Source organism: Paraburkholderia phymatum (genome assembly GCF_038900715.1).
In the GTDB taxonomy this organism is placed as follows: Bacteria; Pseudomonadota; Gammaproteobacteria; order Burkholderiales; family Burkholderiaceae; genus Paraburkholderia; species Paraburkholderia phymatum_A.
On sequence record NZ_JAYMRZ010000033.1, the window covers coordinates 1 to 56619 of the forward strand.

52 protein-coding genes are annotated in these 56619 nt (G+C 64.3%); 10 read left to right on the forward strand and 42 right to left on the reverse strand.

All coding sequences use genetic code 11. The features are described 5' to 3' along the window. Positions 1-124: 124 nt before the first annotated feature. Positions 125-904 (forward strand): exodeoxyribonuclease III, encoded by a 780-nt coding sequence (locus tag VSR68_RS37900; protein ID WP_342944654.1) that lies wholly within the window; start codon positions 125-127, stop codon positions 902-904. Between the two features lie 11 nt (positions 905-915). On the opposite strand, the gene VSR68_RS37905 is transcribed toward VSR68_RS37900, so the two are convergent. The 7 genes from VSR68_RS37905 to argB form a co-directional block, all read right to left on the reverse strand. Then, positions 916-2127 carry a M48 family metallopeptidase gene (locus VSR68_RS37905; protein WP_342944718.1) on the reverse strand — a complete coding sequence of 404 codons (1212 nt, stop codon included), beginning with the start codon at positions 2125-2127 and terminating at the stop codon, positions 916-918. After that, positions 2127-3521: an AmpG family muropeptide MFS transporter gene (locus VSR68_RS37910; RefSeq protein WP_342944655.1), complete on the reverse strand. Its 1395-nt coding sequence runs from the start codon at positions 3519-3521 to the stop codon at positions 2127-2129. Before VSR68_RS37910 ends, VSR68_RS37905 begins: the two co-directional genes overlap by 1 nt. A 13-nt stretch (positions 3522-3534) precedes the next feature. Further along, positions 3535-4143 (reverse strand): methionine biosynthesis protein MetW, encoded by a 609-nt coding sequence (gene metW, locus VSR68_RS37915; RefSeq protein ID WP_342944656.1) that lies wholly within the window; start codon positions 4141-4143, stop codon positions 3535-3537. Next, positions 4140-5285 (reverse strand): homoserine O-succinyltransferase MetX, encoded by a 1146-nt coding sequence (gene metX, locus VSR68_RS37920; protein WP_342944657.1) that lies wholly within the window; start codon positions 5283-5285, stop codon positions 4140-4142. Before metX ends, metW begins: the two co-directional genes overlap by 4 nt. Before the next feature lie 298 nt (positions 5286-5583). Continuing rightward, positions 5584-6261, reverse strand: coding sequence for a nucleoid occlusion factor SlmA (gene slmA, locus VSR68_RS37925; RefSeq protein ID WP_342944658.1), 678 nt, complete (start codon positions 6259-6261; stop codon positions 5584-5586). Continuing rightward, a complete protein-coding gene (locus tag VSR68_RS37930; RefSeq protein WP_428983679.1) occupies positions 6228-7097 on the reverse strand; it encodes a pyrimidine 5'-nucleotidase in 870 nt (289 codons plus the stop codon). Before VSR68_RS37930 ends, slmA begins: the two co-directional genes overlap by 34 nt. Positions 7098-7260: 163 nt before the next feature. Then, positions 7261-8160 (reverse strand): acetylglutamate kinase, encoded by a 900-nt coding sequence (gene argB, locus VSR68_RS37935; RefSeq protein WP_087732217.1) that lies wholly within the window; start codon positions 8158-8160, stop codon positions 7261-7263. Positions 8161-8504: 344 nt separating this feature from the next. Here argB and VSR68_RS37940 point away from each other — a divergent pair, with 344 nt between their 5' ends. Beyond that, positions 8505-8750: a cysteine-rich CWC family protein gene (locus VSR68_RS37940; protein ID WP_342944660.1), complete on the forward strand. Its 246-nt coding sequence runs from the start codon at positions 8505-8507 to the stop codon at positions 8748-8750. A gap of 5 nt (positions 8751-8755) precedes the next feature. Here VSR68_RS37940 and VSR68_RS37945 read toward each other — a convergent pair whose 3' ends face one another. Further along, a complete protein-coding gene (locus VSR68_RS37945; RefSeq protein ID WP_342944661.1) occupies positions 8756-10390 on the reverse strand; it encodes a tetratricopeptide repeat protein in 1635 nt (544 codons plus the stop codon). Positions 10391-10492: 102 nt separating this feature from the next. Between VSR68_RS37945 and VSR68_RS37950 the strand changes: the two genes are divergently transcribed. Continuing rightward, positions 10493-11797, forward strand: a complete 1305-nt coding sequence (locus VSR68_RS37950; RefSeq protein WP_342944662.1) for an ATP-binding protein — start codon at positions 10493-10495, stop codon at positions 11795-11797. Continuing rightward, the gene (locus VSR68_RS37955; protein WP_087732213.1) at positions 11794-12336 is read left to right on the forward strand and encodes a response regulator transcription factor; all 543 of its coding nucleotides are present in this window, start codon (positions 11794-11796) and stop codon (positions 12334-12336) included. The genes VSR68_RS37950 and VSR68_RS37955 overlap by 4 nt, the downstream gene beginning before the upstream one ends. Positions 12337-12477: 141 nt before the next feature. Here the strand turns inward: VSR68_RS37955 and hslU are convergent, their stop codons facing one another. From hslU to VSR68_RS38000, 9 genes are all read right to left on the reverse strand, one after another. Further along, positions 12478-13824 carry an ATP-dependent protease ATPase subunit HslU gene (gene hslU / locus VSR68_RS37960; RefSeq protein WP_342944663.1) on the reverse strand — a complete coding sequence of 449 codons (1347 nt, stop codon included), beginning with the start codon at positions 13822-13824 and terminating at the stop codon, positions 12478-12480. A gap of 9 nt (positions 13825-13833) precedes the next feature. Next, a complete protein-coding gene (gene hslV, locus VSR68_RS37965) occupies positions 13834-14370 on the reverse strand; it encodes an ATP-dependent protease subunit HslV (protein WP_152760428.1) in 537 nt (178 codons plus the stop codon). 454 nt (positions 14371-14824) lie between these two features. Continuing rightward, positions 14825-15244 (reverse strand): RNA polymerase-binding protein DksA, encoded by a 420-nt coding sequence (dksA, locus tag VSR68_RS37970; protein WP_085228454.1) that lies wholly within the window; start codon positions 15242-15244, stop codon positions 14825-14827. 608 nt (positions 15245-15852) lie between these two features. Then, positions 15853-16932: a GTP-binding protein gene (locus VSR68_RS37975; protein WP_342944664.1), complete on the reverse strand. Its 1080-nt coding sequence runs from the start codon at positions 16930-16932 to the stop codon at positions 15853-15855. Between the two features lie 169 nt (positions 16933-17101). Continuing rightward, on the reverse strand, positions 17102-18331 hold the full coding sequence (locus tag VSR68_RS37980) for a class I SAM-dependent rRNA methyltransferase (RefSeq protein ID WP_342944665.1): 1230 nt from the start codon (positions 18329-18331) through the stop codon (positions 17102-17104). An 85-nt stretch (positions 18332-18416) separates the two neighbouring features. Next, complete coding sequence (gene xerC, locus VSR68_RS37985; RefSeq protein WP_342944666.1) at positions 18417-19340, reverse strand: tyrosine recombinase XerC; 924 nt, start codon at positions 19338-19340, stop codon at positions 18417-18419. A gap of 11 nt (positions 19341-19351) precedes the next feature. Next, complete coding sequence (locus VSR68_RS37990; RefSeq protein WP_342944667.1) at positions 19352-20074, reverse strand: DUF484 family protein; 723 nt, start codon at positions 20072-20074, stop codon at positions 19352-19354. A gap of 91 nt (positions 20075-20165) precedes the next feature. Then, positions 20166-21026 (reverse strand): diaminopimelate epimerase, encoded by an 861-nt coding sequence (gene dapF / locus VSR68_RS37995; protein WP_342944668.1) that lies wholly within the window; start codon positions 21024-21026, stop codon positions 20166-20168. A 54-nt stretch (positions 21027-21080) separates the two neighbouring features. Then, the gene (locus VSR68_RS38000) at positions 21081-21989 is read right to left on the reverse strand and encodes a lipid A biosynthesis lauroyl acyltransferase (protein ID WP_342944669.1); all 909 of its coding nucleotides are present in this window, start codon (positions 21987-21989) and stop codon (positions 21081-21083) included. A 249-nt stretch (positions 21990-22238) separates the two neighbouring features. Here VSR68_RS38000 and metK point away from each other — a divergent pair, with 249 nt between their 5' ends. After that, the gene (gene metK, locus VSR68_RS38005) at positions 22239-23426 is read left to right on the forward strand and encodes a methionine adenosyltransferase (RefSeq protein WP_342944670.1); all 1188 of its coding nucleotides are present in this window, start codon (positions 22239-22241) and stop codon (positions 23424-23426) included. A gap of 284 nt (positions 23427-23710) precedes the next feature. Here metK and VSR68_RS38010 read toward each other — a convergent pair whose 3' ends face one another. After that, positions 23711-24100, reverse strand: a complete 390-nt coding sequence (locus VSR68_RS38010) for a hypothetical protein (RefSeq protein ID WP_342944671.1) — start codon at positions 24098-24100, stop codon at positions 23711-23713. Positions 24101-24502: 402 nt separating this feature from the next. Between VSR68_RS38010 and VSR68_RS38015 the strand changes: the two genes are divergently transcribed. Further along, positions 24503-25264: a phytanoyl-CoA dioxygenase family protein gene (locus VSR68_RS38015; RefSeq protein ID WP_342944672.1), complete on the forward strand. Its 762-nt coding sequence runs from the start codon at positions 24503-24505 to the stop codon at positions 25262-25264. Between the two features lie 39 nt (positions 25265-25303). Here VSR68_RS38015 and VSR68_RS38020 read toward each other — a convergent pair whose 3' ends face one another. Beyond that, complete coding sequence (locus tag VSR68_RS38020) at positions 25304-25504, reverse strand: DUF3185 family protein (RefSeq protein ID WP_090862775.1); 201 nt, start codon at positions 25502-25504, stop codon at positions 25304-25306. Between the two features lie 326 nt (positions 25505-25830). On the opposite strand from VSR68_RS38020, the gene mgrA reads away from it, so the two are divergent. Beyond that, positions 25831-26874, forward strand: a complete 1044-nt coding sequence (gene mgrA / locus VSR68_RS38025; protein WP_342944673.1) for an L-glyceraldehyde 3-phosphate reductase — start codon at positions 25831-25833, stop codon at positions 26872-26874. Positions 26875-27020: 146 nt separating this feature from the next. On the opposite strand, the gene VSR68_RS38030 is transcribed toward mgrA, so the two are convergent. The 5 genes from VSR68_RS38030 to VSR68_RS38050 form a co-directional block, all read right to left on the reverse strand. After that, the gene (locus VSR68_RS38030; protein WP_007582094.1) at positions 27021-27203 is read right to left on the reverse strand and encodes a hypothetical protein; all 183 of its coding nucleotides are present in this window, start codon (positions 27201-27203) and stop codon (positions 27021-27023) included. A 477-nt stretch (positions 27204-27680) separates the two neighbouring features. Next, positions 27681-28952 (reverse strand): MFS transporter, encoded by a 1272-nt coding sequence (locus tag VSR68_RS38035; protein ID WP_342944674.1) that lies wholly within the window; start codon positions 28950-28952, stop codon positions 27681-27683. Positions 28953-29094: 142 nt separating this feature from the next. Continuing rightward, positions 29095-30609, reverse strand: a complete 1515-nt coding sequence (locus tag VSR68_RS38040; protein ID WP_342944675.1) for an efflux transporter outer membrane subunit — start codon at positions 30607-30609, stop codon at positions 29095-29097. Beyond that, positions 30606-31883: an efflux RND transporter periplasmic adaptor subunit gene (locus VSR68_RS38045; protein ID WP_342944676.1), complete on the reverse strand. Its 1278-nt coding sequence runs from the start codon at positions 31881-31883 to the stop codon at positions 30606-30608. The genes VSR68_RS38040 and VSR68_RS38045 overlap by 4 nt, the downstream gene beginning before the upstream one ends. Positions 31884-31932: 49 nt before the next feature. Next, complete coding sequence (locus VSR68_RS38050) at positions 31933-35112, reverse strand: efflux RND transporter permease subunit (RefSeq protein WP_342944677.1); 3180 nt, start codon at positions 35110-35112, stop codon at positions 31933-31935. Between the two features lie 428 nt (positions 35113-35540). On the opposite strand from VSR68_RS38050, the gene VSR68_RS38055 reads away from it, so the two are divergent. Both VSR68_RS38055 and VSR68_RS38060 read left to right on the forward strand, forming a co-directional pair. Beyond that, the gene (locus VSR68_RS38055; protein ID WP_087732196.1) at positions 35541-35753 is read left to right on the forward strand and encodes a hypothetical protein; all 213 of its coding nucleotides are present in this window, start codon (positions 35541-35543) and stop codon (positions 35751-35753) included. Between the two features lie 132 nt (positions 35754-35885). Further along, a complete protein-coding gene (locus tag VSR68_RS38060; protein WP_342944719.1) occupies positions 35886-36908 on the forward strand; it encodes a serine/threonine protein kinase in 1023 nt (340 codons plus the stop codon). A gap of 59 nt (positions 36909-36967) precedes the next feature. Here the strand turns inward: VSR68_RS38060 and VSR68_RS38065 are convergent, their stop codons facing one another. Next, the gene (locus tag VSR68_RS38065) at positions 36968-37105 is read right to left on the reverse strand and encodes a hypothetical protein (protein ID WP_342944678.1); all 138 of its coding nucleotides are present in this window, start codon (positions 37103-37105) and stop codon (positions 36968-36970) included. A 92-nt stretch (positions 37106-37197) separates the two neighbouring features. Between VSR68_RS38065 and VSR68_RS38070 the strand changes: the two genes are divergently transcribed. Continuing rightward, positions 37198-37920, forward strand: coding sequence for a PepSY-associated TM helix domain-containing protein (locus VSR68_RS38070; protein WP_342944679.1), 723 nt, complete (start codon positions 37198-37200; stop codon positions 37918-37920). Between the two features lie 28 nt (positions 37921-37948). Here the strand turns inward: VSR68_RS38070 and VSR68_RS38075 are convergent, their stop codons facing one another. From VSR68_RS38075 to VSR68_RS38155, 17 genes are all read right to left on the reverse strand, one after another. Beyond that, entirely contained in the window at positions 37949-38290 is a 342-nt protein-coding gene (locus tag VSR68_RS38075) for an XRE family transcriptional regulator (protein WP_342944680.1), read from the reverse strand. Next, the gene (locus VSR68_RS38080) at positions 38274-38648 is read right to left on the reverse strand and encodes a type II toxin-antitoxin system RelE/ParE family toxin (protein WP_342944720.1); all 375 of its coding nucleotides are present in this window, start codon (positions 38646-38648) and stop codon (positions 38274-38276) included. The genes VSR68_RS38075 and VSR68_RS38080 overlap by 17 nt, the downstream gene beginning before the upstream one ends. A gap of 211 nt (positions 38649-38859) precedes the next feature. Beyond that, positions 38860-39888, reverse strand: a complete 1029-nt coding sequence (locus VSR68_RS38085; RefSeq protein ID WP_342944681.1) for an XdhC family protein — start codon at positions 39886-39888, stop codon at positions 38860-38862. Next, complete coding sequence (locus VSR68_RS38090; RefSeq protein WP_342944682.1) at positions 39861-40448, reverse strand: carbon monoxide dehydrogenase subunit G; 588 nt, start codon at positions 40446-40448, stop codon at positions 39861-39863. Before VSR68_RS38090 ends, VSR68_RS38085 begins: the two co-directional genes overlap by 28 nt. Then, positions 40439-41680 carry a VWA domain-containing protein gene (locus VSR68_RS38095; protein WP_342944683.1) on the reverse strand — a complete coding sequence of 414 codons (1242 nt, stop codon included), beginning with the start codon at positions 41678-41680 and terminating at the stop codon, positions 40439-40441. The genes VSR68_RS38090 and VSR68_RS38095 overlap by 10 nt, the downstream gene beginning before the upstream one ends. A gap of 5 nt (positions 41681-41685) precedes the next feature. Then, the gene (locus VSR68_RS38100; protein WP_342944684.1) at positions 41686-42573 is read right to left on the reverse strand and encodes a MoxR family ATPase; all 888 of its coding nucleotides are present in this window, start codon (positions 42571-42573) and stop codon (positions 41686-41688) included. Positions 42574-42687: 114 nt separating this feature from the next. After that, positions 42688-43491, reverse strand: coding sequence for a xanthine dehydrogenase family protein subunit M (locus VSR68_RS38105; protein WP_342944685.1), 804 nt, complete (start codon positions 43489-43491; stop codon positions 42688-42690). A 21-nt stretch (positions 43492-43512) separates the two neighbouring features. Continuing rightward, positions 43513-45906 (reverse strand): xanthine dehydrogenase family protein molybdopterin-binding subunit, encoded by a 2394-nt coding sequence (locus tag VSR68_RS38110; RefSeq protein ID WP_342944686.1) that lies wholly within the window; start codon positions 45904-45906, stop codon positions 43513-43515. 10 nt (positions 45907-45916) lie between these two features. Further along, positions 45917-46399 (reverse strand): (2Fe-2S)-binding protein, encoded by a 483-nt coding sequence (locus VSR68_RS38115; RefSeq protein WP_342944687.1) that lies wholly within the window; start codon positions 46397-46399, stop codon positions 45917-45919. A gap of 394 nt (positions 46400-46793) precedes the next feature. Next, entirely contained in the window at positions 46794-48191 is a 1398-nt protein-coding gene (locus VSR68_RS38120; RefSeq protein WP_342944688.1) for an amino acid permease, read from the reverse strand. A gap of 174 nt (positions 48192-48365) precedes the next feature. Continuing rightward, on the reverse strand, positions 48366-49022 hold the full coding sequence (gene rqpR / locus VSR68_RS38125) for a response regulator transcription factor RqpR (protein ID WP_342944689.1): 657 nt from the start codon (positions 49020-49022) through the stop codon (positions 48366-48368). A 16-nt stretch (positions 49023-49038) separates the two neighbouring features. Next, positions 49039-49932, reverse strand: a complete 894-nt coding sequence (locus tag VSR68_RS38130) for a sensor histidine kinase (RefSeq protein ID WP_342944690.1) — start codon at positions 49930-49932, stop codon at positions 49039-49041. A gap of 525 nt (positions 49933-50457) precedes the next feature. Continuing rightward, positions 50458-51228, reverse strand: a complete 771-nt coding sequence (locus VSR68_RS38135; RefSeq protein WP_342944691.1) for a ferredoxin--NADP reductase — start codon at positions 51226-51228, stop codon at positions 50458-50460. A 494-nt stretch (positions 51229-51722) separates the two neighbouring features. Then, positions 51723-52364 (reverse strand): LysE family translocator, encoded by a 642-nt coding sequence (locus VSR68_RS38140; protein WP_342944692.1) that lies wholly within the window; start codon positions 52362-52364, stop codon positions 51723-51725. A 133-nt stretch (positions 52365-52497) separates the two neighbouring features. Next, positions 52498-53490, reverse strand: a complete 993-nt coding sequence (locus VSR68_RS38145; RefSeq protein ID WP_342944693.1) for an ABC transporter permease — start codon at positions 53488-53490, stop codon at positions 52498-52500. 32 nt (positions 53491-53522) lie between these two features. Next, complete coding sequence (locus VSR68_RS38150) at positions 53523-54575, reverse strand: ABC transporter permease (RefSeq protein ID WP_342944694.1); 1053 nt, start codon at positions 54573-54575, stop codon at positions 53523-53525. Next, complete coding sequence (locus VSR68_RS38155; RefSeq protein ID WP_342944721.1) at positions 54565-56130, reverse strand: sugar ABC transporter ATP-binding protein; 1566 nt, start codon at positions 56128-56130, stop codon at positions 54565-54567. The genes VSR68_RS38150 and VSR68_RS38155 overlap by 11 nt, the downstream gene beginning before the upstream one ends. Between the last annotated feature and the right edge of the window lie 489 nt (positions 56131-56619).

Below are 56619 nucleotides of genomic sequence, written 5' to 3' on the forward strand. Positions count from 1 at the left end.
GGTCAGCGGATTCCATCGAGGCCAGCGGGTTCGACCTGCAACAAGGCCGGATATAAAACCGCAGCCTTCCTGTCCACCAGCACACACAATCTCTTGGCAAACGGGAGGCGTCCATATAAAAAACATGTTGCGTGTGATTACCGCCAATCTGAACGGCATTCGTTCGGCGGCCAAGAAAGGCTTTTTCGAGTGGTTCGGCGAGCAGAAGGCCGACGTCGTGTGCGTGCAGGAAATCAAATGCTCGCAGGACGACATGACGCCGGAATTCCTCGCGCCGCACGGCTTTACCGGCTACTTCCAGCATGCCGTGAAGAAGGGCTATAGCGGCGCGGGCGTTTATACGCGTCACGAGCCGGATGAAGTCGTGATCGGCTTCGGCAGCGAAGAGTTCGATTCCGAAGGACGCTACGTGGAGGCGCGTTTCGGCAACCTGTCGGTGATCTCGGTGTATGTGCCGTCGGGGTCGAGCGGCGACGAGCGCCAGCAGGCCAAGTACCGCTTCATGGATGTGTTCATGCCGCATCTCGCCGAGCTGTCGAAAGAGCGCGAAGTGATCCTGTGCGGCGACGTGAACATCGTGCACAAGGAAATCGACATCAAGAACTGGAAGGGCAATCAGAAGAACTCGGGCTGTCTGCCGGAGGAACGCGCGTGGCTCACGAAGCTCTTCGACGACGTCGGTTACGTCGACGTGTTCCGCACGCTCGACACGCGGCCCGAGCAATACACGTGGTGGAGCAATCGCGGCCAGGCGTATGCGAAGAACGTCGGGTGGCGTATCGACTATCAGATCGCGACGCCGGGCATTGCGGCCACCGCGAAAAAGACCTCGATTTTCCGCGACATCAAGTTCAGCGACCACGCGCCGCTGACCATCGACTACAACCACAAGCTCGCGAAATAAGCGCTCGCGCGTCAGTCGCTCGCGGTCGTTCGACGCGGGCGGCCGATGCCCGCGTAATCGGGCAGCGCATCGACCGTCTTGCCGATCGCCTTCGCGTACAGCGGCAGCATGTCGGGCAGGCGCTTCATGATGTCCGCGCGCCGCACCGGGTTGTACGGATGCACGTAGATAAAGCCCTGATCGCGGTTGTTGCGCGTCGCGACGGCGAGCTTGTCCCATAGCGTGATCGCCGCGCGCGGATCGAAGCCGGCACGCGACGCAATCTCGCTGCCGATCACATCGGCTTCCGTTTCGTCGGCGCGCTCGTACTTCATTTCCAGCAACTGCGTGCCGATGCCGAGCGGCGCTTCGCCGAGATCGGCGAGGCCGAAGAGCGGCGGCATCGTCCCCGAGCCCAGTTGCGCGGCCTGCTGTTCGCCGAGACGTTCGCGCGCATGTTCACGCAGCGCATGCGCGATCTCGTGACCGAGCAGCATGCCGAGTTCGTTGTCGTTCAGGCGCACCTTGTCGAGCATGCCGCCATAGATGACGATCTTGCCGCCCGGCAGGCAATACGCGCGAATGTCCGATGAGCGCAGCACCGCGATATCCCACTTCCAGTTCTTCGCGCGGTCGCTCCACTTCAGCGAATACGGGATCAGCTTGTCGACGATCGACTGCACGCGCGTCACGCGCGCATCCGATGGCGGATAAAGCCGGTTCATGTGCTCGGCGCCGCGCGCGATCTGATCGAATTCCTCAGCGGATTGGGCTTCCAGCATCGGCGAAGGAATCAGATTGCGAAACACCGCGTAGTTGCCGTAGCGCAACTGCTGGTTCGGCTGAAACGCGGTCGGCGCGGACGCGGCGGCGGAAGCGGGCGCGGGATTGCGCGCCGTGCCGGCCGCGGGCGGAGGCGCGGAGGCCGCAGTCGATGGCGCCGATGCGCCCGACGCCGCCGATTCGGCCCTGGGCGCGGACGGTGCAGACGGCGCGGACGGCGCCGAAGGAGCAGCGGGCGCAGAGGGTGCTGCGGGCGCATTCGCGGCGGGCGGCGCGCTGACATTCGACGCCGCGTCGGCGGCGCGTGCCTGCCACGACGCAGCGCCCAACATCACGCACGCAGCGCTGACGGCCAGACGCAACGCATGCGCCCGCAGCACGAGCACGCGATATGCAGGAGCCTGAGCGGAACGGGCGCGCAGGGCCGATCGATTGGCTGCGCGCCGTGACGCGAACACCATCACGACTGCTTTCTCCAAGGGGCGATCCGGAACAACAGTAGCATGCCGGGCAAAGCGAGCGCCGTGCAGACGATGAAGTAGTCGAACCAGCCGATACGCGCGACGAGAAAGCCGCTCGCCGCCGATGCGAGCGTGCGCGGCACGGAAGCAAGCGACGTGAAGAGCGCGAATTGAGTCGCCGTATAGCGTGGGTCGGTGGTGCTCGCGATGTATGCGGTGAACGCAGCAAGTGTCAGGCCCGTCGCGAACGTTTCGAAGCCGTAGACGATCGCGAGCGCAACCGACATCGGATCGAGCTGCACCGTCCAGCCGATGCCGAGCAGCGACAGCAGCTTCGTCGTGGCCGCGCTCAGCGCGACGGCGATGTCGTAGACGACCGTCAGTCCCGGCGACGTCGGCCCGACGTGCGCAAGCCACGCGAAGCCGAGCGTCGACACCATCTGCAGGATGCCGAAGATCCACAGCCCGCGGCCGATGCCGATGCGCATCAACGCGATGCCGCCGATGATGCCGCCCGCGAGGCTCGCGCCGAACGCCGTCGTCTTCGCGATCACGCCGATCTGCGTGCGCGAGAAGCCGATGTCGAGAAAGAACGATGTGGACAGCGTGGTCGCCATCGTATCGCCGAGCTTGTACAGGAAGATGAAGCCGAGCACGAACAGCGCGCCGCGCCAGCCGTCGCGCAGAATGAATTCGTGGAATGGCTCGATGATCGCGTCGCGAAGATTCTTCGGCGGCGCGCCGTGCACTTCGGGTTCACGCACGACGAGCGTCATGACCATGCCGGGCAGCATGAACGCAGCCGTCACGATGAACACGGTCGCCCACGGCAGATGATCGGAGAGAATCAGCGCGAGCGAACCGGGCACGAGCGCCGCCACCTTGTACGCGTTCACGTGCACCGCATTGCCGAGCCCTTGTTCGGCGTCGTGCAGCAGTTCGCGCCGATAGGCGTCGATCGAAATGTCCTGGCTCGCGCCGAAGAACGCGACGAGCGCCGTCAGCGCCGCGACCGTCCAGATCGAATCGCGCGGCGACACGATGCCGAGCGACGCGATCGCAGCGGCAACGAGAATCTGCGTGACGAGCATCCAGCCTCGCCGGCGCCCCGGTTGCCAACCTGGCAGACGCGGCACGTAGCGGTCCATCAGCGGCGCCCAGACGAATTTCCACGTATAGGGAAACTGGATCAGCGCGAACAGGCCGATTTCCTTCAGGTTCACGCCTTCGGAACGCAGCCAGGCCTGGACGAGATAGACGAGCGTGAAGAGCGGCAACCCCGACGTGAAGCCGAGGAAGACGCAGATCAGCATGCGCGCGTTGAGAAACGCGCGCCAGCCGGGATGTTCTTCGTGAGCGGTAAGTGCGGGCGCCTCGTGTGGCGGGTTCGACATGAGTTGAGTGGCGTTAGCTTTTCTTGACGCGATAGACCGCAAGACTACCACGCCAGTTCACGCCCCAACGCACCGCCTGTCCGCCGTGCAGCACCACGCGATCGAGAATCTCGATACCGACTTCAGGCGCGAGCGCTTCGAAGTCCCTGATCGTCAGCACGCGCACGTTCGGCGTGTTGTGCCACTGATAAGGCAGCGACTTCGACACGGGCATGCGTCCCTTCAATACCGACAGACGGTGCGCCCAATATCCGAAGTTCGGGAACGAAACGATGCATTCCTTGCCGACGCGCACGGTCTCGCGCAGGATTGCGGCCGTCTGATGAATGGTCTGCAGCGTTTGCGAGAGGATCGCGAAATCGAAGCTGCCGTCTTCGAAGAGGCGCAAGCCGTCTTCCAGATTCTGCTGGATCACGTTGATGCCGTTCTTCGTCGACGCGAGCACGCCGGCATCGTTGATCTCGATGCCGTAGCCGCTGACTTCGAGTTCTTCGGTGAGCAGCGACAGCAGCGAGCCGTCGCCGCAACCCAGATCGAGCACCGTCGCGCGGGGTTCGACCCAGCGGGCGATCGCGCGGAAATCGGGGCGCGTCGCGAGATAATCGAAAGCGCGCTCGTTCATGCGTTCACCTCTGCTGCAATGCGTTCGTAGTAGGCGCGCATCAGGTTGTGATAGCGCGCGTCGTCGAGAAGGAAGGCATCGTGGCCGTGCGGCGCGTCGATCTCGCCGTACGTCACCTGACGCTTGTGATCGAGCAGCGCCTTCACCAGTTCGCGCGAGCGCGCGGGCGCGAAACGCCAGTCGGTTGCGAAGCTCGCGATCAGGTACTTCGCCTTCGTGTGCGCGAGAGCCGCCGTGAGGTCGCCGTCGTAGGCCTTCGCGGGGTCGAAGTAATCGAGCGCGCGCGTGATCAATAGATAAGTGTTCGCGTCGAAATAATCGGCGAACTTTTCGCCCTGATAGCGCAGATACGATTCCACTTCGAACTCGACGTCGAAGTTGAAGTTGTAGACGTCCTCCGCGCCTTCCGCGCGGCGCAGCGCGCGGCCGAACTTCGCGGCCATGTCGTCGTCGGACAGATACGTGATGTGGCCGATCATCCGCGCGACGCGCAGCCCGCGCTTCGGCTTCACGCCGTGCGCGTAGTAGTCGCCGCCGTGAAAGTCAGGGTCGGACAGGATCGACGAGCGCGCCACCTCGTTAAACGCGATGTTCTGCGCGGAGAGCTTCGGCGTCGATGCGACCACGATGCAATGCGCGAGCCGGTCCGGATACATCATGCTCCACGCGAGCGCCTGCATGCCGCCGAGGCTGCCGCCCATCACCGCGGCGAATTTCTCGATGCCGAACGCGTCGGCCACGAGCGCCTGCGCGTTCACCCAGTCTTCGACGGTCACGACGGGAAAGCTCGCGCCATACGGACGGCCCGTCGACGGATCGATGCTCATCGGGCCCGTCGAGCCGAAACACGAACCGAGGTTGTTCACGCCGATCACGAAGAAGCGGTTCGTATCGAGCGGCTTGCCGGGACCGACCATGTTGTCCCACCAGCCGACGTTTTTCGGATCATCCGCATAGACGCCCGCGACATGATGCGACGCGTTGAGCGCGTGGCACACGAGCACGGCGTTGCTGCGCGCAGTGTTGAGCGTGCCGTACGTTTCGACCACGAGGTCGTAGTTCGCGAGCGAGCTGCCGCTTTGCAGGCGCAGCGGCTCGGAGAAATGCATTGTTTGTGGAGCGACGATCCCGATCGATTCCATTCATTCCGCCTTCTGACATGGGGCGGCTAAATGGTGTCGGCGATTGCGCGGAGGAAGAATGTGCGCGGCTGACGACCTCTTTAGCCGCATTTATAGTGAACCGCGAAGACCGATAGATCACATCCGCTGGTTCGCGCGCCCGCAATCGAGTCAGCAAATCGGCGCGCTGTACTGCTTTATTGGACCGTCAGAAACGGTCAAGCGCAAAGTATAGCGGAAAACGCGCGGAAAAATCGGCGGGATGTCCGGGCTGGGGAGCTGCCCGGTTCTCTTGCTGCCGGGCGTCACTCAAGTCGACTCACTGAAGGATCAGCCGCAACTGCGCGTCGGCCTGTTCGATGGGCGCGCGCGCGAAGCCGCTGCGCACATAGCGATGCCATCGTCCGACGATGTAGCTGAGCAGCAGGCTCGCGCGCACGACGGGATCGTAGTCGGCGGAAAGCGGGATCGGATTCGGAATCGCGTTCGGCTCGTTCTGGTTCGACGCATCCATCAGCCCGAGCCGCAGACATTGCTTGAGAGACGCCTCGACGCGTTCGAGCAGCTGGTTGACCCGTTCGGTGAGCCTCTCATGCTCGCCGACGAGCGCTTCGCACGTCAGCACGCGCGTCATGCCGGGATTCTTCGCGGAAAAGTTGAGCAGCGTGAGCGCGATTGCGCGTGCCTGTAATACACCGTTCGGCTCCTTCGCGACGATCTGGTTGATGAGCCCGAACAGCGTCTGCTCGATGAACTCGATCAGCCCTTCGAACATCTGCGCCTTGCTCGCGAAATGACGATACAGCGCGGCTTCCGATACGCAGAGCCGCGCCGCGAGTGCCGCTGTGGTGATCTTTTCGTTCTTTGGGGCCTCCAGCATCGCGGCGAGCGTCTCGAGGATGTGCACGCGCCGCTCGCCGGGTTTGAGGCGTGGGGCGCGCGCGGTGGTCGACTGCTCTTCGGTTACGTCCTCGTCATGCTTGCGAATAGGCTGCATGTCTGTCGTCCCTGTTGTCGTCCCGCCTCTCGTCCCGCACGGGTGCCCAGTCTCAGTGATTTTAGCGAACGAATCCGGCGGTCGACATAGTGCGGGCGGCCCGTTCCCGGCAGGCGCACGAGGCTGCCGTCCGCGCGCCTCTGACGCGGCAGATGACCGACGATCCACACCGTGCGGATGCCCAGACGCCGATAGTTCTTCAAATGGCTGCGCGTGTCCTCGACGAGAATCGCATCGGCGAGACGCACGTGCGCGTCGCGCATCGCGCGGCGCAGCATCGCGTGATCGGGCTTCGCGCGCCACATGCGCTGATCGCGCATGTGCTCGATCGCGATCACGCGCTCGAACAGCCGCTCGATGCCCAGCTCTTTCAGCACGTCGAGCGCGTACGTTTCGGGCGCGTTGGTCAGCACGATCTTGCGGCCAGGCAGCGCATCGACGAGACGTTTCAGGCCGCGCTCGCTGCGCAGCATCGAGCGCAGATCGGGGAACGTGTGCACGACTTTCAGGAAGTCATGCGGATCGACGGGATGATGGCGCGTGAGCCCCAGCAGCGCCGCGCCGTAGCGCTGCGTGTAGCCGGTGCGCAGACGGTTCGCTTCTTCACGCTCGACTTGCAGCGCGTCGATGATGTACTGCGTCATCGCGGTGTTGATCGCCGGAAAGATCGCGTGCGACGCGTGATGCAGCGTGTTGTCGAGATCGAACAGCCAGACGGGATTGCCGGCGTGAATCTGCGGCCGACGACGCTTCGGACGGGAAGTGCGCATGATGTGACGCGTGATGTGTCGCGCGCAGGGTGACGACGGCTGCGATGCGAGCAGGCGGCGCGCGATGCGTGCGGGGAAGAAGCGTGAGACAGCGCAGGTGCTGCGCGAAAAGACCGAAGACCAGTATGCCTTCTGCGAAGCACGGCGGCCAGCGTGCCGTGCTCCGCGTGATGCTGTGTAGCCGGGATGCCGCGTGGCAACGTGGCGGCGCGACCGGCGCGCGATGCGCTCAGTGCGAGCGGATCATCGTGCCGAACGGCTGTTCCGTCAGGATTTCGAGCAGCACGGAGTGCTCGATACGGCCGTCGATGATATGCACCGAACGCACGCCGCTCTTCGCGGCGTCGAGTGCCGACGAGATTTTCGGCAGCATGCCGCCCGAGATCGTGCCGTCCGCGAACAGCGCGTCGATTTCGCGCGCCGACAGATCCGTCAGCAGCGTGCCTTCCTTGTCCATCACGCCGGGGATGTTCGTCATCATCACGAGCTTTTCGGCGTTCAGCACGACGGCGAGTTTGCCCGCGACCAGGTCCGCGTTGATGTTGTACGACAGGCCGTCTTCACCGAAGCCGATGGGCGAAATGACGGGGATGAACGCGTCGTCCTGCAGCGCTTTCACTACAGCGGGGTTGATCTGCTCGACTTCGCCGACCTGGCCGATGTCGACGTACTGGCCCGGGTTGTCGCGGTCCGGCATCATCAGCTTGCGCGCGTGGATCAGGCCGCCGTCCTTGCCCGTCAGACCGACCGCGTGGCCGCCGAAGTGATTGATCAGCGTGACGATGTCCTGCTGCACTTCGCCGCCCAGCACCCATTCGACGACTTCCATCGTCTCTTCGTCGGTGACGCGCATGCCCTGGATGAACGTGCCCTGCTTGCCGATTTTCTTCAACGCCTGATCGATTTGCGGACCGCCGCCGTGCACGATCACCGGGTTGATGCCGACCAGTTTCAACAGGATCACGTCGCGCGCGAAGCCCTGTTTCAGGCGCTCTTCCGTCATCGCGTTGCCGCCGTACTTGATGACGACGGTCTTGCCGTGATACTGGCGAATATAGGGCAGAGCCTCGGCGAGAATTTCAGCCTTCAGCGTGGGTGCGATCTGGGACAGGTCGGGGATCTCGGACATGGCGGCGGCTCGGACAGGGAAACGGTTAAAACAAGGCCGAATTGTACACAACTGGCGCGGTGCAACAGGGATTTCGACGCGCCCTGCCACGGCGATTACGGCCGCTTTTCCGCAGTGCGCAAACGGGCGCTTCGGGGCCGGCCGGCGACCGCTTTCCGACGGGCGCCGGACAGGGTTTTGGGCCGCAATCTGGTCGGGAAGTTCTCTCGCTGATGGGGCTCCACTCAAACGCTCGTCGGACTGCCGCGCGCGGGTCCAGTTTCCGTCGTGACGGGCAGGCGTTTTGCTCACTCGCTGGGACGTGGCATCATGTTTGTGTCACCGACCGGTTTCATCACGCTGTCATGAACCCGTCCCTATTCGAATCGCCCGAATTCTCCGAAGCATCCAGCGCGCGCTGCCCGCGCTGCCGTCGCGTGTTCGACTGCGGCGCGCGCGGCGACAGATCGACGTGCTGGTGCGTCTCGATGCCTGCGTTACCCGCCGATGCGCTAAAGGCGGGCATCGGCTGTCTGTGCCCCGAATGTCTCGCCGATACCATTGCGCGCGAACGCGCGTCGGCGCAAGGCGTGGCCGTCGCGCCGGAATAGGCCGGCTACCTGCGCGCGCGGGCCAGCGCCGCGAGATCGCTGGTCAGCTTGTCGAACACGGGTTCCCACTGCGCGAACTGCGGCTGCCGGTACAAGGTCGCGCTCGGATACCATGGACTGTCGGTGCGATCGAGCAGCCACACCCAATGCGGATTGACGTCGAGCAGCACCCACGTGCGCTGTCCGATCGCGCCGCTCAGATGCGCGACCGACGTACACACGGTAATCACCAGATCGAGCGCGCCGATATACGCGGCGGTGTCGTCGAACGACTTGAATTCCGCCGTGTGATCGGCGATATCGAGCCCGGCAGTGCGCGCGGCGGCGACATCGGCGGCCGCGCCCGGTTGCAGCGAATAGAAGGCGACGTCGTCGAGTTCGCGGAAATAATCGACGTAACGCTCGAGGCCGACCCGGCGATACGGATTGCGCTGATGTCCGTGGCTGCCCGTCCACACGAGTCCCACCTTCAGCCGTTTTTCGCCCGCGAGCCGGTTGCTCCATGCGTCGACGGCTGAGGGATCGGCTTGCAGATACGGAACAGCCGACGGAATCGTGTCTTCTCGCGTGTCGAACAGCAAGGGCAGCGACAGCAGCGAGATTTCGTAGTCGAACTTCGGCAGCATCTCGACGCCGCCACCCAGCGTGAACTCATCGGCGTGCTGCGCGAGCGTGCGGCCGAGCAGCGCGCCCATTTGCGGAAACGAGTTCCAGGCGAGTCGTCCGCCTTCTCGATGCACGTGCTCGGCGAGCAGCGGAGCGTAACGGCAAAATTGCAGCAGATCGCCCATGCCCTGTTCGCCCCAGAGAAGCAGCGTCTTGCCTGCGAGCGGCTCGCCGCGCCATGCGGGGCCGGGCAGCACGGGCCGCCTGCCGGCCAGTTCCTTCGATCCGTCCCAACGCGCTTCGTGCTCTCGCCAGCCGTCGGCGTAGTTACCGCGCAGAAGGTGGATCATGCTGAGATTGGACAGGTACGCCGGGTTGTCCGGAGCGATGCGATGCGCGGCCGATGTGAAGCGTTCCGCGTCGTCCCACCGCTGCGCTTCGCGCAACGTCTGTCCGTGATTGCCCAGCGCGACGGGATTGTTGGGCTGAAGTTCGAGCGCGCGCCGTTCGGCTTCGAGGGCGCTGTCCAGTTCGAGGCGGGCGAGATGCGTTTTGCCGAGGTTGATCCACGCATTCGCATCCGCGGGATTCTTTTCGAGCGCGGTCTTGAGCAACGCGAGCGCCTCCGTCGATCCCGGATCTGCCGACATCAGCGCGCCCGCCAGATTGTTGCGCAGGCTGAGCATATCGGGAGCGATGGCGAGCGCAGCGCGGTAAGGCGCAATCGCGTCGGCGTGGCGGTTCATCCATTGCAGTGTGAATCCCAGACGAAAGAGCGCTCGCGCGTCGCCGGGGACGAGTGCAACGAACGCGTGGGCAATGGATTCGGCCAGAGCGGCGCGTTGGGTTGCCGTCAGCTGGTGGCACATCGCGTCCAGCGAATCGGGATCGGTCGGAAACAGATGGGCGGCGGCCTGAAGCCAGATGTCATGGGCGGTTTGATCGCGTTGCTGTTGCGCGGCGGCCGCATGACGCACGAATGTCTGGAAGGATTCCAAAAGAACTTGATCTGGATCAAGGGACGTTTTAAGCATTGTCAGTAAAGAGTGGCGAGCGCACGTTAAACAACAATGGAAACTATAGTTCCGGAAGTCCGATCGATGAATCGGACCGCTCCCAACAGGTAAACTCGCAGGATGCAGCGCATAACCCTCACTGGCCGGGTCAACCTCGGACATCTCTTCTGGCTACGCAGTCTCGCCATCATTGGCCAGCTCGTGACGATCGCGTTCGTCCAGATCTTTGTCGGCGTGAAGCTGCCGTTGCCGGCGATGCTGCTCGTCATCGGTCTCGAAGTGATCTTCAACGGGCTCACGTGGCTGCGCGTGTCGCGTCAGAAGCCCGAGTCGAGTCTCGAACTGTTCGGGCAGCTGTGGGTCGATCTCGGCGCGCTGTCGGCGCTGCTGTTTCTCTCGGGCGGCACGACCAATCCGTTCGTCTCGCTGTATCTGCCGTCGCTGGCCATTGCGGCCGCCGTGTTGCCGTGGCATCTGATGGCGTGGCTCGCCGCGTTCGCGGTCGCCTGTTATGCGGTGCTCGGCTTCGAATCGGTGCCGCTCAATCTCGACAACCCCGCGAACCTGTTCGACTACTACCGCGCCGGCATGTGGGTGAACTTCATGGTGAGCGTCGGCCTGATCGCGTGGTTCGTGGCGCGCATGTCACGGGCGCTGCGTCAGCGCGATACCGCGCTCGGCGAAGCGCAACAGCGTCTGCTGCGCGACGAGCGCGCGGTTGCGCTCGGCGTGCAGGCCGCGACGGTCGCGCACGAGATCGGCACGCCGCTTTCGACGATCGCGATGCTCACCGAGGAACTGCGCGATGCCGCGCGCGCCGACGCGGGCCTCGAGCCCTACGTCGCCGATCTCGACATCCTCGATCAGCAGATGGCCTTGTGCAAATCGGCGCTCGCGCGTCTGCGCAGCCGCGCATCGACGCAAGGGAGCCGCCAGCGTGTCGACGAATGGCTCGGCTCGTTCGCCGATCAGTGGCGGTTGCGCCACCCGCACGTCAAGTTCGAGCGCCTGGGCGAGCCGCCCGCCGATGTTTCTATCGACGACACGGTTGCCGTCAGCCAGATTCTCACGATCCTGCTCGACAACGCCGCGCGCGCGAGCCGCGATCACGTGACGCTGGCCGCAAAGCTCGCCCCACACCGATCGATCGAGTTCGAAGTCTGCGACGCGGGGCCGGGCGTGCCGGCGTCGTTGCGCAGCGTGCTCGGCGCGGCGCCCGTCGACAGCACGCAAGGCGGGCATGGCGTCGGGCTGTATCTGGCGTTTTCGGCGGCGGCGCGGCTCGGCGGATCGATCGAGCTCGCCGATGTCAGTGAAATCAAGCCGCGCGGAACGCGCGCAGTGTTGCGGTTGCCTTTGGCCCGCGAGCAAACGGGCGCGGGCCGGCATGGCGCCGCGTCGTCCAATACGGAGAAACAAGCATGAGCGACAAGAATTTTCTGGTGATCGACGACGACGAAGTGTTCTCCGGCATCCTCGCACGCGGTTTGACGCGCCGGGGCTTCACGGTGTCCGAAGCGCACAATGCCGACGAAGCGATTCGCCTCGCGAATCAGCAGAAGTTCGGGCAGATCACGGTCGACCTGCATCTGGGCAACGACTCGGGTCTGAACCTCGTCGCGCCGCTGCGCGACCTGCAGCCCGACGCGCGGATGCTCGTGCTGACGGGCTACGCGAGCATCGCGACTGCGGTGCAGGCGGTGAAGGACGGCGCGGACAACTATCTGGCGAAGCCCGCGAACGTCGAGACGATTCTCTCCGCGCTGCAAACGGAAGCGAGCGTGCTGCAAGCCGAAGAGGCCATCGAGAAGCCAGTGCCGCTGTCGGTGGCGCGGCTCGAATGGGAGCACATCCAGCGCGTGCTCGCGGAAAACGGCGGCAACATTTCGGCGACGGCGCGCGCGTTGAACATGCACCGGCGCACGTTGCAGCGCAAGCTGGCGAAGCGGCCCGTCAAGCAGTGATGCCCTCGCCATTGCATCGAATGCGATAGATAGCTGCTGCACACGCATATGAAAACGGGCGACGCTCCTCGCGGAGCGTCGCCCGTTTCGCCTGATTCATCGTTCGCGTGCTCGCTGACGAGACGCGCGCGAATCAACGAATCAGAGCACGTAGCGCGACAGGTCCTCGTCTTGCGCGACGTCGTTCAGCGCACCATCGACATACGCCGCGTCGATCACCACGCTCTTGCCCGCGTGGTTGCCCGCCGAGAACGACACATCTTCGAGCAGCTTCTCGATCACCGTATAGAGACGGCGCGCGCCGATGTTTTCCGTCTTCTCGTTCACCGAGTAGGCGATCTCCGCGAGACGGCGGATGCCTTCGTCGGCGAATTCGAGGTGCACGTCTTCCGTTTCGAGCAACGCCTGGTATTGCTTGACGAGACTCGCGTCGGTGGCGACGAGAATCGATTCGAAGTCCTTCACCGACAGCGAATCGAGTTCGACGCGGATCGGAAAGCGGCCTTGCAGTTCGGGAATCAGATCGCTCGGCTTCGCGAGATGGAACGCGCCGCTCGCGATGAACAGGATGTGATCGGTCTTCACCATCCCGTACTTCGTGCTGATCGTCGTGCCTTCGACGAGCGGCAGCAGATCGCGCTGCACGCCCTGACGCGAGACTTCGCCGCCACCGCCGCCTGCTTCGCTGCGCGACGCGATCTTGTCGATTTCATCGAGAAAGACGATGCCGTTCTGCTCGACGTTCTGCACGGCCCTCGTCTTGACCTCTTCGTCGTTCAGCATCTTCGCCGCTTCTTCGTCGGTGAGGAGCTTCAGCGCTTCCTTCACCTTCACCTTGCGGCGCGTCTTCTTGCCGCCGCCGAGATTCGCGAACATCGAACGGATCTGCTCGGTCATGTCTTCCATGCCCGGCGGCCCCATGATGTCCATCGCCGGTTGCGGCATCTCGATGTCGAGCTCGAGCTCCTTGTCGTCGAGCTGCCCTTCGCGCAGACGCTTGCGGAACGTCTGACGCGTCGTGTTCGATTCGTCGCCGCTCGCTTCGTGGCCCGAGCCGAAGCCGACCGTGCGCGCGCCCGGCAGCAGGATATCGAGGATGCGGTCTTCGGCGAGATCTTCGGCCTTCGTGCGGACCTTGCGCATTTCCGTCTCGCGCGTCTGCTTGACGGAGATTTCCATCAGGTCGCGCACGATGCTGTCGACGTCACGGCCGACATAGCCGACTTCCGTGAACTTGGTCGCTTCGATCTTGATGAACGGCGCGTCCGCGAGCTTCGCGAGACGCCGCGCGATTTCCGTCTTGCCGACGCCCGTCGGCCCGATCATCAGGATGTTCTTCGGCGTGATTTCCTGGCGCAGCGGCTCCGCGACCTGCTGGCGGCGCCAGCGGTTGCGCAGCGCCACCGCGACGGCTTTCTTCGCGCGATGCTGGCCGATGATGTGCTTGTCGAGTTCCGAGACGATCTCGGCGGGAGTCATGGTGCTCATCGTGTGTCCTTACTCGATCGTCTCGATGACGCGGTTGTGGTTCGTGTAGATACACATGTCGCCGGCAATCACCAGCGCCTTTTCGACGATGTCGCGCGGCGAAAGATCCGTGTTGTCGGCGAGCGCCTTCGCGGCGGCCTGCGCGTACGCGCCGCCCGATCCGATCGCGCAGATGCCGCCTTCAGGATCGAGCACATCGCCGTTGCCGGTGATGACCAGCGTGGTGGTCGCGTCGGCTGTGATCAGCATCGCTTCGAGACGGCGCAGCATGCGGTCGGTGCGCCAGTCTTTCGCCAGCTCGACGGCGGCGCGCGTGAGATTGCCCTGATGCTTTTCGAGCTTCGCTTCGAAGCGGTCGAGCAGGGAGAAGGCGTCGGCCGTGCCGCCCGCAAAGCCGACCAGCACCTTGCCGTTGTAGATGCGCCGGACTTTCTTCGCGCCGCCCTTCATGACGATGTTGCCCAGCGTAACCTGGCCGTCACCGCCGAGCGCGACCTTGTCGCCGCGACGCACGGAAACGATCGTCGTGCCGTGAAATTGCTCCATATGCGTTCCTTTTTGCAAAACCGCAACTAATTGCGTGGGGCCGGAGTAAGCGCCAAAGCGCTGACTTCGGCCGACAGGGAGGACGCGGAGGCGCCGATGCGCCACCACGGAATCCGGAGCGGACGCCGCGCGATGCCAGGTGCCGCGCGTGCGTGCAACGCATGTCCGGTTTATTTTAGGGCGGGCGCTGTCATATCAAGAGCCGAAGTATCGACAGCGTGAGAAAAGCACAAAAGGTGCGCGGCGGATTCGGCGGTAAAAGGTGCTGGCGTTATTCCGCATCGACGTCGATGCAATGCGCATTTACCGATTGCCGGATGACGGCTGAGCCGATATGGGTGCCGGCATTGTCAAAGATCGGCTTTACAAAAGAAAAGAGGCGCACGATTCACCGTGCGCCTCTCGCGAAGCGTCTATGGGGCGCGGACCCCGAAAACCGCGCCGTCTGTCGCGATCAGTCGCCGAACAGCTTCTGGCGCAATTCGCGGCGTTCCTGCGCTTCGAGCGACAGGGTCGCCGTCGGACGCGCAAGCAGACGCGGGATGCCGATCGGCTCGCCCGTTTCCTCGCACCAGCCGTATTCGCCCGATTCGATGCGCGCAAGCGACTGCTGCACCTTCTTCAGCAGCTTGCGCTCGCGGTCGCGCGTGCGCAGTTCCAGCGCATGCTCTTCCTCGATCGTCGCGCGGTCGGCCGGGTCCGGCACGATCACGGTTTCGCGCAGATTTTCGGTGGTCTGGCCGGCGTTGCGGAGGATTTCCGCCTGCAGCTGTTCGAGCCGGTTCTTGAAGAAAGCGAGCTGATCCTCATTCATGTAATCCTTGTCGCTCATCTTCAGGATTTCGGCTTCGGTCAAGAGTCGTTTCGTCGTCATCTGGCTTGCTTCTTCAATGTGAGGCAAATCATTGCCCGCACTTTCGTGTTGCCCGCAAAGACGCCTCGATGACGCTCGTTTGAGCGCCGGCGAACACGGACGGTGGGCTGTCGTGACGCCGAAGCGCCGTTGCGGGGCCGAACTCCTCTGGAAACCGATTCTTCAAATGCTCCTGAGGCAATGCTTCCCGGCAGCGCGTTAAGCCGGAGTGTGCCGGCCGGCTATCGGCGATATCCCCGGATGAGATTTTCCGGCGCCGTTTTCAGGCCCGGCACGGCTGCGACGCGGCTACGCGTTTTAGACCGGGCAAAATCGTTGTCTTTCTCCAGTGGGGCCGTATTGTAACTGAATCACAATACTAAGCTGCAAGCGGGGGAAATCCCTGCCGCAAACTCCACTTATCGTGAAAATATAACGCGCTGTTCACTAAAAAGCGATGGTCGTACACGTATTCTCACAACAGGGTTTTCACGTGCTTTGACCGGGAACCGGCTGTTTAATTGCCGTGCCTGCGCATTTGAATCGATTTTCGTGCGCCAGCGGCGAGAAAATGGCGGCTGGGGCAGACATCAAACGCCTGCCCCGCACAAGAGAAAGATAAGACCGGCTTAGACGAGGCAGGCTTCGAGCCCGTCGGTAATCAGATCCTGCGGCAACTCGATGCCGATGAACACCATCTTGTTCGTCTTCTTCTCAACGGGCTGCCACTTGGCCGCGAGATCGCTGCCCATCATCTGATGCACGCCCTGGAAGACGACCTTGCGATCGACGCCCTTCATGTACAGCACGCCCTTGTAGCGCAGCAGACGCTCGCCATAAATCTGCAGAATGCCGCCGAGGAAGTCTTCAAGCTTGTTCGGATCGAACGGGCGATCGCTGCGGAAAACGAACGACTTGATCTTGTCGTCGTGATGCGCGTGATGGTGGTGATGGCCGTGATCGTGGCCTTCGTGATCGCAGTGGCCGTGGTCGTGATCGCAGTTCGCGTGGTCATGATCGTGGTCGTGATCATGACCATGCGCGTGATCGTGCTCGTCTTCAGCGAGGAAGTCCGGGTCGATTTCCAGCTTCGCGTTCAGGTTGAAGCCGCGCAGATCGAAGACTTCCTTGATGTCCGCTTCGCCGAAGTTCACGACGCGAATCTGCGCCTTCGGATTCATGTGCAACAGGCGATGACGCAGGTCGCCGAGCGTCGCGTCGTCGACGAGATCGGCCTTCGTGACGAACAGACGGTCCGCGAAGCCGACCTGGCGTTGCACGACTTCGTGCTCGTCGAGCTGCTGGTTGCCGTGCTTCGCGTCGACCAGCGTGACGATCGCGTCGAGCAGGAATTCGTCGGCGATCTGGTTATCCATGAAGAACGTCTGCGCGACGGGGCCGGGGTTCGCGAGACCCGTCGTCTCGATCACGACACGGTCGAAATCGAGCTTGCCTTCCTGCTTCTGCGCGGCGAGGTCGCCGAGCACGCGCGACAGGTCGCCGCGAATCGTGCAGCAGATGCAGCCGTTGCTCATCTGGATGATCTGCTCGCCCGTGTCCTGAACCAGGATGTCGTTGTCGATGTTCTCTTCGCCGAACTCGTTTTCGATCACGGCGATCTTCATGCCGTGCTTCTCGTTCAGGATGCGCTTGAGCAGCGTGGTTTTGCCGCTGCCGAGGAAGCCGGTCAGGATAGTGACTGGGATCATGTTGTTCGCCATGTGAAGTTGCCTTGTGTTCGTCAGTCTGGGGTACGGACCGCGCAGGGCCCGAACCGCAGGAATTCAGCGGAATATTGAAGCATAACTGCCGGGGCGCCGCTGCCGGGCGGTTAAAGCCCCGTCGTTGCCAGGGAAATAAACGCCTAACTATGGGCGATCAGGCGGTTTGCAACAATAGGCCTTTCAGATATTCGCCTTCGGGGAACGCCGTCAGCAGCGGATGATCGACGCCCGCGCCCAGCCGCTTGAGGATGCGCGCATCGACGCGCGCGTCGGCGGCTGCGCCCGCGACGATCTTCTGGAACAGCTCAGCATCGATCGCGCCCGAGCACGAATACGTGAACAGCAGCCCGCCCGGCCGCAGCAGCTTGAGCCCTGTCAGGTTGATGTCCTTGTACGCGCGCGCGGCGCGGTCCACGTGTTCGCGCGATGGCGCGAACTTCGGCGGATCGAGCACGACGAGGTCGAAACGCTCGCCGTCGTCGTACAGGCGGCGCAGGGTCTTGAACGCGTCTGCGTCGAGCCAGGCGGCGCGCTGCGCGTCGAAGCCGTTGGCCGCGACGTTCTGCTGCGCGATCGCCAGCGCTTCGCCCGACGAATCGATCGATACGACCCGCTTCGCGCCGCCCTTGAGCGCCGCAAGCGAAAAGCCACCCGTGTAGCAGAAGCAGTTCAGCACGTCGCGGTCTTTCGACAGTTCCCGCACCAGTGCGCGGTTGTCGCGTTGATCGACGTAGAAGCCCGTCTTGTGGCCGTTGCGCACGTCGACGTGATAACGCACGCCGTTCTCGCTGGCGATCAGCGTTTCGGGCGGCGCGTCGCCGGCGAGCACGCCCGTCGTCTGCTCGAGCCCTTCCTTTTCGCGGATCGACACGTCCGAGCGCTCATAGACGTTCGGGCATCCCGTCGCGCCGATCAGCGCCTGCACGATCGCGTCTTTCCACGCTTCGACGCCGGCCGCCATGAACTGGCAGACGATCTGGCCGCGCGCGCCCGCATCCGACAAGTCGACCGGGTTCGTTGCATCGTCAGCGATGTAGTAATCGACGATCAGCCCCGGCAGGCCGTCCGCCTCGCCGAAAATCAGCCGCACCGCGCCCGTGCCGCGCACCATCGCCTGACGATGCGCAAGCGCGCGCTGCACGCGGCGCTTGAAGAACGCGTGATCGACGGGTTCGTTTTCGTCGAAGCTCCAGACGCGCGCGCGGATCTGCGAATGCGGGCTCCACGCGGCGCGCGCGAGGAAGCGGCCGTCGTGCGCGCGCACCAGCACGGTCGCGCCGGCGGCGGGCTTGCCGTCGACGCGATCGATCGCATTCGCGTAGACCCACGGATGGCGGCGCAGCAGCGATTTCTCTTTCGACGGTTTCAGCGTAACGGTATTCATGACTTCGTGAGAATTTCAGCGGAACAATGTGCCGCGCGAAGCGGCAAAGCGGATATGACTGGTTGCCGGCAAAGCGCCGGCCGCGTCAGTTGCGTTTTTTGGCGCGCGGATGCGCCTGATCGTAGATTCGCGCGAGGTGCTGGAAATCGAGCCCGGTGTAGACCTGGGTCGCGGCAATGCTCGCGTGGCCGAGCAGTTCCTGCACGGCGCGCAGATCGCCGCTCGATTGCAGCACGTGCGTCGCGAACGAATGGCGCAGCACGTGCGGATGCACGTTCGCCGGAATGCCCGCCGTGAGCGCCGCGCGCTTCACGCGTTCGCGCACGACGTTCGGCGACATCCGGTTGCCGCGCGCCGACAGAAACAGCGGATGCGGATCGTGCTTCACCAGTTCGACGCGCACGGCGAGCCACGCGCGCAACGCATCGAGCGCCTTGCTGCCGACAGGTACCGAGCGTCGCCGGTTGCCCTTGCCGAGCACTTCGACTTCCGCCTCGTCGAGCTTGAGCCAGCCTGCGGAACGGTAGCCGTCGGCGTCGACGAAATGCACGTCGAGACCGACCAGCTCCGAGAGCCGCAAGCCCGACGAGTAGAACAGCTCGAGCATCGCGTGATCGCGCAGCCCTTCGGCCGTGGCCGTCGCGGGGGATTCCATCAGCGTGTGCGCGTCGTCGACGGACAAGGCTTTCGGCAGTGTCTTCGCGCGTTTCGGCGCGCGCACGGTGGCGACGGGGTTTGCGGGCAAATCGATGCGTCCCGCGAGCCAGCGATAGAACGCGCGCCACGCCGACAGCCGATGTCCGATCGAGCGTGCCGACAGGCCGCCCGAATGCGCACGCGCGACCGCGCCGCGGATATCGATGGCCGTGAGGCCTTCGAGCGGCCGTCCGTTCGCGAGCTTCTTCAGTTCGTCGAGTTCGTGCGTGTAGGCGCGCAGCGTATGCGCCGACAATCGCCGCTCGTGCTCGAGGCTCGACAGATAGAGGGCGATCGGATCGGCGGAGGTCACGTGGCGAGCGCTTAGCGCGGCAGCAGACGGCTCAGCGCCGCGCTGGCGAGCGCGCCGATCTGCGTGAGAAAGTCAGTGGCCATGCCGTCGTGGAAGCGGCGCGGATCGGGCGAGCCCATCACCAGCAGACCGAATGAGGCAGCTTCGTCTTTGGTCTCGGGATCGCGCAGCGCGATCAGCGCGATCGATTCGGTGCCGTTGGCGGGCGGCGCGCCGTCGACGGTAGTCGCGGCATCGCTGGAAACGGCCGATACGGCGGGCGTCAGCCATTGAGCGGCCTCGAAGCCCGTATTCGCGCCGCAGTACGGCGTGGCGAGGCTGTTCGCGAAGATGCGCACTTCCTCGCCGACGTGACGCGTGAAGTCCGCCTGCGAATACGGATCGGACACGTCCCACACGCGCAACGCGGCTTGCGGCACATCGAATACGTCGCGCAGCCCGTTGGCGATCGTGCGCGGCAGCGCGCCCGGATCACGCTCGGCCATCACGCGCGTCGTCCAGCGGCCGAACTTCGACGCAATGCTGTCGTTCTCGTGCCCATAGCGCAGCAATTCGGCGAGACGCCGTTCGAGATGCTTGTTCTTCTCGCGCAGCATGTCCATCTGGCGTTCTTGCAGCGACACGGCGGCCTTGCCGTGCGGATTCGCGAGCCGCACGGTCGCGAGCAGTTCCGCGTGTTCGGCGAAGAATTCGGGGTTGGCTAGCAGATAGTCGGCGACTTCGCGATCGTTCATGATTTCGGCTTTGGTTTGCGCGCTTGCGTGCTGTCTTGCTGCCGTCCATTGACCGCGCAGCGGTAAGAAATTCAATCCGGTTCAATCCGATTCAATCGGCTATTTCGATTTCGCCTTCGAACACCGTGGCCGCCGGGCCCGCCATCATCAGCGGCGATGTGGGTTCGCCGTTCCACGTGATCGTGAGCATTCCGCCGTGCGTGTGCACTTTGACGGGCGCATCGAGCAGCCCGCGACGGATGCCCGCCGCAACGGCCGCGCATGCGCCCGTGCCGCACGCGAGCGTTTCGCCCGCGCCGCGTTCGTAGACGCGCAACTTGATCTCGTTGCGGCTCACGATCTGCATGAAGCCCGCGTTGACCCGCTGCGGAAAGCGCGGGTGATGCTCGATCACGGGACCGTCGACGAGCACAGGAAACGCCTCGACGTCGTCCACTACCTGCACTGCGTGCGGATTGCCCATCGACACGACCGACACCAGGCGCGTCGCGCCGTTGACGTCGAGCGGATAGAGCGAATCGTTGCCTTCGTGGCGCGCGTCGAGGCCGCTTGCGTCGAACGGCACTTGAGCCGGCTCGAACACAGGCGCGCCCATGTCGACGACGACTTCGCCGTTGTCCTGCATGGTCAGCGTGATGACGCCGTTTTGCACCTGCACGCGGACGCTGTGCTTGTCGGTGAGGCGCGTGTCGCGCACGAACTTCACGAAGCAGCGCGCGCCGTTGCCGCAGTGCTCGACTTCGCCGCCGTCGCAATTGAAGATGCGATATCTGAAATCGACGCCTTCGACGGTCGGCTTCTCGACGACGAGCAACTGGTCCGCGCCGACGCCGAAGTGCCGGTTCGCGAGCGCGCGCACCTGCGCTGGCGTCAGCGAGAGCGGCTGCGTGTAGCCGTCGAGCACGACGAAGTCGTTGCCCGCGCCATGCATCTTGGTGAATTTCAGTTTCATGCCGCTATTGTAAGTGACTGATTGTCAGTCTCGCCCACTGTGTGCAGGCGCGTTTCAGTAAAAGCTCGGATCGCCCGGCGGACGCGTCTTGAAGCGCTTGTGTACCCAGTAGTACTGCTCGGGCATGTCGGGAATGTGCTCTTCGAGGAATTCGTTCATGCGGCGTGCGTCGGTGTCGTCGTCGCCCGTCGGGTAGTTGTCCCACGGCTTGAACACCTTCAGCCGGTAGCCCTTGTAGTTCGGCAGCACTTCGCCGATGAACGGCACCACCTGCGCGCGCCCGACTTTCGCCAGCCGGCCGACGGCCGTCAGCGTGCACGTCGGCACGCCGAAGAACGGCACGAACGTCGAATTGCGCATTCCGTAGTCCATGTCCGCGCCGAGCATCACCGGCTTGCGCTCGCGCAGCCAGCGCAGCACGATGCGCGCGCTGTCTGCGCGGCTCGCCATTTCGGCGTCGAAACGGCCGCGCTGCGCTTTCGCGACCGCCTCCAGCTGCGGGTTCGACATCGGCTGATATAGCGATCCGCATGAGCGTTTCAGCGAATAGTTGAGAAAAATCGAGCCGGCCTCGATGCCGACGAAATGGAAGCCGAGAAACAGCGTCGGCGGCAGATTGGGATCGGTGAGATCGATTTCGCTGTCGAGCTGAATCAGCTTCTCCAGCTTCTTTGCGGAGCCGAACCATTGCACGCTGCGCTCCAGATAGCTGCGGATCGCGTGCCGGAAGTGCTTTTGCGCGACTTCCTCGCGGCGCTCGTCGCTCCACTCGGGAAAGCACAGCTTCAGGTTGGTGTGGACGATGCGCCGGCGGCGGCTCGGAATCTGGTAGAGCAGCCAGCCGAGGCCGTCGCCGAGGCGCGCGACGAAACCATAGGGCAGCAGGGCGAACAGCTTGAGAAGACCGATTGCGAACGTGACGCCCAGGCGGCTCAGCATGCGGCTGCTCCGATGGGCGCGCATGGTCTCGCTGGGTAAAGAGAAACGGCGAAAAGGTCGATATACCGCACGCGCAGACACTCTGTGACAAATGAAAGAAGTCGCTATAATAAGGGCTTCGCCGAGTTAATAGACAACTTGCGGGGCGAAGCGGGCGGTCGGTGATCTTTCAGATTATCGTCCGGTCGTGCAGAAATCCGCTAAAGCGTCGCCGCTTCAGGCTCGAAGCAGGCTACGTGAAACTCAACCGTAACCAATAAAGGAGCCTGCAACGTGGCTAACGATTACCTCTTCACCTCTGAATCCGTTTCCGAAGGTCATCCGGACAAGGTCGCAGACCAGATCTCGGACGCCATTCTCGATGCGATCCTCGCGCAGGACAAATACTCGCGTGTCGCAGCGGAAACGCTGTGCAACACGGGTCTTGTCGTCCTGGCGGGCGAAATCACCACGACGGCCAACGTCGATTACATCCAGGTCGCGCGCGAGACCATCAAGCGCATCGGCTACGACAACACCGACTACGGCATCGACTATCGCGGCTGCGCGGTGCTCGTCGCGTACGACAAGCAATCGCCGGATATCGCGCAAGGCGTCGACCGCGCGCACGACAACAACCTCGATCAGGGCGCGGGCGACCAGGGCCTGATGTTCGGCTACGCATGCGACGAAACGCCCGAGCTGATGCCGCTGCCGATCCATCTGTCGCACCGTCTCGTCGAGCGCCAGGCGAATCTGCGCCGCGACGGCCGTCTGCCGTGGCTGCGTCCGGACGCGAAGTCGCAAGTGACCGTCCGCTATGTCGACGGTAAGCCGCACTCGATCGACACCGTCGTTCTGTCTACGCAACACGCGCCGGAAATCGAGCTCTCGACGCTGCGCGAAGCCGTGATCGAAGAGATCATCAAGCCGACGATGCCGGCCGATCTGATCAAGGGCGACATCAAATTCCTCGTGAACCCGACCGGCCGGTTCGTGATTGGCGGCCCGCAGGGCGACTGCGGCCTGACGGGCCGCAAGATCATCGTCGATACGTACGGCGGCGCGGCTCCGCACGGCGGCGGCGCATTCTCGGGCAAGGACCCGTCGAAGGTGGACCGCTCGGCTGCGTACGCTGGCCGCTACGTCGCGAAGAACATCGTCGCGGCCGGCCTCGCATCGCGCGCGCTGATCCAGGTGTCGTACGCGATCGGCGTTGCTCAGCCGACGTCGGTGATGGTCAACACGTTCGGCACGGGCCGCGTGTCGGATGCGACGATCACGCGTCTCGTCCAGGAACACTTCGACCTGCGTCCGAAGGGCATCATCCAGATGCTCGACCTGCTGCGCCCGATCTACGAAAAGACGGCGGCGTATGGCCACTTCGGCCGCGAAGAGCCGGAATTCTCGTGGGAAGCCGCCGATAAGGCGCTCGTGCTCGCCGAGGCCGCTGGCACGGAGCCGGTTGCCGCTATCGCCTGAGCCGGTTCGGCGAAGGACTCGCGCGGCTAAATGCCGCGCGGTTCGGTCAGAGCGCCCGGACCGAAGCGAAAAACGCCCTGCATGCGCTGTGAAGCACATGCAGGGCGTTGTCTTTTGTGCCTTCTGGCGCGCTTTTACTACGCGTAACGCGCGTGATGCAGGGCAAACCGGGCGATGCTCGCGTGGGCAGTGGCGGGCATCAGGCGCGATCGCACGCAAACGCGATCATCAAACGACGCAAATCCGGCGACGCGAACCCTGCGACGAAACCTAGCGATCCAACCTCAGTGCGCGAACGCGAACCAGCCTTCGCTCGTCGCCGATACGCGGCGCGGGCGGCGGCTCGTGCTATGCGGCGAACTCGCGGGCTTGGCGGCGCCTGCCAGCGCGACTTGCTTCGCGGCGCGCGGCGAAACGCCAAGCATGCGCACGGACGACGGATTGCGCAGCAGCGCGCGCAGCGACAAGCGCCGCGACGCGTCGTGCATGCGCAATGCGCTGAAGAAAGTGCGGAACCACGTGCGCACGCTATCGACGGGCCTTGCGTCGCGCAACTGCGCGGCGAGCGCACGCGTACGCGCGGAATGATGACGGAGCGCACGCACCACGTGGCGGCGTGCGGGACGCGCGGCGTTGAACGCGCGGGTGAGTCGAGTGCTCAATGGACTATGCATGGCATTAGATCAGGCAGCGTGACACGCGACGAAGAGTGCTGCGAAACCAGCACCATCTATGCCAACGGTTGGGACGCAATAGCCTGAGGAAAGGCGGTATGAGGCGGCAGCGGCGGCGAATGGCCGCGCCGACGGCAATGAGGCGTGTAGTGCAATCGACATGCGTGCAAGGCTACACGTGATTGATGACCGTCGAAAGTCCAGCGCGATCAGGGTTTTTACGAGGACGAAGCCGACCTGATTGCGCCCTTTGCGCTCGACGAACGTGCACGGCTGCCCACGCCGCGTGCAACGCCGCCCGTTCGCATCGCATGCTGGGCGCGTAGCGCGCACACTGTCCGATCGTGCCCGTTTTACAATGGCTACCGGGTTGTCGAAGAACACTAGTTGAGCGGAACGTCCATGTCAGTCCATTCGAAGAAAGAGCAGATACAGGTGCTGCGGGAACAGGGTTTTGTCGTGGTGCCGGATCTCATCGCGCCCGAGCGATGCGAAGAGATGAAACGAATCGCGCGCGAGCAGTTGCACGAAGCCGCGGCGCCCATCGAGTTCGAAGCAGACTTGCGCTATCCCGGCGCGCCCGAGTCGAAGCACGCGCCGGGGGGCCACACGGTGCGGCGCCTTCTCGATGCGTACGCGCGCCATCCGCGCTTCGCCGAATGGGCGACGGCGCCCGAAATCCGCGGCTGGATGGAGCTGTATTTCGGCGAAGAGCCGCGCCTGTCGCGCGCGCATCACAACTGCATGATGACCAAGCATCCCGCGTATGGCAGCCTGACGGGCTGGCATCGCGATGTGCGGTACTGGTCGTTCGAGCGGGACGATCTGGTGTCGGTGTGGCTCGCGCTCGGCGACGAGACCGTCGACAACGGCGCGCTATGGCTCGTGCCGGGCTCTCACGCGTCGGCCTTCACGTCGGAGCGCTTCGACGAAGCGAAGTTCTTCCGCTCCGATCTGCCGGAGAATCAACTGCTGATCCAGAAGGCGGTGTCGCCCGCGCTGAAGGCGGGCGATGTCGTGTTTTTCCACTGCAACACGCTGCATTCGGCGGGCAAGAATCTGACCGATCAGGTGAAGTTCTCGCTGGTCTTCACTTATCACGGCGCGAGCAACGTGCCGCTGCCGGGCTCGCGATCCGCGTCGAAACCCGAAGTGGCGTTTTGAGCGGCGGTCGAAAGCGGTTTGCGCGAGGTGAGCGCCTGATCAGCGCTTCGACGACGCGAGCCCGATCAATCCGGCGAGCGTCGCGATGATGCCGCCCGCGATCAGAAAGATGGTCTTGTTGGTCGGCGCGCCTGTGAACACGCGCGACACGTCGTTGCTGAACGAATGAAACGACTGGCCGCCGAAGTACAGCAGCACGACGCCGCCGACGATCAATGCGAGCGAAATCGCTTTGGTCATGAACAATCCTCTTCGATGGATGAAAGTGGCCGAAGTCTATGTGACCGACACCGCCGAGTCTAGGCTCCGTCCCGCAATCTGAGCAACTGCAGCCTGCGCGGCGATTGGCTAACATAGCGTGCTGGTCGGTCGCCGCGCGATGGCACGCTGTGTACCGGGCGCGTCGGGTTGCTGGAACCGTCGCTTTGGTACCATGTTTGATACCGGTATCAAAACGTGGTGTCGGCACACTGGAAAACCAACGCATCACCATTAAGAACCCCCTTCACGCGATGCGCACCCATGCATCGCGGACTTCACTCCTGTTTTCGACAAGGACTCCATCAATGGCTTACGAAGCAGCTTCAGCACGCTATTCGGACATGCAGTACCGCGCTTGCGGCAAGTCAGGTCTCAAACTGCCGGCGCTGTCGCTTGGCCTGTGGCACAACTTCGGCGACACCACGCCTATCTCGACGCAACGCGAAATCCTGCGCACATCGTTCGATCTCGGCATCACGCACTTCGACCTCGCGAACAACTACGGCCCGCCGTACGGCAGCGCGGAAACGAACTTCGGCCGCATCTTCAAGGACGACTTCAAGCCGTACCGCGACGAACTGCTGATCTCGTCGAAGGCGGGCTGGGACATGTGGCCCGGTCCGTATGGCCAGGGCGGCGGCTCGCGCAAGTACATTCTCGCGAGTCTCGACCAGAGCCTGCAACGCATGGGCCTCGACTACGTCGACATCTTCTATTCGCACCGTTTCGACATCGACACGCCGCTCGAAGAAACGGCGGGCGCGCTGGCGAGCGCCGTGCAGCAGGGCAAGGCGCTGTACATCGGCATCTCGTCGTACTCGGCGCAAAAGACGCGCGAAATGGCGAAACTGCTCGCAGAATACAAGGTGCCGCTGCTGATCCATCAGCCGTCGTACAACATGCTGAACCGCTGGATCGAACAGGACCTGCTCGGTGCGCTCGAAGAAACCGGCTCGGGCGCGATCGCGTTCACGCCGCTCGCGCAAGGCCTGCTGACGAACAAGTATCTGAACGGCGTGCCCGACGATGCGCGCGTCAACAAGGCGGGCGGCGGCTCGCTGAAGCAGGAGCACCTGAGCGCACAGAACATCGAGCGCGTGCGCAAGCTCAACGACATCGCGCAGCGCCGCGGTCAGAGCCTTGCGCAGATGGCGCTCGCGTGGACGCTGCGCGATCCGCGCGTGACCTCGGCGCTGATCGGCGCGAGCAAGGCCGAGCAGGTGCGCGAGAACGTCGCGGCACTGAAGAACCTGTCGTTCACGGCGGAAGAACTCGCGGAAATCGACCGCCATGCGACGGAAGGCGGCGTGAATCTGTGGGAAAAGCCGTCGACGGATCAGCACATCTGATCCACGTACTTGCACAGGACCGCCGAGCAGATTTGCCCGGCGCAAAAATGAAAAAGCCGCCTGTGAAGGCGGCTTTTTTATCGAGCGTCGCAAGCATCGCAAGACGGCGATTCGGCGTTCGTCACGGGCGAAGAGCGGGCAGTTCGCTAGACGAGAGCGGGAAGACCTTCGACGAGCACGACTGCAAACACGACTCCGAGCAGCGCGCCTAACACGCGCAATGTGTTGTGCCTGAACTCGGTTTTGCAGGGCAGAGCGCCGAGAAAGAGAGCCCCGGCCAGTGCCATCGGGATGACCAGAATGAAATCACCGATCGTGAAATAGTGCATGCTCGTCTCCTATGTCGACGGGAGTTGGCGCTTTAGCGCCTACTCCCGTCCCATGCACGGCGGTCGACGGGAGTTGGCGCTTTAACGCCTTGCTCCCGTCCCATGCAAGGCGGTCGACGGAAGTTGGCGCTTTAGCGCTTACCGTGGTCCCATGCAAGATGGTTGCATTTGTACTCGTTGGACGCGCGGCGTCGAGATCGATCCACTGCATGCGGCGCGCCTGCAACGAGTATAGGCGACGGTGTCGAGGCAATGTGCGCGATGCGGCGCATACGCGCGTCTGTCCCCGGCGCGGCAAATCAAAGCGGGACAAGGCTCGGCCCGCCGTATCCGCCGTCCGCGCGCTCCCTTGCATTGCGTGCCTTTCTCTTACACGGGCCTTTCTGAATATGCGTTTTGCCTGTCGAATGGGCGGCGCGGGGCGCTTCTAAAATCGATTGCGTTCGTCGCGTGCGCGGATCGGCTGATGCACGCCCGTCACGCTGCGCCGACGCGTTCGCGTGCGCGCAGGCGAGCCGACGCGAGGATGCCGACCGCCAGCAGTCCGCCGACGAGCACCGCGACGCCCGGCCACGCGTACGCGGTCCACACGCGCCCGCCATACGATCCGACGATGCTCGACCCGAGGTAGTACGCGAGCAGATACAGCGCGGCCGCCTGGCCCTTCGCTTCCTTCGCGATCCGGCCGACCCAGCCGCTTGCGACGGCATGTCCGGCGAAGAAGCCGAACGTCACGCAGGCGATGCCGCACGCGATCAGCGTGAGCGATTGCGTCGTGGTCAGCAGCAGGCCGCACAGCATGACGACGATGCTGCCGATCAGCACGCGTCCGCGTCCGAAGCTGTCCGCCATGCGGCCCGACCACGGCGACGCGACGACGCCCGTCAGATACACGACGAAGATGCCGCCGATGGCAGTCTGGCTCAGATGGAACGGCGCCGCGAGCAGCCGGTAGCCGATGTAGTTGTAGAGCGTGACGAAGCTGCCCATCAGCACGAACGCCATCAGGAACAGCGGCGGCAGGCCGGGGCGCGCGAGATGCTTCTGCAGCGCTGCGCGATGATGCGAAAAACCGAGCCCGCGGCGCGGCACGAAATGGCGCGACGGCGGCAACAGCGAGCGGAACGCGAGCATCGACAGGATGCCGAGCACGCCGATCGTGCCGATCGCGACGCGCCACGAGAACAGATCAGCGACGACGCCCGTGATCACGCGCCCCGCCATTCCGCCGATCGCCGTGCCGCCGACATAGAGGCCCATCGCGAGACCCAGGCCGTCCGGGTGCACTTCCTCCGCGAGATAGGCCATCGCGACAGCGGGCACGCCGCCGAGCGCGAGCCCTTCGAGCGTGCGCAACAGCAGCAGCGCGTGCCATTGCGGCGTGAAGGCGACGGCGAGCGTCAGCAGCGACGACGCCGTGAGCGAAGCAGTCATCAGCCGATGACGGCTCCATCCTTCCGATACGAAGCCGGCGACGAAGATCGCGAGCGCAAGCGCCGCCGTCGTCACCGACAGCGAAAGACTGCTTTGCGCGGGGCTGACATCGAACGACGTGGAGAACGCGGGCAAGAGCGGCTGCACGCAGTAAAGCAGTGAGAACGTCGCGTAGCCGGCGAACAGCAGCGCGAGACTCGCGCGCCAGTACGCGCGCGTGCCGCGTTCGAGATACGGCACGCCGTTGGCAGAGGAAGGGGATGAAGCGGATGAGGATGAAGCAGCGGGCCGACTCGGGTCCGACGATGCGGTCACAACAAAACTCCCGGAAACGATGACACACGACGCGGAAAACGCGCAGAGCACGCGCTGGAACGCGTGCAAAGGTTCAACGATACGCTGGTTGAGCGGTCGACGTCGTCGAGCCGGGCGGTCCGGTTCAGGTGTTGAACGCGCGCTAGCCGGGCGCCACGTTTGATGCGTCCGGCGCGCTTGCGGGCTGGCGGGCGGCATCGGGATGCGTGAGCTGCTCGTCGGTGGGCAGCGCCGACGCATCCCAGCCGCCACCGAGCGCCTTCACCAGTGCGACGCTCGCGGCCATCCGGCGGCGCGCGATCGAGACGGCTTCGCGCTCGTTGGTGAGCGCCGTCGTCTGCGCGACGACGACGTCGAGATACGTGATCGCGCCGTTCTTGTAGCGGTTCGTGACGATCGCGAGCGATCGTTCCGCCGCCGCGACGGCGTCGTTCTGCGCCTGCGCTTCCTGTTCGAGCACGCGCAACGCGGCGACGTTGTCCTCGACCTGGCCGAACGCCGTGAGCACCGTTTGCCGATACTGCGCGACGCCTTCGTCGTAGTTCGCCTGCGCTTGCTCCTTTTGCGCGGCGCGAGCGCCGAAGTCGAGCAGCGTGCCCGCGAGCGTCGGCCCGAGCGACCAGAAGCGGCTCGGCGCAAGCAGCCACTGGCTGAAGTTGGTCGCTTCCAGCCCGCCCGTCACCGACAGGATCAGGTTCGGAAAATACGCCGCCGTCGCCACGCCGATCTGCGCATTCAGATCGACGACATGCCGTTCGGCGGCGGCGATGTCGGGCCGCCGCTCGAGCAGCGCCGACGGCACGCCGACGGGCGCGATCACCGGCACAGCGACGAGCGGCGCGACGGGCACCGAGAACGTCGACGGCGTCTGGCCGATCAGGATCGCGATCGCGTGTTCGAGCTGTGCGCGCTGCACGCCGAGATCGATCGACTGCGCCTGCGTCGTGCGCAATTGCGTCTGCGCCTGCGCGACGTCGGCATCGGTGGCGATGCCGCCCTTGTAGCGGTTCTGCGTGAGATCGACGGCCTCCTTGTACGCGGAGATCGTGTCGTCGAGCAGTTGCCGTTCGCGGTCGATGCCGCGCAGTTCGAAATAATCGGTGGCGAGTTCGGCTTGCATCGACAGCAGCGCGCTTTGCGCATCGGCGGCGCTGGCCTGCGCGCTCGCCTTCGCGCCTTCCACGCTGCGCGACACGCGGCCCCACAGATCGGGCTCCCACGTTGCGTCCGCGCCGACGATCCAGTCGTCGAGCGTCCTGCCCGCCGACGACTTGAACTTCACGTTCTCCGACGAACGCGCGCGTGAATAGCCGCCGCTTGCAGTGACGACGGGGAAGAACTGCGAGCGGAACTGCGCAACCTGCGCGCGCGCCGCGCGAAAGCGCGCCTGCGCGGCCTGCACGTTCTGGTTCGCGCTCGCGACCTGCTGTTCGAGCGCGTTCAGCGCGGGATCGTCGTAGACCTCCCACCAGGCGCTGCGGATCTGCGTGTCGGCGGGCTGCGCGTTCTTCCAGCCGCTGCCTTCGAGTTCCTTGTACGTGACGGCCGTCGCGGCGGCGGGCCGCTTGTAGTCGGGGCCAACCGTGCATGCGGCGACGACGCTCGCGCCCGCGAGCACGAGAACCGTTGAACGGAGACGAATGCGCCGCTTGTTCATTCCTGCGCCTTCGCCGACTGCTCGCCTGCGCCCGAACTGCCGGCCGCACCCGAAGCACCTGATGCATCCGATGCACCGGCAGCGCCGCTCGCCTTCGGATGCACGACGCGCACCGATGCGCCATCGACGATCGAATCCTGCGGATTCAGGATCACCAGTTCGTCGCCCTTCAGGCCCGATGCAACGGCGACGCGCGTGCCGTAGTCGGTGCCGAGCGCGACCTTGATGAGTTTCACGTGCTGTTGCGCGTCGACGGTCGCGACTTTCACGCCGTCGGGGCGGAACAGAAACGCGTTGCCCGGCAGCGTGAACGGCGCAGCCTGCGCGCCCAGGGCGAAATGGACCTGCGCATACGCGCCCGGCAGCAGATCGCCGCTGCTGTTGTCGACGTCCACTTCGACGAGCATCGTGCGCTGCTGCGGATCGACGGCGCCCGACGCGCGCGCGACCGTGCCGGGATAATGCTTCGACGGCGATTCCGTCAGCGTCAGATACGCGGTCTGCCGCGCCTTCACCTCCTGCGCGTAGGCCTGCGGCACGTTCACGTAGACGCGCAGCCTGTCCGCCTGCGCGACATGGAACAGCTCCTTCGCCGGACCGCCCGCGCTGCCCGCATCGATCAGCGCGCCGACGTCGACGTTGCGCGCCGTCACGATGCCGTCGAACGGCGCGAAGACTTTCTGGAACGACTGCGTCTTTTCGAGCCGCGAGACGTTGAAGCGGGCGGCATCGAGCGTGCCTTTCTTCGCGAGCATATCGCCGACCTTTTCGTCGGTTTCCTGCTTCGAGACGGAATTGCTCTTCAGCATCTCCGTCCAGCGCTCAGCGGTGCTTTTCGCGAGCGCGTAATTCGCTTCGGCGTTCGCGAGATCGGCGCGCGCGGCCTTCAATTGATCGTCGACTTCGGGCGTGTCGATTTCCGCGAGCAGTTGACCCGCTTTCACGCGCGCGCCGATGTCGGCGTACCACTTCTTCAGATAGCCGTTGGTGCGCGCGTAGATCGGCGTGTCGAGAAACGCCTGCACGTTGCCGGGCAGCACGAGGTCGAGCGCCGCCGTCGACTTCTGCGGCTGCACGACTTCGACGCTCAGTTGCGCGGCATGCTGCGCGTCGCGTTCGAGCGCGGCCTGCGCGTCGTGACGCGACCAGATGCCCTGCGCCGCGAGCGCGATCACGACGATGGCCGCGCCTGCCGCGATCCAGCGTGTGCGTTTCGATGAGGCGCGCGGGCGTTCCCCGTGCGGCGCGGACTCATCAGGACGTTTCCCTTCCATCGGCACTCCAGATCCTGTGCTTGGCATCGTTGTTATGGCTGCGGCCGCATCACTGCGGTCGGTGGATGACGTGCGCGGCCGCGCGTGCGCGCCGGTCCGACAGCCGTCGATAGATCATCGAAAACACCACGGGTACGAACACGAGCGTCGCGAGCGTGCCGATGGCGAGGCCGCCGATCACTGCACGCCCGAGCGGCGCGTTCTGCTCGCCGCCTTCGCCGATGCCGATCGCCATCGGCACCATGCCGATCACCATCGCGAGCGCCGTCATCAGCACGGGGCGAAAGCGCGTGAAGCCCGCTTCGATCGCGGCGCGCGTCGCGTCGCCATGTTCGAGCAGCCGCTCGCGCGCAAAGCTGATGACGAGAATCGAGTTCGCCGTCGCGATGCCGATACACATGATCGCGCCCGTCAACGAGGGAATCGACAGCGTGGTGTGCGTGAGGAACAGCATCCAAACGATGCCCGCCAGCGCGCCCGGCAAGCCCGTGACGATGATGAACGGATCGAGCCACGACTGGAAGTTCACGACGATCAGCAGATACACGAGCACGATCGCGAAGATCAGGCCCGCAAACAGGCCGGAGAACGAATCGTTCATCGTCTGCACCTGGCCGCGCAGTTCGATCGTCGAGCCGTTCGGCAATTGCGCTTTGGTGTCGGCGATCGCTTTCTTGATGTCGTCGGAAACCGCGCCGAGATCGCGGCCGTCGGCGGTGCCGTAGATGTCGATCGTGGTCTGCGCGTTGTAGTGCGTGAGCACGGCGTTGCCCGACGTGCGCTGCATCGTCGACAGCGCGCCGAGAATGTTCGTGTGGCCGTTCGCGTTCAATGGAATGTTGGCGAGCGATTGCAGCGAATCCATCGTGTATTGCGGCGCTTCCGTGATCACGTTGTAGCTCACGCCGTTGCGCGGATTGAGCCAGAACGTCGGCGTCGTCTGCTGGCTGCCGGATAGCGTGATGAGCAGATTGCTCGCGATGTCGCGTTGCGAGAAGCCCGCCTGTTGCGCGCGCGTGCGATCGATGTCGACGAAGATGCGCGGCAGGTCCGAAGGCTGTTGAATGCGCGCATCGGCGAGGCCGGGGATTGCGCGCAGCTTGTCGAGCAGCATGGCGGCGAACGCGCGATTGCCCTGCACGTCGCGGCCGACGATCTGAATGTCGATCGGCGACGGCATGCCGAAGTTCAGCGTCTGGCTGACGATGTCGGCGGGCAGGAAAGCGAACTGCACGCCGGGGAATTCGTCGGTGAGCGTGCGGCGCAGCTTGCGCACGTAGCCGGCTGTCGGGTGATGGTCCGGGTTCAGACTGATCAGCACGTCCGCATCCGACGTGCCGATCGTGCCCGTGTTGCTGTACGACAGGTTGATACCGGATACAGGCAAGCCGATGTTGTCGATGATCGAATGCAGTTCGCCGGGCGGAATCAACTGGCGGATGCGCGTGTCGACGCGATCCGTGACCACGGCCGTTTCCTCGACGCGCATGCCCGTTTTCGCGCGCAGATGCAACGCGATCGTGCCGGCATCGACGGAAGGGAAGAAGTCGCGGCCAAGGAACGGCATCAGCAGAAGCGACAGGCCACAGCACAACAGAAAGACCGTCACGAAGATGCCGGGCCGCGCGACGCGCGCAACGAGAAAGTCGCGATAGCGCTCGCGCACGTTCGCGAAGCCGCGCTCGAACGCGAGGTGAATGCGCATGAACGGATTGCGCGTGTTCGAATGATGGAAGTCGGCGGGCCGGTGGTGATAGCGCAGCAGGTATTTCGCGAGCGTCGGCACGAGCGTCCGCGAGAAGAAGTACGACGCGAGCATCGCGAACACGACGGCTTCCGCGAGCGGAATGAACAGATAGTGCGCGACGCCCGTCAGCAGGAACATCGGCACGAACACGATGCAGATCGACAGCGTGGACACGAGCGTCGGAATCGCGATCTGATGCGCGCCGTCGAGAATCGCCTGTTCGAGGTTCTTGCCCTGTTCGAGTTGATGACTGATGTTCTCGATTGCAACGGTCGCGTCGTCGACGAGAATACCGACGGCGAGCGCGAGCCCGCCGAGCGTCATGATGTTGATCGTTTCGCCGAGCGCGGAGAGCGCGATGATCGACGTGATCATCGACAGCGGAATCGACACGGCGATGATCAGCGTCGCGCGCCAGTTGCCGAGGAACAGCAGGATCATCAGGCCCGTCAGGCACGCGGCGATCAGCGCCTCGCGCAGCACGCCCTGCACCGATGCGCGCACGAACAGCGATTGATCCGCGACGGGGTCGATGTTCAGCGACTCGGGCACGAGATTGTGCAGCGCCGGCATCATGTTCTTGATGCGATCGACGATTTCGAGCGTCGACGTGTTGCCGCTCTTGTTGATCGTCAGCAGCGAAGCGCGCTGCCCGTTCACGCGAACGATATTCGTCTGCGGCTGATAACCGTCGCGCACATGCGCGACATCGCGGATATAGATGGTGCCGTTCGGCCCCGACTTGATCGGGATGTTGTTCAGGCCGGCGAGCGAATCCGGGCTCGAATTCATCTGCACCGAGTATTCGGTCGAGCCGATTTTCGCGGTGCCCGTCGGCACGATCAGGTTTTGCGCGGTGATCGAGTTGACGACGTCCATCGGCGACAGGTTGCGCTCCTGAAGCTTGCGCGAATCGATGTCGACCATGATCTGCCGCTGCTTGCCGCCATAAGGCAACGGCGCCGACGCGCCCGGGACCGTCGCGAGCTGCGTCTTCAGGAAGTTGTTACCGTAGTCGAACAGTTCCTGCTCGGTGAGCGATGGCGACGACAGCGAAAGCCGCAAGATCGGCACTGTCGATGCGTTGTAGCGCAGGATGAACGGTGGCGTGATACCGGGCGGCAGTGAACGCAGTTGCGATTGCGACAGCGCTGTGACCTGGGCGAGCGCCTCGCTGATGTTCGCGTGCGGCTGGAAGAAGATCTTGACGACGGCGATGCCGTTAAGCGAAGTCGATTCGACGTGCTCGATATCGTTCACCGCAACCGAGAGCCCACGCTCGTAGTTCAACACGATGCGCCGTTCCATCTCGTCGGCGGGCAATCCGTTATAAGTCCAGATGACGGACAGCACCGGGATGTCGATGTTCGGGAAGATATCGGTAGGCGTGCGGAGGATCGTCAGCGGGCCGATGATCAGCAGCAACAGCGCGAGGACGACGAACGTGTAGGGGCGCCGCAGCGCGAGACGAACGATCCACATGAAGGTGCGGTCCGGTGAGGGCGGGGAGCGGCTGCTTCTGGTGGCAGCGAGCGTTGCGCGAACGACAGCCCGGCCGGGCGTGCGCGACAGGAATATAACGCGTATCGTAGCTTACATCGACATTTTTGAGACGGGTGTGCGTCGCGGTTTATGATGACCCTGTTACGAGAGGTTACAGTCAGGGTTTCGTAAGTCGAATCGACCGAACGGCGGCCTCGCGAGGCGTTAGTTTTTACTTTGCCAAAGTGCCCAAACAGGCAACAATGGACTCCGGTCCGCATCAGGGTGTCCGATGCGAAGGCTCGGAGGAGCGCTTCGTTTTTCGAATCAGGTGCGCGTGCAACCTTTCACATGTTGCGGCGCTTTTATCAGCACATTGACCGGCGCAGTCCCGAACAAGCCGGCAATAGGGAGGACGGGGAAATATCATGCAAGTCGGTTCTATTGTTCGATCCGTGCATATTGCCGTGCCACAAGGCGCGCGCGGAATCGTGATGCGCATCCTGGGCGACATGGCGATGGTGGCGTGGTACGCCGGCGAGCCCGGAACATCGAAGCAGCTGAACACGGAACCCTTTTTCCTCGAGGATCTGATCGATACGGGCGAATTCGTCCGTCCCGCAGGCGCGCAGATACATTGATCGCGGGCGACTGACTCGCCACTTTTCGTTTGTAGCGATGCGCGTCCGCACCAGGTGTGTGGCGCGACGCCAGTCACGCTCGTGCCTCTCCTGGCGCTCGTCTTTGCGCGCGGCACGGCGCACAATGCGGGCATGATCGAAGACACTCCATTTCCGCAGGACGGCCACGCCGTTCCCTTCGCCCGGCTCACGCCGGAAGTCGTGCTCGACGCGCTCGACAGCGTGCTCGATACCATCGGCGTGCGCACCGACGGGCGCATGCTGCCGCTCAACAGCTACGAGAATCGCGTCTATCAGGTGGGCGTCGAGGATGGGCCGCCCGTCGTCGCGAAGTTCTATCGTCCCGAGCGCTGGACAGACCAGGCGATTCTCGAAGAACACGCGTTCGTCGCCGAACTGGCCGCGCGTGAAATTCCCGCCGTGCCTGCGCGTGCATTCGATGGCCGCACGCTGCACACGTTCGACAGTTTTCGCTTCTCCGTCTTCGAACGGCGCGGCGGCCGCGCGCCTGAGCTCGATCGCAAAGACACGCTCGAATGGCTGGGCCGCTTTATCGGGCGCATTCACGCGGTCGGTCAGACGGTCGACTATGCGGCGCGTCCGGTGCTCGACATTCACAGCTTTGGTTACGAGCCGCGCGAGTATCTGCTCGCGCAAGACTTCGTGCCCGCCGACGTGCGCGCCGCGTGGGAAGCGGCTGTGAATCTCGCGCTGGAGGGCGTCGAGCGCGCATTCGAAGCGGCGGGCGACGTGCGGCGCATCCGCATGCACGGCGACTGTCATCCGAGCAACGTGCTGTGGACGGACGCCGGCCCGCATTTCGTCGATTTCGACGATAGCCGGATGGGCCCCGCCATTCAGGATCTTTGGCTGCTGCTGCCGGGCGAGCGGAAAGAAGCGTCGCGCGCGCTCACCGATTTGCTCGCGGGCTATGAAGACTTCTGCGAGTTCGATCAGCGCGAACTGCATTTGATCGAAGCGTTGCGGACGTTGAGGCTGATTCACTACTCGGCGTGGCTCGCGCGCCGTTGGGACGATCCGGCGTTTCCCGTCGCGTTTCCATGGTTCAACACGCAGCGCTATTGGGAAGACCGCATTCTCGAATTGCGCGAGCAGATCGGCGCGATGCAGGAGGGGCCGCTCTGGCCCGTGTGACTCGCGTGCGCAATCCGCGCGATTGAGCAAAACGCCTTTCTATGTAATGATAGTCATTCTCATCGGAAAGGCGTCGCCAGCTTTTTGTCATCTTTCTCCTCGGTGATCGCCAGCCAGCCTTTCGATGATCGCCCTGCTTCGTCCCGCGCATTGGCCGCCGCCGTCTGACGGACGGTGAGCGGATGCGCGCCGGGCATCCGTCTTTCCCGTCCGGAACGACACTTCCCATTTGCAATTGAATGCGTTGCCGCGCGCCGGCGACGTGCGACCCGTTTTGCCAGGAGCCGACTTGAACGCGCCCGAATCGATCGAACTCAAGCCTGCCGCGCGTGCCGGCGTCATGCCTGAAAGCGTGCACCCGATGGACGCCGACGAACTCGCCGCGCGGCGCCAGCGCTCGCGGCGCGCGAACTTCATCAAGTGGCTGCGCAAGGTGCACGGCTGGGTCGGGCTATGGGGCGCCGTGCTCGGCTTGCTGTTCGGCACGACGGGGTTTCTGCTGAATCATCGCGGCGGGCCGCTGAGAGTGTCGTCGGGTGAGCCGCAGGTGGAGCAGTTGCAGATCGCGCTGCCGCAGCGCAGCTTCAAGTCGCCCGCCGATATGGCGCGCTGGCTGAAGGACGAACTGCATATCGACGGCAAGCCGGGCAAGCCGCGCCGTGAGCCGGCGCATCCTGTCGCCTGGGGCGACCATAGCGCGATGCAGCCGGAATTCTGGCAAGTGGGCATTGCCGGGCCGCATCAGAACGTGCAGGCAGAGTACTGGGTAGGCAACGGCTTCGTGTCGGTGAAGCGCACGCAGAACTCGTTTCTGGGCACGATGAACAACCTGCACAAGGGCGTGGGAATGAGCGTCGGCTGGGTGCTGCTCGTCGATACGATCGCGGGCAGTCTCATCCTGCTGTCGCTGACGGGCGTGCTGCTGTGGACGGAGTTGAACCGGCGTCGGACGGTAGGCGTTGTGCTGGTGCTTGGATCGATCGTGGCGGTTGCGGTGTGCGGGTTGATGTGACGAGTGGGCGCGTGTTTGTCGCGCGCGTTTAGTCGTCTTGAGCGGGCTCGCGCACAGGTTCGTCGAGTTGCGCGAAGTTAGTGATCCGCACCTCGCCTTCGGGAAAGCGCGCGATGATTTCAAGTTCGCCGCCGAGCGCGTGAATATGATCGCGCAGCGTCGAAATGTACATATCCGTGCGCTGTTCGAGTTTCGCGATGCTCGGTTGCTTGATGTTGAGCCGCTTCGCGAGCGCATCCTGCGACAGACCGCGCGCGTGACGCAGTTCGTGCAGAGGCATTTCGGCGCGGAGTTTGTTCGCCAGCGCCTTTGCGCGAGCACGCGATTCAGGCGACATGCTTGCCCGCAGTTCTTCAAATTTTCTCGCCATCTCTTGTTTCTCCATGCGCTAGCTGCATGAGATGCAACCGATAAAGAATTTCCGCTCGCGGTACGTTCTGTTCGTACCAACGGTCATGCCCTGTCTTGTCGCCGCCAGCGAGCAGGATGGCGACGCGCCGTGGGTCGAACGCGTACAGCACGCGATACGGTCTGCCGCGATGTTGAATTCTCAACTCGCGCAGATTGCCGAACTGCGAGCGAACGATCCGGCTCGAATGCGGGAAGGACAAAGCCGGACCACATTCTTCGAGCAAGCGGACCGTCGCGTCGACGGACTCCTGTTCTGCCTCTCGCAACCCTTCCCACCAGGTTCGAAATGCATCGGTGTACTCAACGTCCCATGGCATCGAAAATATAGCCCCCAAGGAATATTCCGTCAAGGGAATAATGACGGCTGCTGACCTGTTGCGACGCGAGCACGAAGCTCGCGTCGGCGGTCCGCAGAAATTCGATGCTAGGGATCAGGGCGGCCCGGCGACACTCAGCCGAATGGCCAATGCCGGGCAAGAGACATCGACCGCGAACGACACCTTCTCTCGCGGCCGAACAAAGAAAAAACTAATCCGGAATGCTACAGGCTGCTCCGCCGCTTGCCGCGATCTCACGCGCGGCCTTGGCGCCTTCGACTTGCAGCAAGGTCGGCAGCGATACGCCGTTCTTCGCTGCCGTCACTTCGGCAAGAATCGACACGGCGATTTCAGGCGGTGTCCTGCTGCCGATATAAATCCCGACCGGCCCATGCAGCCGCGCAAGTTCCGTTCCAGTGAGATCGAACTCTTTCAGCCGTTCGCGCCGCGCCGCGTTGTTGCGCCGAGAGCCCAACGCGCCTACGTAAAACGCAGGTGTTTTCAACGCCTCCATCAAGGCGAGATCGTCGAGCTTCGGGTCGTGCGTAAGCGCGATCACTGCGCAGCGCTCGTCGAGCTTCATGTCGAGCACGGTATCGTCAGGCATCGTGCGGACCACTTTCGTGCCCGGCACGTCCCACTCATCCGTGTACTCTTCGCGCGGATCGCACACCGTCACCTGATAGTCCAGCCCCACCGCGATATTGCACAGATAACGCGACAGTTGCCCCGCGCCGATCACGAGCATCCGGTAACGCGGGCCGTGTATCGTCAGCAGGCGTTTGTCGTCGAAATCGACGCCATCGGTCGCCTGCGCGGGCCCCAGGCTCGCGACGCCCGTTTCCATATCGAGCCTGCGCGCAACGAGACGCCCGGCTTCGACGGCTTCACATAGTTCGGCGATACCGCTCGCTTTCTTCAACGGCTCCAGCACGAGCTGAATCGTGCCGCCGCACGGCAAGCCGAAACGATGCGCCTCTTCCGCCGTGATGCCGTACTTCATTGCTTCGGGTTTCGTCTGCTCGATGCCGCGCTGACGCACGCGATCGATCAGGTCGTCTTCGATACAGCCGCCCGATACCGAGCCAACCACCGCGCCATCGTCGCGCACCACGAGCATCGCGCCCTCGGGACGCGGCGATGAGCCCCACGTCTTCACCACCGTCACGAGAAGCGCGCGATGTCCCTGATCGAGCCAGCGCGCGCTGCTCTTCAGGACTTCGAGATCCACGCTGTCCATGATTTCTTCCTCTTCGGTTCTTCGCCTTCGGCACTGCCACTACCGGCGGCTTCGCCGTCAGCGGCTTCACTTACAGTGTCGCCCGAGTCGCCGGTTTGTGCTTGCGCCGCGCCACCGCCGCCCGTCACCTGCTCGCCGAAGCGTCTGAAGAACTCGCCGGCGAGCTTGCGCGCCGCGCCGTCGACGAGCCGCGAGCCGATCTGCGCGAGCTTCCCGCCGACCTGCGCGTGGGCCGTGTAGGTGAGCTTCGTTGCGTCGTCGCCGTCGGGTTCGAGCGTCACGTGCGTCTGTCCTTTGCCGAAGCCTGCCGCGCCGCCCTGGCCTTCGAAAACGATCGTATAGGTGTGAGGCGCGTCGATATCGGTGAGTTCCATGCGGCCCTTGAAGCGCGCTTTCACGGGACCGACGGCCGCGCTCAGCGTGACCGCGTACGCGTTGACGCCATCGGGTTCGATGCTGTCGCAGCCGGGAATCGACGCACGCAGGATCTCCGTGTCGTTCAGCGCGTCCCATGCCTGCTGCTGCGGCACCGGCAGCGTGTAGGTTTCGGTCAGCTCCATGACGTTGCTCCTCCAGATAGGGCGGCGCGCGCGGCGTCGCGAGGCGCGCGCGTCAATTGCGCGAGATCGCGGCCGAACGCAGCCAGGCTGTCGAGATTGTGAACAGGCTTGTGGGCATCGACGAACGGCAACATCGCCTGGACGCCGCGCGCTTTCGGCGCAAACTCGCTGTACCGCAGCAGCGGATTGAGCCACACGATCCGATGCGCAAAGCGGCGCAAGCGGGCCATTTCTGCTTCCAGCACGTCGATCGCTTCGTGATCGAGGCCATCGGTGACGAGCAGCACGGTCGCTCTGCCCGTTAGCACTCTGCGTGCCCAGCGCCGGTTGAATTCGGCGAGCGCCGCGCCGATCCGCGTGCCGCCCGACCAGTCGACGACCTGATCCGCGAGCGCCGCAATCGCCACATCGGGGTCGCGTTCCTTCAGCGCGCGCGTCGCGTTCGTGAGACGCGTGCCGAACAGAAACACCTGCAAGCGTTCGCGCGATTGCAACAGCGCATGACAGAAGTAAAGCACGGCGCGCGAATAGCTGCTCATCGAGCCCGAAATGTCGAGCAGCAGCACGAGCGGCGGCTTGCGCGCGACGACGGCGCGATACTTCCACACGGTCCAGTCGCCGCCCGCGCGCACCGCATGCCGCGCGCTTGCGCGCAGATCGGCATGCGTGCCGTGCGACGCCGCTTTCAATCGACGAGTCGGCTCCATCGCGAGCGGCAAACGCTGCGCGCGAATCAGATGGCGCAGCGTGCGCCATTCATCCGCTGTGAGCGTGTCGAAATCGCGATGACGCAAGCGCTCTTCGGCGCTGAACGTCACGTGCGCGTGCAGTTCGAGCTTGTCCTTGTCGTCGGGTTGCGCGGCCTGCTTGCGCTGGTTGGCGTGATGGACGGCGAGCGCATCGGCGAGCCGGTTGTTGCGCTTCGGCGGCGGCACGCCGCTCGTCGCTTTGGGCAACAGCAGTGCGCGCAGCTTGCCTTCCCAATCGGGATCGCGCCAGAAGAGATCGAACGCGGCATTGAACAGCTCGCGCTCATCGGGCGCGCGCACGAGCAGCGCAGCGAGCGCCGCGCGCACGTCGTCGCGGCGATCGAGATCGATGAAGTGCAGCGCTTCGAGCGCATCGACGGCCTGCGCCGGCGACATCGGCAGGCCCGCGCCGCGCAACAGCCGCACGAAGTGCACGACGTTGCGCGCGAGCGTCGGTGAGCCGGGATCGCAGTCGGGCATCATCGGCGCTACTCCGTCGCCTCGAGACACTGCTGGATCTGCGCGGCGTCGAAACGCGCGAGATCGTCCTGATACTTGAGCAGCACGCCCAGCGTGTTCTGCACCGATTGCGGATCGAGTTCCGTCACGCTGAGCGCCGCGAGCGCGCGGCACCAGTCGATCGTTTCGGCGATGCCGGGCGCCTTGAACAGATCCATCCCGCGCAGACGATGCACGAAATCGACGGCACGGCGTTGCAGCGCTTCGCCCGTCTCCGGCGCGCGCGCCGCGACGATCGCCAGCTCGCGTTCGCGCTCGGGATAACCGATCCATTGATACAGGCAGCGGCGCTTCAACGCATCGTGTACTTCGCGCGTGCGGTTCGACGTCATCACGACGAGAGGCGGATGTTCGGCGCGCACCGTGCCGTATTCGGGAATCGATACCTGGAAGTCCGACAGCAGTTCGAGCAGGAACGCCTCGAACGGCTCGTCGGCGCGATCGATCTCGTCGATCAGCAGCACGCGCCGCGCGCCCGGATGGTTTTCATCGGGCAACAGCGCCTGCAGCAGAGGGCGCTTCAACAAGAATTCGCCGCGATACAGCGTGCTGTTGTCGGGCTTTTCGCCGGCCGCTTCGGCGAGGCGCAACGCCATGATCTGCCGCGGATAGTCCCATTCGTACAACGCACTCGCCGTATCGAGCCCTTCGTAGCATTGCAGCCGCAGCATCGACGTGCCGAGCATGCCCGCTGCCGCCTTCGCCAGCTCCGTCTTGCCGACGCCCGGCTCGCCTTCGACGAAAAGCGGCCGCTCCATGCGCAGCGCGAGATAGAGCGCGGTCGCGAGGTCGCGGCTCGCGTAATAGCCCTGGCGCGTGAGCAGCGCGAGTGTTTCGTCGATCGAAGCTGGCTGCATGGTTCTCCCGGGCGCGTCGGCTCGCATGGCTCAAACAAACGACGCCGATAAACGAAATGGCCCGGACGCGCCGGGCCTCTGCATGCTCAAACGCTTTGCGGCGACACGTGCCCGCTAGCCCAACGCCGTTCGCACCGCACGCGCCGTCAGCACCGGTATCAGATGCGCGCGGTAGTCGGCGCTCGCATGCAGATCGGTGTTGAGGTCGTCGGGTGCGATCGTCACGCCGCGCGCGGCCGCTTCGGCGAAGTTTGCGCTCAGCGCACTCTCCAACTCAGTCGCACGGAACACCGATGGCCCCGCGCCCGTGATCGCGACGCGCACGCCGCCCGCCGTCTTCGCGACGAACACGCCCGTCAGCGCGAAGTGCGAGGCGGGATTCTTGAACTTCTCATACGCCGCTTTTTCCGGCACGGGAAACTCGACGGCGACGATCAGTTCATCGGCGTGCAACGCGGTCTCGTACATGCCGACGAAAAAGTCGGCAGCGGGGATGCTGCGCCGGTCCGTCACGACGGTTCCGTCGAGCCCGAGCACGGCGGCGGGATAGTCCGCCGCCGGATCGTTGTTCGCGATCGATCCGCCGATCGTGCCGAGCGCGCGCACCTGTTGGTCGCCGATATCGCCGGCGAGCAGCGCGAGCGCGGGCAGCACGCGCTGCACGTCCGCGTTGTTCGCCACGTCCGCATGACAGACAGCCGCGCCGATCGTCACCTTCTGGGGCTCGACGCGAATCTCCTTCAGTTGCGGAATGCGCGTGACGTCGATCAGCTTCGACGGCTGCGCAAGACGCAGACGCATCGTCGGCAACAGGCTTTGTCCGCCCGCCAGAAACTTCGCCTCGCTGTCGGCGGTCAGCGCGGACACGGCGCTCTTCGGATCGGCTGCACGTTGATAGTCGAATGAATACGAATACATGTTGGCCTCCGCTGTGAGCGCTTATGGACGTGCCTGCGCGTTTTGCGCAGCGTGGATCGCGGACCACACGCGATGCGGCGTGGCGGGCATCTGCAGGTCCTCGACGCCGAGCGGCGCGAGCGCGTCGATGATCGCGTTGATCACGGCTGGCGGCGAGCCGATCGCGCCCGCTTCGCCGCAGCCCTTCACGCCGAGCGGATTGTGCGTGCATGGCGTGCCTTTCGCGGTCTCGACGGTGAACGACGGCAGATCGGACGCGTGCGGCATCGCGTAGTCCATGTACGAGCCGGACAGCAGCTGGCCGGTTTCGTTGTCGTACACGCAGCGCTCCAGCATCGCCTGGCCGATGCCCTGGCCGAGACCGCCATGCACCTGGCCTTCGACGATCATCGGATTGATCACGTTGCCGAAATCGTCGACGGCCGTGAAGCGCTCGATGCGCGTCTCGCCCGTATCGACGTCCACTTCGACTTCGCAGATATACGCGCCCGACGGATACGTGAAGTTCGACGGATCGTAGAACGCGCTTTCGTCAAGACCCGGCTCGAGCTTGTCGAGCGGATAGTTGTGCGGCACATAAGCGGCGAGCGAGACGTCGGCGAATGTCTTCGTGCGGTCCGTGCCCGCGACGCGGAACGTGCCGTCCTTGAACTCGATGTCGTCGGCCGATGCTTCGAGCAGGTGCGCGGCGATCTTCTTCGCCTTCGATTCGATCTTGTCGAGCGCCTTCATGATCGCCGAGCCGCCGACGGCAATCGAACGCGAGCCATACGTGCCCATGCCGAACGGAATGCGCCCGGTGTCGCCGTGCACGATCTCGATGTTGTCGAGCGGCACGCCGAGGCGGTCGGCCACGACTTGCGCGAAGGTCGTCTCGTGGCCCTGGCCGTGACTGTGCGAGCCGGTGAAGACGGTGACGGAGCCTGTGGGGTGCACGCGTACTTCGCCTGCTTCGAACAGGCCCGCACGCGCGCCGAGCGCGCCCGCGATGTTCGACGGCGCGAGGCCGCATGCTTCGATGTAGCACGAGTAGCCGAGACCGCGGCGCTTGCCGTTCTTTTCCGATGCCTGCCGGCGCGCGTCGAAGCCTTTCACGTCCGCGAGTTCCAGCGCGCGGCTCAGGCACGCTTCGTAATCGCCCGTGTCGTAGGTGAGGCCGACCGGCGTCGCATACGGGAACGAGCGGATGAAATTGCGCCGGCGGATTTCGGCGGGCTCGATGTTCATTTCGCGCGCGGCCGTTTCGACGAGCCGCTCGACGACATACGTCGCTTCGGGGCGGCCCGCGCCGCGATACGCATCGACGGGCACCGTGTTCGTGAACACCGCTTTCACTTCGGCGTAGATCGCGGGCGTCGCGTACTGGCCCGCGAGCAGCGTCGCATAGAGGATGGTCGGCACGCTGGAGGCGAACGTCGACAGATACGCCCCCATGTTCGCGATCGTATGCACGCGCATCGCGAGGAACTTGCCGTCGGCGTCCATCGCGAGTTCGGCTTTCGTCACGTGATCGCGGCCGTGCGCGTCCGACAGAAACGCTTCGGAACGCTCGGCAGTCCACTTCACCGGACGGCGGATTTTCTTCGAGGCCCACGTCAGCGCGACGTCTTCCGCGTAGAGGAAAATCTTCGAGCCGAAGCCGCCGCCGACATCCGGCGCGACCACGCGCACTTTCGATTCCGGCAGCGACAGCACGAACGCCGCCATCAACAGCCGTTCGACGTGCGGGTTCTGATTCGCCACATAGACGGTGTAGCTGTCGTCCTGCTGCGAGTAACTGGCGTTGACCGCGCGCGGCTCGATTGCGTTCGGCACGAGGCGGTTGTTGACGATGTCGAGCGTCGTCACATGATGGGCGTTCGCGAACGCGGCATCCGTCGCCGCCTTGTCACCGTGGCCCCACGTGTAGCAGGTGTTGTCGGGCACTTCGTCGTGCACGGCGGGCTGGCCGGAATCGGCGGCGTGCGCGGTGTCGACGACGGCGGGCAGCTCGTCGTAGATCACGTCGATCAACTCGGCGGCGTCTTTCGCCGCTTTCACCGAATCGGCAATGACGAGCGCGACCTGATCGCCGACGTGGCGCACTTTCGTATGCGCAATTACCGGGTGCGGCGGCTCGTTCATCGGCTTGCCGTCGACGCTGTGTATCAGCCAGCCGCACGGCAGGCCGCCGACGTTTTCAGCGGCGAGATCGGCGCCCGTGAAGATCGCGACCACGCCGGGGGACTGCCTGGCCGCTTCGGTGTCGATGCTTTTGATGTGCGCGTGCGCATGCGGCGAGCGCAGGAACACGGCGTAGGTCTGGCCGGGCAGAACGATGTCGTCGGTGTACTGGCCGTTGCCCGTCAGAAAGCGATAGTCTTCCTTGCGCTTGACGGGCATGCCCACCATGCGTTGCGTATCGGGTGCGTTCATGGCGGGCTCCTCAGGCGGTCGCGCCGGCTTTCATGCCGGCCGCGCCCTGAATGACAGCCTTGACGATGTTGTGATAGCCCGTGCAGCGGCACAGGTTGCCGACGAGCTGACGACGCACGTCGTCTTCAGTGAGATCCGGATTCGCTTCGGCGAGCGCGGTCGCGCTCATCACCATGCCCGGCGTGCAGAAGCCGCACTGCAGGCCGTGGCATTCGCGGAAAGCCGCTTGCATCGGATGCAGCTCGCCGTTCTTCGACAGTCCTTCGATCGTCGTGACCTGCTGGCCTTCGGCCTGCACGGCGAGCATGTTGCAGGACTTGATCGCGCGGCCGTTCAGATGAACCGTGCACGCGCCGCATTGTGCTGTGTCGCAGCCGACGTGCGTACCCGTCAACCGCAACTGTTCGCGTAGAAACTGGACAAGCAGGGTGTGTGGTTCGACGTTCGCGGTGACGGGTGAACCGTTCACCGTCAGACTGATGCTGATCGCCATGAACTGTCTCCTTGGGGACGCCCTTGGAATGAGCCCCGGATGGGGCGAAACCGGCTCGGGCCCGCGTTCACTACCTACCGCCTGCCTGCTGTGAGGGTCCGGTTCGGTTGGTGCTTTTATCTTTGTGCCAAAAAGTAAAACACAAAAAAGGGTAACAGGCTATGGGGCGAGCCGCACAGGGAATGACAGATCGTTGAGTTTGAGAAGATGCTGCGGTGCACGTGCTTCCATTGCGCTTGCGCCGTTGCGCCTGGGGCGTGGAGCTTGCGCGGCACGCGCCCCGATTGACGGCTGCACGCGTTGACGCCTGAAATGCAAAACGGCACGCCGCGCGTGCCGTTTCGTTCAATACGCCTTTGCCTTTTTATTGCTCTGGCGGCGCGAGCGTATGCAATCAATGCTGACCGTGCGCCAGTTTCGAATGGCGGCGCGAGTAGCCGAAGTACACGAGCATGCCGATCACGAGCCAGATCATGAACGCGATCCACGTGACGGCGCTCAGGTTGATCATCAGGAACAGGCACGACGCCACGGCGAGCACCGGCAAGACAGGCACACCGGGGCAGCGGAACGCGCGCGGCAGGTCGGGGTGCGTGCGGCGCAGGACGAGCACGGCGATCGACACCATCGAGAACGCCGCAAGCGTGCCGATGTTGATCAGCTCGGCCAGCACGTTGAGCGGCACGAGTGCGCCGATCAGACCGAAGACGATGCCGACGAGCCACGTCGTCGCGAACGGCGTGGCGAAGCGCGGATGGACTTTCGACAGTCCAGCGGGCAACAGGCCGTCGCGCGACATTGCGAAGATCACGCGCGTCTGGCCGTATGCCATCACGAGAATCACGGTCAGCATGCCGAGCACGGCGCCGAGATCGATGAAGCCGGCGACCCAGTTCTGTCCCGCGACCTGCAACGCGTACGACACCGGGTGCGAGACGTTCGCGAACTGCGCGGACGGCACGATGCCCGTCACGACGGCGGCCACGGCGACATACAGCACCGCGCACACGCCGAGCGACGCGATGATGCCGATGGGCAGATCGCGCTTCGGGTTCTTCACTTCTTCCGCCGCCGACGACACCGAGTCGAAGCCGATGAACGCGAAGAACATCACGGCTGCCGCGCCGAACACGCCGTTCCAGCCGTTCGGCATGAACGGATGCCATTTTGCGGGCGTCACATGGAACGCGCCGACGGCGATCACCAGCAGCACGACCGTTACCTTGATCGCGACCATCAGGTTGTTTACGCGTGTCGATTCGCGCACGCCGACGGACAGCAGCGTGGTGATCGCCATCATCACGAGGAAGGCGGGCAGGTTGAAGAGCGTCTCGTGGCCGGGCAGCGCGCCGGGCGCGGCCGTCAGCGCGACCGGCAGCGAAATGCCGAAGCCCGACAGCAGCGATTGCAGATAGCCGGACCAGCCGACCGACACCGCCGACGTCGCGAGCCCGTATTCGAGCATCAGATCCCAGCCGATGATCCACGCGGCCAGTTCGCCGAGCGTCGCGTATGAATACGTGTAGATGGAGCCGGCGACGGGAATCGTTGACGCGAATTCGGCGTAGGCGAGCGCCGCGAAGCCGCACGCGATGGCCGCGATGATGAACGACAGCATCAGCGCCGGGCCGGCCTGCACGGCGCCCGTGCCCGTGAGCACGAAGATGCCGGTGCCGATAATGGCGCCGACACCGAGAAAGGTGAGGTCGAGCGCGCCGAGCGCTTTCTTCAGGCCGGCGGCCTGCGCGCCGGCGATCATGTGCTCGACGTTCTTCTTACGAAAAAGGGACATCTGGCGGGGTCTCCTGTGAAGCACGCGTGTGGGCGCGGCCAATGTCGGGAAAACCCGCAATTTTAGCGGAAGTGGACTAGCTAACCCTTTCTGCCGTGCAACGGACGCGCGCGACGTGCGGTCGCGGCATGGCGTCGCGCTGCGTTGCGTTGTGCTGCGCCGGCGTGCGATCGATCAGGCGGTCATCGCCGGATTCAAGTCGACGAGGCGGTTGCTCATCACATAGAAGGTGAGTTCGGCGTTGTTGCGCAGCTTCATCTTTTCGAGCAGCCGCGTGCGGTACACGCTCACCGTTTTCACCGACAGCGACAGCGCAACCGCAATGTCCGTCAGCCGCTTGCCCGACGCGAGCATGCACAGCGTCTGGTATTCGCGGTCCGAGAGCTTTTCGTGCGGCATCTGCTCGCCGTCATACGAAACATAATCGGCGAGCGCTTCGGCCATCGCGGGGCTCACGTACTTGCGCCCTGCCGCGACCTGCTGGATCGCGGCGATCATCTGCACGGTGTCGACCGTCTTCGACAGATAGCCGGCCGCGCCCGCCTTCAGCGCGCGCACCGCGTACTGGTCCTCGCGATACATCGAGAACATCAGCACGGGGATGCGCGGCACCTTGCGCTTCAGGCGCTTCAACACCTCGACGCCATTGATGTCCGGCAGCGAGATGTCGAGCAGGATCACGTCGTACACGTGCTTTGAGGCCTGCGCGAGCGCTTCGGCGCCCGTCTGCGCCTCGTCGACTTCGTCGGCGACACCCCGGTCGATCAGCAGCTGCCGCACGCCCTCGCGAACGACGGCGTGATCTTCGGCAATCAGAATGCGCAAGCTCATGAGGAAATATCGGTATTCACAGACGGATTGCAGTGCGCCGCGCGCGCGGGCGCGATGCGTTGCCGAGCAGCGCTTTCCACGCGAAACGGGCCTGCACGGTGGTGCCGCGCGGCTGACCGACGGGAGCGGCCGCAACGCGCAACTCGCCGTCGAACGCATTGCAGCGCGCGCGCATGCCCGCGAGGCCGAACTGGCGCTCGTCCAGGCCAGCGTGCGGCGGAATGCCGACGCCGTCGTCGATCACGACGATGCTCAGATGGGTGGGAGTGGATTCGATGCGCATGTCGGCGCCCGCCGCGCGCGCGTGCTTCGCGACGTTGTTGAGCGCTTCCTGCGCGACGCGGAACACGGCCAGCGACGCGTCGGCGCAAAGGCGCGTGAGACGCGCATCGGCGGCGCACACGAAGCTCATGCGCAGGCCGGTGCGCGCGGCGAAGCTGTGGGTCCAGTGCGACAGCGCGTTCACGATGCCTTTGTCGAGTGTCGGCGCGTTCAGGTCGGCGACGGCGTGCTGGGCGGCTTCCGTCACGGCGTCGAGCGAGCGCTGCGCCGTTGCGAGCGCGGCCGTGCATTGCGCCGGCGCATCGGCGGGCAGCCACGTTTCGACGCCGGCCAGCGCGAAGCGCGCGGCCGTCAGCTCCGCGCCGACGCTGTCGTGCAGTTCGTGCGCGACCTGGCGGCGCGTGGCTTCCTGCGTGCGCGTCAGTTCGGCGGCCAGTTCTCGCACGCGCGCCTGCAGACGCGCGACTTCATCGCGCGATGCCGCCGGCGTAACGGGAGCAATCGGCTTGCGGGCGGCGCGGGAACGGCTCGCGAGACGCTCGGACGCACGCTGTTCCGGCTGCTGCGCGTCGCCCGCGAGCGCGGCCGCGCTGTGCGCATGCATCGGGACGACGGTCGACGTATCCATGATCCCGCTCACGAAACGGATGCGCCGAAGCGCCAGCCCGATACCGACAGCACGTAGACGAAAGAACGCATGCGAACCTTGATCCCCCAGATATGTCCGCCGCGTCACGATCCGCGACGGAAAAACGCTACGCTTTGACGTAACGAAATTTACATTCTGTAACAAAAAGACGACAGTTTTGTTAATAGTCTGTCAAATGGTGCTGCGTTGCGATCATATCTCAAAAAAAAGAAAAAATGGCCGCCTGTAGGGTTTTGCCGCGTATTTTTCACGCAGTGGATTATGTCGGCGAGCATTTGTGTCAGACAAATACCTACAAGGAAAATGGAACGATCGCCATGAAATTTGTAACTGCATCCGCATAGCCGACCCGGTTGCCGTGCGTGACGCACGATTCGCGAGCCGTTCCGCGAGAGGAAAGCGGCGCGCCAAAAGAAAAACCGGAGCGCGAAGGCTCCGGTTTCGGGTGATGCGGCTCATGCGGCCGCGACGAAGGGTCGCGCCGCGGCTCGTTCGGCTAAATGCTTAACCGACGAACGCCTTTTCGACGACGTAATGGCCAGGATTGTTGTTGCTGCCTTCCTGGAAGCCCATGCTGTCGAGCAGTTCACGTGTGTCGCGCAGCATGTGCGGGCTGCCGCAGAGCATCACGCGATCGTTTTCCAGCGAGAAGTGCGGCAGGTCGAGGTCTTCGAACAGCTTCTTCGTTTCGATCAGGTCCGTGATGCGGCCGCGGTTCGCAAACGCCTCGCGCGTGACGGTCGGGTAGTACACCAGCTTGTCGCGGATCAGTTCGCCGATGTGCTCGTGCGCCGGCAGGTGATTCGTGATGTATTCCTTGTACGCCAGTTCGTCGACGAAACGGCAGGTGTGCGTCAGCACGACCTTTTCGTAGCGGTCGTAGACGTCCGGGTCCTTGATGATCGACATGAACGGCGCGAGGCCCGTGCCCGTCGAGAGCAGCCACAGCGTCTTGCCGGGCAGCAGGTTGTCGGCCATCAGCGTGCCCGTCGGCTTCTTGCCGATCAGCACCTGGTCACCCACCTTAAGGTGCTGCAGACGCGACGTCAGCGGACCGTCCTGCACCTTGATGCTCAGGAATTCGAGGTTCTCTTCGTAGTTCGCGCTCGCCATGCTGTAGGCGCGGATCAGCGGCTTGCCGTCGACTTCGAGGCCGACCATCGTGAACTGGCCATTCTCGAAGCGGAACGACGCATCGCGCGTGCAGGTGAAGCTGAAAAGCGTATCGGTCCAGTGATGGACGCTCAGGACGGTTTGTGGATTCAGGTTGCTCATGGCTTCTTCGATGGTGCGAAAACAAGGTCGGCCACACAAACAGCGAGGCCGGCACGGCAAAGGCAATGCATCGTCCCGTGTCGGCAGCGACATGGGCATGACGCGCAATCCGATATTTTACCGCGTCAGCACACCGGGCATTGCCGCGGCCGGTTGGGCGGTGAACCGGGGATCTGTCCAGCGCCGGCGCGGCTGTCGTTCAATTTTGCCGGAACGGACGACTGCGGCGCGGCTAGAGCGCACTGCTGGGATGGTACGGAACGGGTCCTGTGCCCCGGCTGCCGACCGTCGCGGGTGTTGCCCTTCGGGTCTCGCCCATCGCAGCGGGCACCGAACGACGCCCGCGTGACGGGCGCTTGCCTGCGGTCGTCGGATGACGGCAGCCGCTTTACAGGGCGCGGGTAAGCGCTATTTCGCGATAATACCGGAAACGGATCACGCACCGCAGCATTGACCCTTCTGATGAAGCTGGAACCGGGGCGCCGCGCGTGCCGTCAGCTTTCCGCCGCGAGCTTCGCGCCGAGCCCGACGAGCACCGCGCCGCACAGGCCGTCGATCGGCCGGCGCAGGCGTCGATAGCCGCGCTGCGTGCGCTCCGTCGCGAACATCAGCGCGACGCTGCTGTACCAGCTCGCCGACATCGTCGCGATCATCGCGAGCGCGACGCCGTAGAACCACATCGGCGGATGCGCGGGAAACATCGTCGCGAACACGCTGGTCCAGAATGCGCACGACTTCGGATTTGTCAGGCACGTGAGCAGGCCCGAGCGCCACGCGCGGAAATAGGCGCCACGGTCGCTTGCGGGCGGCGTCTCGACAGCTGCAGCGGCGGCGTCGCCGCGCTTCGCGCTCGAACGCAGCAGCTTGAAGCCGAACCACACGAGATAGACCGCTCCCGCGATACGGATGCCGTTGTACAGCCAGTCGATCCGCTGCAGCACGGTCGCGAAGCCGAGCATCGCGAGCGAGGCCCAGATCGTCGATGCCGTGCCGACGCCCAGCGCCGACGCCGCGCCGAGTCCGCGCCGTCCCGCCAGCGACAGCTGCGTGATCATGAAGAAGTTGGGACCGGGACTCACGAGCGCGATCAGATAGACGATGGCGATTTGCAGCAGGATCGGCAGGTAGTGATGCATGGCGACGATATGCCGCACCGGATGGCGGCGCGTTGGGCTGAAAGGGAACGACGGGAACCGCGATCTTACTCTGGCCAACGCCCGTTTGAATGCCGGCGACGCACGGAATTCAGCCCGGACTTAAACCCGGACTTCAACCCGCAGCCGGTCCCGCGCCCGCGTTCGCGCCGGTTTCCACGAGCGGGCGCTTGTGCGCGCGCTGCTTGAGCACGCGCGCTTGCAGCACGATCACGACCAGCAGGAACACGCCGCGAATCACCGACTGCCAGTACGCCGACAGACTGATATAGCCGAGCCCGTTCTCGAAGTTCAGCAGGTTGAACACGAGGCCGAGCAGCAACACGCCCGCGATCGTCATCGCGATCGAGCCTTCGCCGCCCGTCAGCAGCGTGCCGCCCAGCACGACGGCCGAGATCGCGAACAGCTCCCAGCCGACGCCTTCGTTCGGCTGCCCCGCGCCGAACTGCGCAGCGAGGATCACGCCCGCCAGCCCCGCCAGCAAGCCGCTGACCGCGTACACGGCGATCAGCGTGCGGTTGACGTTCAGGCCCATCAGCCGCGCCGCTTCCTCGCTGCCGCCGATCGCCAGCGAATGCCGGCCAAAGCGCGTGCTGCGCAGCGCGAGCCAGCCCGCGACGGCGGCGACGAGTGCGATGAGGCCGGGAATCGGCAGGCCGAACAGATCGCCCTGGCCGAAGTTGGCGAAGTTCGTATCGGACGAAATCGACACCGCGTCGTTCTTGCCGAGCAGCAGCGCGAGACCATGCGCGCCGAGGCTCGTCGCGAGCGTCGTGATGAACGGCAGGATCTTCATCCGCGTGATGATGACGCCGTTGATCACGCCGACCAGCAGGCCCGCGCCCGCACCCGCGATCACCGCGATCCAGCCGCCGTATGGACTCGCCAGCGCCGACACGACGCTTGCCAGCGCCGCGACCGTGCCGACGGACAGATCGATGCCGCCCGTGATGATCACGAAGGCCATGCCGACGGAGATCAGCGCGAACATCGAGTTGTAGCGCCAGAAAGACATGATGTTGTACTCGGACGCAAAGTGCTCGTAGCGCACGAGGCCGAGCACGATCAGCGCGCCGAGCGCGATCAGGATGGGCAGGTTCTTTTTCATCGGATCGTGTCTCGCAAGATCGTTCGAGTGCTTCAGCGCGAGCGCCGCTGCACGTACACCGCCGCAATGATGATGGCGGCCTTGACGACGAGCGCGGCCGCATCGGGGATGCCATGCGCGAGCAGTGTGTAGCGCAGCAGCTGGATGATCAGCGCGCCGATCAGCGTGCCGCCGATATACGCCTTGCCGCCCGTCAGCGCCGTTCCGCCGACCGCGACGGCGGCAATCGCGTCGAGTTCGATGCCGAGCCCGACGACGTTCGCATCCGACGACGAATTCACCGAAATCGAAATCAGCCCCGCGAGCCCCGACAGCGCCGCGCACAGCGTGTACGCGATCATCTTCACGCGCGCGGTCGGCACGCCGCTCAGGTACGCCGACTTTTCGTTGCCGCCCGTCACGAGCAGATATTGTCCGAAGAGCGTCTTGCGCACGACCCACGCGAAGAACGCGACGAGCGCGAACATCAGCAGCACCTGGAACGGAATGCCCGCCACCTTGCCGAGCGCGATCCACTGGAACGCGGGATTGTTGAACGCCTGAAGGCTGCCGTCGGTGACGACCTGCGCGATGCCGCGTCCGGCGATGAACAGCACGAGCGTCGCGACGATCGGTTGAACGGCGAGCCTTGTCACCAGAAAGCCGTTGAACACGCCGCAAAGCGCGGCGGCCAGAACGGGCAGCACGAACGCGAGCGCGATGCCGGATGGCCCGGCCATGTGCATGAAGAGCATCGGCGCGAGCGCGCCCGCAATCGCCATCGATGCGCCCACTGACAGGTCGATGCCGCCCGTCGCCACAACCAGCGTCATGCCGATGCCGACGATCACGATCGTCACGACCTGCGTCAGGTTGACGTTGAAGGTTTGCAGCGACCAGAAGTGCTGCGTGAACAGCAGATTGAAGACGAGCATCGCGAGCAGCACGACGATTTCACGCTGAATCGCGAGACGCCGTTTCTTCTTTACCGTCGACGCACCCGGTTGCGAGGCGCCGGGGGCCGTTGCGCTGGATGCCGTTGCGCCGGGCGCCGATGCGTTCGAAGCGAGCGGCGCGGCGTCGTTGCGCAGCGACTCATGAGCCATGACGATCGCCCTCCAGTGCATCGCCGATATGCGCGGACTGCGCCGCTTCCACCAGTTGCGATGTGCCCGCGCTGCCCCACGCAATTGCATCCATGATCGCGGATTCGCTCATGTGTGCGCCGTCGAGTTCGGCGACCGTGCGTCCGTCGCGGATCACGACGGCGCGATCGGCGACGGCCGTCAGCTCTTCGAGTTCGGACGCGGACAGCAACACCGCCATGCCTTCGTCGCGCAGCTCGCGCACGATCTTCGCGACATCGGCCTTCGCGCCGACGTCGATGCCGCGCGTCGGTTCGTCGAGCAGCAGCAACGACGGCTGCGCGGCGAGCCAGCGCGCGAGCAGCACTTTCTGCTGATTGCCGCCCGACAGCTCGCGTATCGGCTGATCGGGCGAGCGCAGCTTGATCCCGAGCGACGCGATGAAGCGCTCGACGATCGCCTGCTGCTTCTTCACGTCGACGACGCCGTGCTTCGACAGCGTGCGCAGACAGACGAGCGTGAGGTTGTCGCGCACCGACAGGTCCGGCACGATGCCTTCCGCCTTGCGGTCCTCCGTGAGATACGCGAGACCGCGCGCGATCGCATCCTGCGGCGACTTCAGCGCGACAGTCTCGCCGTCGATCGACAATGCGCCGCGCTCCGCCGGGTCCGCGCCGAACAGCAGGCGCATCGTTTCCGTGCGGCCCGAGCCGAGCAGGCCGGCGAGGCCGACGGCCTCGCCCGCGTGGACGTCGAGCGACACGTCGCTCACTTTCGGATGCGCAGCGAGATGGTGCGCGGAAATCGCCTTGTCGCCGCGTCGCGCGAGATTCGCTTCGCGCGTCGCGCTGTCGTCCTGCACGACGGCGGCGAGTGTGCGGCCGAGCATCGTCGTGACGAGCTGGCGCTTGTCGATGTCCTTCATCGCGCTTTGCGCGACGGTTTGCCCGTCCCGCATCACCGTTACGCGGTCGCACAGCGCATACAGTTCGTCGAGACGATGCGACACGAAGATCACCGCGCGTCCGTCGTCGCGCAGCTTGCGCACGACGCTGAACAGCAGCTCGACTTCGCGCTCGTCGAGCGACGAAGTCGATTCATCCATGATGACCATCTTCGCGTCCGACGACACCGCGCGCGCGAGTGCAACCATCTGCTGAATCGCCGTCGAATAGCTGCCCGCGGGCCTTCTCACGTCGATCTGCAAGCCGAACGATTCGAGCAGCGCGGAGGCGCGCCGCTGCACTTCGCGCCAGTCGATCAGACCGAAGCGGCGCGGCTCGCGTCCGAGAAAGATGTTTTCGGCGACCGAGCGGAACGGCACCAGGTTGATCTCCTGATAGATCGTGCTGATGCCCGCTTCGCGCGCTTCCTTCGGCGTGCGGAAGTCGATCTCGCTTCCTTCGAAGCGCACGCTGCCGCCCGAGCGACGGTAGGCGCCCGTGAGGATCTTGATCATCGTCGATTTGCCCGCGCCGTTCTGGCCGATCAGCGCGTGCACTTCGCCCGCCGCGACGGTGAGATTCGCGCCGCGCAACGCGGGCACGCCGCCGAACGAAATGTCGATGCCCTGCATGTCGAGCAGGGGCGCGCGGGCGGAAGACTGCGGAGCGTTGGAATGCGCGTCGGCTTGCGTCACGTGTGTCTCCTGTGTCGACCGGAGTTAGCGCTTTAGCGCTTACTCCGGTCCCATGCAGAGCGGTCGACCGGAGTTAGCGCTTTAGCGCTTGCTCCGGTCCCATGCAGAGCGGTCGATGGGAGTTGGCGCTTTAGCGCTGCCTGCGGTCCCATGCCGAGCGGTGAACAGAGTTAGCGCTTTAGCGCTTTGCTCCCGTCCCTTGCAGAAGCGGTCGACGGGAACTGGCGCTTTAGCGCTTGCTCCCTTTCCATGTTCAAGCGGTAGACGGGAGTAAGCGTCTCAACCGATACCTACGCTGCATGAGCCTCAACGAAGTGTCGACGGACAGTGCCGCGCGACGATGAACGGCGGCCCGTCGGCCGCGACGTCCAATGGTACGCCCGACAAAGCGAAGCGACGGCCCGTCGACCGCGAAAACGCGCGCAA

Excerpts from the sequence above, each read along its gene's own strand:
- VSR68_RS37900 (WP_342944654.1), top strand. The coding sequence starts at position 125 with ATGTTGCGTGTGATTACCGCCAATCTGAACGGCATTCGTTCGGCGGCC.
- VSR68_RS37905 (WP_342944718.1), bottom strand. The coding sequence starts at position 2,127 with ATGGTGTTCGCGTCACGGCGCGCAGCCAATCGATCGGCCCTGCGCGCC.
- VSR68_RS37910 (WP_342944655.1), bottom strand. The coding sequence starts at position 3,521 with ATGTCGAACCCGCCACACGAGGCGCCCGCACTTACCGCTCACGAAGAA.
- metW (WP_342944656.1), bottom strand. The coding sequence starts at position 4,143 with ATGAACGAGCGCGCTTTCGATTATCTCGCGACGCGCCCCGATTTCCGC.
- metX (WP_342944657.1), bottom strand. The coding sequence starts at position 5,285 with ATGGAATCGATCGGGATCGTCGCTCCACAAACAATGCATTTCTCCGAG.
- slmA (WP_342944658.1), bottom strand. The coding sequence starts at position 6,261 with ATGCAGCCTATTCGCAAGCATGACGAGGACGTAACCGAAGAGCAGTCG.
- argB (WP_087732217.1), bottom strand. The coding sequence starts at position 8,160 with ATGTCCGAGATCCCCGACCTGTCCCAGATCGCACCCACGCTGAAGGCT.
- VSR68_RS37940 (WP_342944660.1), top strand. The coding sequence starts at position 8,505 with ATGAACCCGTCCCTATTCGAATCGCCCGAATTCTCCGAAGCATCCAGC.
- VSR68_RS37945 (WP_342944661.1), bottom strand. The coding sequence starts at position 10,390 with ATGCTTAAAACGTCCCTTGATCCAGATCAAGTTCTTTTGGAATCCTTC.
- VSR68_RS37950 (WP_342944662.1), top strand. The coding sequence starts at position 10,493 with ATGCAGCGCATAACCCTCACTGGCCGGGTCAACCTCGGACATCTCTTC.
- VSR68_RS37955 (WP_087732213.1), top strand. The coding sequence starts at position 11,794 with ATGAGCGACAAGAATTTTCTGGTGATCGACGACGACGAAGTGTTCTCC.
- hslU (WP_342944663.1), bottom strand. The coding sequence starts at position 13,824 with ATGAGCACCATGACTCCCGCCGAGATCGTCTCGGAACTCGACAAGCAC.
- hslV (WP_152760428.1), bottom strand. The coding sequence starts at position 14,370 with ATGGAGCAATTTCACGGCACGACGATCGTTTCCGTGCGTCGCGGCGAC.
- dksA (WP_085228454.1), bottom strand. The coding sequence starts at position 15,244 with ATGACGACGAAACGACTCTTGACCGAAGCCGAAATCCTGAAGATGAGC.
- VSR68_RS37975 (WP_342944664.1), bottom strand. The coding sequence starts at position 16,932 with ATGATCCCAGTCACTATCCTGACCGGCTTCCTCGGCAGCGGCAAAACC.
- VSR68_RS37980 (WP_342944665.1), bottom strand. The coding sequence starts at position 18,331 with ATGAATACCGTTACGCTGAAACCGTCGAAAGAGAAATCGCTGCTGCGC.
- VSR68_RS37990 (WP_342944667.1), bottom strand. The coding sequence starts at position 20,074 with ATGAACGATCGCGAAGTCGCCGACTATCTGCTAGCCAACCCCGAATTC.
- dapF (WP_342944668.1), bottom strand. The coding sequence starts at position 21,026 with ATGAAACTGAAATTCACCAAGATGCATGGCGCGGGCAACGACTTCGTC.
- VSR68_RS38000 (WP_342944669.1), bottom strand. The coding sequence starts at position 21,989 with ATGCGCGCCCATCGGAGCAGCCGCATGCTGAGCCGCCTGGGCGTCACG.
- VSR68_RS38010 (WP_342944671.1), bottom strand. The coding sequence starts at position 24,100 with ATGCATAGTCCATTGAGCACTCGACTCACCCGCGCGTTCAACGCCGCG.
- VSR68_RS38015 (WP_342944672.1), top strand. The coding sequence starts at position 24,503 with ATGTCAGTCCATTCGAAGAAAGAGCAGATACAGGTGCTGCGGGAACAG.
- VSR68_RS38020 (WP_090862775.1), bottom strand. The coding sequence starts at position 25,504 with ATGACCAAAGCGATTTCGCTCGCATTGATCGTCGGCGGCGTCGTGCTG.
- mgrA (WP_342944673.1), top strand. The coding sequence starts at position 25,831 with ATGGCTTACGAAGCAGCTTCAGCACGCTATTCGGACATGCAGTACCGC.
- VSR68_RS38030 (WP_007582094.1), bottom strand. The coding sequence starts at position 27,203 with ATGCACTATTTCACGATCGGTGATTTCATTCTGGTCATCCCGATGGCA.
- VSR68_RS38040 (WP_342944675.1), bottom strand. The coding sequence starts at position 30,609 with ATGAACAAGCGGCGCATTCGTCTCCGTTCAACGGTTCTCGTGCTCGCG.
- VSR68_RS38045 (WP_342944676.1), bottom strand. The coding sequence starts at position 31,883 with ATGGAAGGGAAACGTCCTGATGAGTCCGCGCCGCACGGGGAACGCCCG.
- VSR68_RS38050 (WP_342944677.1), bottom strand. The coding sequence starts at position 35,112 with ATGTGGATCGTTCGTCTCGCGCTGCGGCGCCCCTACACGTTCGTCGTC.
- VSR68_RS38055 (WP_087732196.1), top strand. The coding sequence starts at position 35,541 with ATGCAAGTCGGTTCTATTGTTCGATCCGTGCATATTGCCGTGCCACAA.
- VSR68_RS38060 (WP_342944719.1), top strand. The coding sequence starts at position 35,886 with ATGATCGAAGACACTCCATTTCCGCAGGACGGCCACGCCGTTCCCTTC.
- VSR68_RS38065 (WP_342944678.1), bottom strand. The coding sequence starts at position 37,105 with ATGCCCGGCGCGCATCCGCTCACCGTCCGTCAGACGGCGGCGGCCAAT.
- VSR68_RS38075 (WP_342944680.1), bottom strand. The coding sequence starts at position 38,290 with ATGGCGAGAAAATTTGAAGAACTGCGGGCAAGCATGTCGCCTGAATCG.
- VSR68_RS38080 (WP_342944720.1), bottom strand. The coding sequence starts at position 38,648 with ATGCCATGGGACGTTGAGTACACCGATGCATTTCGAACCTGGTGGGAA.
- VSR68_RS38085 (WP_342944681.1), bottom strand. The coding sequence starts at position 39,888 with ATGGACAGCGTGGATCTCGAAGTCCTGAAGAGCAGCGCGCGCTGGCTC.
- VSR68_RS38090 (WP_342944682.1), bottom strand. The coding sequence starts at position 40,448 with ATGGAGCTGACCGAAACCTACACGCTGCCGGTGCCGCAGCAGCAGGCA.
- VSR68_RS38095 (WP_342944683.1), bottom strand. The coding sequence starts at position 41,680 with ATGATGCCCGACTGCGATCCCGGCTCACCGACGCTCGCGCGCAACGTC.
- VSR68_RS38100 (WP_342944684.1), bottom strand. The coding sequence starts at position 42,573 with ATGCAGCCAGCTTCGATCGACGAAACACTCGCGCTGCTCACGCGCCAG.
- VSR68_RS38105 (WP_342944685.1), bottom strand. The coding sequence starts at position 43,491 with ATGTATTCGTATTCATTCGACTATCAACGTGCAGCCGATCCGAAGAGC.
- VSR68_RS38110 (WP_342944686.1), bottom strand. The coding sequence starts at position 45,906 with ATGAACGCACCCGATACGCAACGCATGGTGGGCATGCCCGTCAAGCGC.
- VSR68_RS38115 (WP_342944687.1), bottom strand. The coding sequence starts at position 46,399 with ATGGCGATCAGCATCAGTCTGACGGTGAACGGTTCACCCGTCACCGCG.
- VSR68_RS38120 (WP_342944688.1), bottom strand. The coding sequence starts at position 48,191 with ATGTCCCTTTTTCGTAAGAAGAACGTCGAGCACATGATCGCCGGCGCG.
- rqpR (WP_342944689.1), bottom strand. The coding sequence starts at position 49,022 with ATGAGCTTGCGCATTCTGATTGCCGAAGATCACGCCGTCGTTCGCGAG.
- VSR68_RS38130 (WP_342944690.1), bottom strand. The coding sequence starts at position 49,932 with ATGGATACGTCGACCGTCGTCCCGATGCATGCGCACAGCGCGGCCGCG.
- VSR68_RS38135 (WP_342944691.1), bottom strand. The coding sequence starts at position 51,228 with ATGAGCAACCTGAATCCACAAACCGTCCTGAGCGTCCATCACTGGACC.
- VSR68_RS38140 (WP_342944692.1), bottom strand. The coding sequence starts at position 52,364 with ATGCATCACTACCTGCCGATCCTGCTGCAAATCGCCATCGTCTATCTG.
- VSR68_RS38145 (WP_342944693.1), bottom strand. The coding sequence starts at position 53,490 with ATGAAAAAGAACCTGCCCATCCTGATCGCGCTCGGCGCGCTGATCGTG.
- VSR68_RS38150 (WP_342944694.1), bottom strand. The coding sequence starts at position 54,575 with ATGGCTCATGAGTCGCTGCGCAACGACGCCGCGCCGCTCGCTTCGAAC.
- VSR68_RS38155 (WP_342944721.1), bottom strand. The coding sequence starts at position 56,130 with ATGCAGGGCATCGACATTTCGTTCGGCGGCGTGCCCGCGTTGCGCGGC.